This is a genomic window from Streptomyces caelestis (assembly GCF_001279005.1).
Taxonomy (GTDB): domain Bacteria; phylum Actinomycetota; class Actinomycetes; order Streptomycetales; family Streptomycetaceae; genus Streptomyces; species Streptomyces heliomycini.
Window position 1 is genome coordinate 170,054 of the sequence record NZ_LGCN01000085.1, and the last position, 55,322, is coordinate 225,375.

The following is a 55,322-nucleotide window of genomic DNA, read 5'->3' on the forward strand; positions in this document are numbered from 1 at the left end:
AAGCCGAGCACCAGCAGCGCGGGCAGCACCTCGGTGGCGTACGAGGCGTCCGGGCCGACGCGCAGCATCAGCAGCATCCCGGCGGCGCACAGCAGCGGTCCGACGGTGAGCGGGACGCGCGGGCCGATCCGGTCGCCCAGCTCACCCGACCGGGCGGAGAGCAGCAGCATCAGGGCGGTCGTGGGCAGCAGGGCCGTACCGGCGGCGAGCGCGGAGTACCCGACGACGACCTGGAGCTGGAGCGCGGCGAGGAAGAAGAACCCGCCGAACGCCGCGTACACGCACAGCGTGACCACGTTGACCGCCGAGAACTGGCGGGAGGCGAAGATGTCGAGCGGCATCATCGGGTGCGGGCGGCGCTTCTCGACGAGGACGAAGGCGACCGCGACGGCCGGTCCCGCGACGGCGCAGACCACGACGAGCGGGGACCCCGCGTCGGCCTCGATCAGCGCGTACGTCACCAGCGCGAGGGCGAGCGCGCCGAGCGCGGCGCCGAGGACGTCGAACCGGTCCCCGGCCCCGCCGCCCGCCGACTCCGGGACGTGGCGGACGGCGACGGGGGCGCAGAGGAGGGCGAGGGGCACGTTGAGCAGGAACACCCAGCGCCAGCCGGGGCCGTCCACCAGCCAGCCGCCGACGAACGGGCCGACGGCCGCGCCGATGCCGCCGAAGCCGGACCACAGGCCGACCGCGCGGCCCCGGTCGTCGGGGTGGAAGGACGCCTGGATGAGGGCGAGCGAGCCGGGGGTGAGCAGCGCCCCGCCGACGCCCTGGAGGGCGCGGGCGGCGACGAGGACGCCGGGGGTCGGGGCGAGGCCGCACAGCAGGGAGGCCCCGGCGAACCACAGCACGCCCACGACGAACACCTTGCGCCGCCCGAACCGGTCGCCCAGCGCCCCGCCGAGCAGGATCAGCCCGGCCAGCGTGACCATGTAGGCGTTGACGGTCCACTGCAGTGCGGCGAGGTCGGCGTCGAAGTCGCGGCCGATGCGCGGGAGGGCGACGTTGACCACGGTGGAGTCGAGCAGGACCATGCTGGAACCGAGGACCGTGGTGAGCAGGATCCACTTGCCCTGCGGGGAGGACAGCCGGACGTCGGGCATGCGGCGAGCATACGGAAGAGCCCGGCACCGCGGCCGGTGCCGGGCTCGACGCGTCGTGCTACTTCAGGCGGGTGCCGGTGGAGCGCAGGTTCCGGCAGGCCTCCACGACGCGGGCCGACATGGACGCCTCGGCCAGCTTGCCCCAGGTGCGCGGGTCGTAGGTCTTCTTGTCGCCGACCTCGCCGTCGACCTTCAGGACGCCGTCGTAGTTGCGGAGCATGTGGTCGGCGACCGGACGCGTGAACGCGTACTGGGTGTCGGTGTCGATGTTCATCTTCACGACGCCGTTCTCCAGCGCGGTGAGGATCTCCTCCGGGGTGGAGCCGGAGCCGCCGTGGAAGACGAAGTCGAACGGCTGGGAGCCGGCCGGCTTGCCGTACTTGGCGGCGACGCCCTCGTTGAGCTCCTTCAGCAGCTCGGGACGGAGGACGACGTTGCCCGGCTTGTACACGCCGTGCACGTTGCCGAAGGACGCGGCCAGCAGGTAGCGGCCCTTGTCGCCGAGGCCGAGGGCCTCCGCGGTGCGGATCGCGTCGTCGACCGTGGTGTAGAGGGAGTCGTTGATCTCGTGCGTGACGCCGTCCTCCTCACCGCCGGTCGGGGTGATCTCGACCTCCAGGATGATCTTCGCGGCGCGGGCGCGCTCGAGGAGCTCCTGGGCGATGGAGAGGTTGTCGGCGAGGGTCTCCGCGGAGCCGTCCCACATGTGGGACTGGAACAGCGGGTTGCGGCCGGCCTTGACGCGCTCCTCGGACACCGCGAGCAGCGGACGGACGTACCCGTCGAGCTTGTCCTTCGGGCAGTGGTCCGTGTGCAGGGCGATGTTGACGTCGTACTTCTCGGCGACGATGTGCGCGAACTCGGCGAGCGCGACCGCGCCGGTCACCATCTCCTTCTTGTGCTGGCCGCCCAGGAACTCGGCGCCGCCCGTGGAGATCTGGACGATGCCGTCGCTCTCCGCCTCGGCGAAGCCGCGCAGTGCCGCGTGCAGGGTCTGGGACGAGGTGACGTTGATGGCCGGGTAGGCGAACTTCTCCGCCTTCGCCCGGTCGAGCATCTCGTTGTAGACCTCGGGAGTTGCGATGGGCATCTGTCCGCTCCTTATGCGTGCGGTGTGGCGTACTGCGTACGGTCGGCCCTGACCTGGAACCTTGGATGCGACGTCATTGTCGGGGCCATCTTCCCAGACTTGCCCGTCCGGTCGACGGCGCAGGTCAAGTCGTTATGCGGGAGATGCGAGGGATGCGGGGGAGCCGGGAGGCCGGGGCGCCCGGGGCGCCCGGTGGCCTCAGTCGAGGCCGAGCTCGTCCTTGGAGTAGGCGAACAGGTACGGCACCCCGGCGCCCTCCCGGATCTTCTCGGCGGCGCCGGTCGCCCGGTCGACGATGGTCGCGACGGCCACGACCTGGGCGCCGGCCTCGCGCACGGCCTCGACGGCGGCGAGCGGGGAGCCGCCGGTGGTGGAGGTGTCCTCGACGACGAGCACGCGGCGGCCCTTGATCTCCGGGCCCTCGACGCGGCGCTGGAGCCCGTGCGCCTTGGCGGCCTTGCGCACGACGAAGGCGTCCAGCTTCCGGCCCCGCGCGGCGGCGGCGTGCAGCATGCTCGCCGCCACCGGGTCGGCGCCCATGGTCAGCCCGCCCACCGCGTCGAACTCCAGCTCCGCGGTCAGGTCCAGCAGCACCTGCCCGACCAGCGGGGCGGCCTCGCCGTCGAGGGTGATGCGGCGCAGGTCGACGTAGTAGTCGGCCTCCAGACCGGAGGAGAGGGTCACCTTGCCGTGCACCACGGCCTTGTCCTTGATCTGCTGCAGCAGCGCGCCGCGTGTCTCCGTCATGGCAGCCAGCTTAGAGGCGGGTCCAGGTCCAGGTCGTCGAGGCCTCCAGCGGCTCCAGCGGGGTGACCAGGCGCGGGTGGGTGTTCAGCCCGTTCGGCGGCCCGGTCTGCGGCTCGACGCACACGGCCTCGCGCTGCTCGTCGTAGACCACGACCCACTCCTCGCGGCTGGCCACCTTCAGCTCCAGCCGTCCCGGCCAGGTGAGGGTGACGTCGACGCCGCCGGGCATCCCGAAGCAGTCGTCCCACGGCCCGGGCTCCGGCTCGACGCGCCGCCCGGTCGGCAGGTGGTCCTCCCCGCGCTCCTCCTGCCAGGCGGGCGCGAAGCCGATCGCCACGTCCTCCCCGCCGAGGTTCCGGTTGAACCACGGGTGCCAGCCGATCTGCGCGGGGAAGGACGACTCGTACGTCTCCACGCTCATCGTCAGCGTCAGGGAGTCCCCGGTCAGCGCGATCTGCTGGGTGACCCGCCCGGAGTAGGGCCAGGGCGCGACGAGGTCGTACGTGAGCACGGCCTCGTCGGCGCTCTTGCGGGCGGTGCGCCAGGCGGCGTCGCGGGCGGTGCCGTGGATGGCGTTCGGCGGGGCGTTGAGCGGCATCTGCTGCACGGTCGCGCCGTCCCGGAACCGTCCGTCGCGGATCCGTCCGCACCAGGGCACCATCGGGAAGCACCCGAACCGCTCCCCCTGCCGCAGCAGCTCGACGCCCCCGACCCGCAGCCCTCCGACCCGTCCGCCGTTCCCCGGCAGCACGGTCGCCTCCGCGTCACCCGCGGTCAGCGTGATGTCTCCGTCACTCACGCGACGACCCTACTGGGACGATCAAGAACACGCCGCCCCACCGCAATCGCGGGCAGTCGTGCCTTCCCCAGTGCCTTGAAGGCCCGGGAGGTGCCCCCAGGGCGGCACGGGCGGGCACGACGGCACCCCGTAAGCGCCGGGCTGCGCACCCACCCCCCGCCCAGCGGCAACAGCTCAGCGGCGCTTACGGAGCGCCCTGATCGCGACGACCGCCGAGGCCACCGCCAGAGCCGCCGCCGGCGCGGCCCACCGCAGGGGCGTGCCGACGGCGACGGTCTGCGGAGCGGGAACGGGCGCGTAGCGGCCGCGCGGCGGCGCGTGGTCCACCTCCTCGGCACTGCGGCCGATCATCGTCCGCCGGGCGTGCGCCGCCTCGGCGACGGAGTCGTCCTCCTCCTCGAAGGAGGACGCCGGGACCTCCGCGTCGAAACCGGACGGGACGTCCACGTCCGGAGCCGGCGGTGGGCCCTCGTCCACGTCCGGGACCGGCGGCGGCGCGTCGTCCGGGACCGGCGGCGGCGCGTCGTCCGGGACCGGCGGCGGCGCGTCGTCCGCGTCCGGCGTGGTGTCGAAGTCGGTCGTGGCCCGGGGCTCGAAGTCCCCCGTGGACAGCAGCTCGGGCGACTCCGGACCAGAGGCCCGCTCCGCCGCCTCGGCGCCCAGGTTCTCCGCGAAGCGGTTCAGCAGGCGGGACACCGCCGAGGCCACCGCGTCCGCCGGAAACTCCGTGATCCGGCCGTCGGCCGTCACCGTGCCCTCGACCGTGAGGGTGGCGCCGCCCTCCGCGTCCCGCAGGCGCAGCCGCAGCGCGAGCTTCACCGAGCCGCTGCCGCGGGACTCCGCCGCGTCGCCCTCCACGGCGTAGGAGCCGTCGTCCCGCGCGGCCACCCGCACGGCGCCCCGATAGGTGACGGAGTGGCCGCCCACCCGGACCTTCAGCCGGCCGGCGACGGGAGCCGCCCCGGCGTCGTGCTGGAGCCCGGGCACCGCCCGGGCGACCCGCGCGGGGTCGTCCAGCACCTCCCTGAGCCGCTCCGCCGCGACCGGAACGAACACCTCGTGCTCCATGACTGCCGAGCCTACCCACGCGACACCGGGCTGCACCTCCGTCGGCGGGAAGTCGCGGCGCGTCGGCGCGGAACACGGTAGGAGAGCTCAGCCGGTGTACCGGGGGTGCACCAGGGTGGACGGCGGCAGACCGGTGACCCGGGTGCGCTCCGCCGCCCGGACGTCCGCCGCGAGGGAGGCGTCGGTGAGCGTGCGCGGACGCGGCCCGGCGGGGTCGAGGCGCGGCTCGGGGAGGTGGCGGGCGGCCAGGACGAACCCCCAGTCGCGGTGGGCGTGGGCGGTGGCCGTGCCGCCCCGGTCGGGTCCGGCGGCGAAACCGGCCCGCCGGCCGCTCACCCGGTACGCGGCGGTGCGCAGCCCCGCCGCGCGGAGCGTCGAGTCCACCGTCCAGAAGTCGCGGGGACGGGACGCCACCGCGCCCCCGTGCACCACGAGCCGCCCGCCGGGCGCCAGCACCCGCCGGGCCAGCCCGTAGAACTCCTGCGCGTACAGCTTGGTGCTCGCGGTGATCCCGGGGTGCGGCAGGTCCGAGACGACGACGTCGTACGCCGCCGGGGGCGCCCCGCGCAGCCAGTCGAAGGCGTCCGCGGTGGTCACCCGCACGCGCGGGTCGTCGAGGGCGTGCGCGTTCAGCGCGGACAGCGCCGGGTCGCGGCGGGCCAGCCGCACCACGCCCGCGTCGATCTCGACGACGTCGACCCGGTGCACGCCGGTGTGGCGCAGCACCTCGCGCACGGCCAGCCCGTCACCGCCGCCGAGGACCAGCACGCGGGTGTGCGGCCCGTGCATCGCGGGGTGCACCAGCGCCTCGTGGTACCGGAGTTCGTCCCGGCCGCCGACCCGCAGCCGTCCGTCGAGGAACAGGTTCAGGGGCCGCCCGTCCCGTCCGCCGGTGAGCAGCACCTCCTGGACGTCCGTCCGCAGGGCCACGCGGACGTCGGAGCCGTACAGGGCGTGCCGGGCGGCCCGCTCGAAGTCGTCGACGAGGACGGCGGCCGTGGCGAGGACGACGAGCACGCACGCGTTGACGGCGATCAGCAGCCGGCGGGCGCGCGGCGTGAGGTCCCGCCGGAACAGTCCGAGCACCAGCGCCCCGCCGACGACCGCGTTGACCGCGCCGGTGATCAGCGCGCCGGTCAGCTGGCCGAGCAGTGGCAGCAGGAGGAAGGGGAAGGCGAGCCCGCCGACCAGCGCGCCCACGTAGTCCGCGGCGGACAGGTCGGCCACCGCGCCCCCCGCGTCCTGTCGGCGGATCCGCTGGATCAGCTCCATCAGCAGCGGCACCTCGGCCCCGATCAGCAGCCCGGTGGCCAGGGAGAAGGCGACCAGCAGCGCGCGCGGGCCGCCCGCCCAGGCGAACACGGCGTACAGCGCCATCGCACTGCACCCGCCGACGAGGGCGAGGGCCGCCTCGACGGCGCCGAACCCGGCCGCCGCGTGGCGCCGCAGCCGTTTCGCGGCCAGGGACCCGATGCCCATCGCGAAGACCATCACGGACAGCACGACGGAGGTCTGGGCGACCGAGTCACCCATCAAGTACGCGGCCAGCGCGACCAGTTCCAGCTCGTACACGAGTCCGCAGGCCGCACAGACGAACACGCCCGCGAGGACCAGGAACCGTCCCGTGCCCTGCCGCACCGGCAGCCGCAGCGCGCTCCCCGCCTCGCCGGCGGGGCCGCCCGGACCGTCCCAGGACTGCGTGGAGCCGGGCGGTGCGGGGGCCTGCGGTTCGATCACTCCAGCGACGTTACGTTACTTCATCACCGCGCAACGTCACCCACACGCGTGGTTTTTGTTTACGCTTGCCCGATATCGGCACGAGCGAGGACTCCCTCGCCCCCGCCCCGGCCCCTGGCCGGCCTCACACCCCCGACCCCACCCGCACCCCCACCCTCGTCCGCGTCGCCACCAACTGCCCGTCCTGCGGATAGGCGTGCCAGGTCCGCCAGTGCACCTGACCCTCGTGGTACTGGGCGAGCATCGCCGTGAACGCGTGCGGGCTGCCGGGGAAGACCCCCGCGAGGCCCTGCGGATGGTCGGAGACCAGGGCCAGCAACTCCTGGGCGCGGCCCGCGAAGGCCCCCGGGGAGAGCGCCTCCACCCGGGCGGCGAACTCGTACTCCCAGTCGTCCACCCGCTTGGCCACGCCCAGCGGAAGCGGCGTGCTGCTGCCCGGAATGCACGCCACCGTCTCCGAGCAGAGACCCCGCCCCTCCTCGATCAGCACCTGGTGGGACGCGCCGAGCAGCCTCAACTGGATTTTCGTCCCGGCCAGTTCGAGATCGAGCGTGGCCAGCGCGGGAAGCGGCTCGCGTCCCAGGGCCCAGGCGAGGTCGGCCGCGCGCGTGTCGGAGTAGGCGGTGTTCAAGGTCGTGAGCATGGATCGACTCCGCAAGCACACAAGGAGAGGGAGATAAGGAGGTCCGCGCACCCCGGCCGCACCGGGGAACCCGGCCGGTCAGCCCGGTCACCCGACCGGAAGAAGGGGCCGCGGGGAGTCCGAGGGCTGCGTCGGTGATTTATAGGCAATCATGAAGTCTGGTGCCACCACAGTGTTTTTACCCAACTTCGTGGGCTTTCCATTCCCTGGGGGGCTCCCCAGCTCACCTGTTCAACTCCGGCGCACGCCCCGAGGTGACGGCGTACGCCGGTGTGCCTCGTACCGGAACGGCACAGCGGGGCCCGCCCCAGGTGCGGACCCCGCTGTCTCGGATGAGTCGTCCCCCGCGGGGGGAGACGGGCTGCCCCGTGTCAGCTGCCTCCCCCACCGCATCCGCCGCCGCCCCCGCAGGACGACCCGCCTCCGCAGGACGAGCCACCACCACAGGACGACCCCCCGCCGGAGTCCGACGACGAGCAGGACCCGCCGCCTCCGCCGCTGCCTCCGTCGCCCGCCCACCAGCTGTTACGGCTGTCACGGCCTCCGCCGCGACGGCCGGTGCCCACCCGCCGCGCGGGCCTGCGGGCCGCACGCGCGGCGCCCCCGACGAGCAGCACGAAGATCCCCACCAGGATGATGCCGACGATCATGGCGTCACCCTCCTCTCATTCCCCCGTGATCCCCCGAAGCGGCCCCCCGTGGGCGCCTCGCTCACGTGTGTGACCGGGAGATGCCCTCCGCCCGCGCGGCCCAAAGCAGAGTTGAGGAACTCCAGAGCTTCGGCGCAGGATGACCGCCATGACCTCCAGCGCGCGCCCCTTCCTGAACCGCCGGCTCGCCGAGTTCGGGACGACGATCTTCGCCGAGATGTCCGCCCTGGCCCTGCGGACCGGATCCATCAACCTGGGCCAGGGCTTCCCCGACACCGACGGCCCCGAGGAGGTCAGGGAGGCCGCCGTACGCGCCCTGCGGGACGGCCGCGGCAACCAGTATCCGCCGGGCCCCGGCGTCCCCGAGCTGCGCGCCGCCGTCGCCGCGCACCAGAAGCGCCGCTACGGCCTCACCGTCGACCCCGACACGGAGGTCCTGGTCACCGCCGGCGCCACCGAGGCGATCGCCGCCGCGCTGCTCGCCCTGGTGGAGCCCGGCGACGAGGTGATCGCCCTGGAGCCGTACTACGACTCCTACGCGGCCTGCATCGCCATGGCGGGCGGCGCCCGCGTCCCCGTCACGCTCCGCCCGCGCGAGGGCCGCTTCCACCTCGACCTCGACGAACTGCGCGACGCCGTCACCGACCGCACCCGCCTGCTCCTGCTCAACACCCCGCACAACCCGACCGGCACCGTCCTCACCCGCGGGGAACTGGCCGCGATCGCCGAGCTGGCGGTGGAACGCGACCTGCTCGTCGTGACCGACGAGGTCTACGAGCACCTGGTCTTCGACGACGCCGAACACATCCCCCTGGCCACCTTCCCGGGCATGCGGGACCGCACGGTGACCATCTCCAGCGCGGGCAAGACCTTCTCCTTCACCGGCTGGAAGGTCGGCTGGATCACGGCGAACGGCCCGCTCGTCTCCGCCGTCCGAACCGCGAAGCAGTACCTGACGTACGTCAGCGCGGGTCCGTTCCAGTACGCGATCGCCGAGGCGCTGCGACTGCCGGACTCGTACTTCGACGGCTTCCGCGCGGACCTCCACCGCAAGCGCGATCTGCTCGGTGACGGTCTGCGGGCGGCGGGATTCGAGGTCTACCAGCCCCAGGGCACGTACTTCATCACCACCGACATCACCCCCTTCGGAGAGAAGGACGCCCACGCCTTCTGCCGCGCCCTCCCCGAGCGCTGCGGCGTCGTCGCCGTCCCCAACTCCGTGTTCTACGACGATCCCGACGCCGGCCGCAGCCAGGTGCGCTTCACCTTCTGCAAGAGGGACGACGTCCTCCACGAGGCCGCCGACCGCCTGCACCGCATGGCGCCGTGAGCTCACGCCCTTCGCCCGAACGGGACCGAGGCACGGGAGGCGTCGGCCACGGCCCGTCGCGGTGAGCAGCTCGACCCGCCGCCGGACCGTGCCGAGCCGGCCTTCCACGACGCGGTCGCACACCGCGACCATGGCCGGGTTGACGGAGATCGTGGCAGCCCTGTGGGGGCCCGGAGGTTCTGGAGCAGCCCGCCTCCCGCTACCGCATCCGCGTCCACGTACGTCAGGTACTTCACGTACTTGACGTACGTGGGGGAGGGGTGCACGCTGGGGAGGCCGGACGATCGAGGAGGCAGGTCATGGCCGCTGTGCACTACGAGAGCTACACCCAGGCGCGCGCCCATCTGAAGGACCTCCTCGACGCGGCCGACGAGGGGCGGGTGGCGACCGTGCGCCGTGACTCCGGCCGCTCGGCAGTCGTGGACGTCGAGCGACTGCGCCGCTACCTGTCGCTCGTGTGCCCCTCGAAGGCCGAGGTGGTCGCGGAGGCGGGCGGCTGGTCCGTCTTCCTGCCCGGCCTGCCGCTGGCAGCCGACGGGGCCACGTTCGATGAAGCGATAGGGGAGATGGTCCAGGTCCTGCGCGAGTATGCCGAGGACTGGCAGGACAGGCTGCGGGTCGCCCCCAACCACGCGGAGAACTGGGGTCTGGTACAGCTGATCGCCCTCAGCGAGGACGGACAACTGCGCGACTGGCTGGTGGGTGCTCCACAGTGACCTGGCCCCAACCCGACCGTGAGAACCACGATCGTTTCTGCCGCGTCGAGAAGTGGGAACGCGTCCGGGATTCCCGCGGGCGCACCGGCACCCATCATGTGACCTACGAACTCACCTTGCACGACGGCAGGATCCTGCGAACGAGAATCTCGCACCCGGTGGACCGCACGGCGTACGGCCCCGCCATGTGGCGACACATCCTGCGGGACCAACTGGACGTCACCGAGGACGAGTTCTGGGCCTGCGCACAGCAGGGCGAACTGCCTGACCGGGGCGCTCCCGAGCCGCCACGCGAGGCACTCCCCGCCGACCTGGTGCATCTGCTCATTCACCGCGTGGGCGTCGGCGAGGACGCCGTGGCAAGGATGACCAAGGAGGAGGCGGTCGCGAGGCTCCAGGAGTACTGGACGGACGGGAGCTGAGCCCGCGCTTCGACGCGAAAGGCGGAACCGATGTCCGCCAAGGGAACTCGCCCGCCCTGCGAAGGTCTCCCAGCCCGTGCTCGACGAAGATGTCCACGCCGTCCGTCGCGCCCGCCTGCGGATCTCGCATCGTCGCACATCGAGTCTCCCGTCCGGGGACCGATCGCACACCCGCCCATCGGCTCAGCAGGCGGCACGGAGACGGCTCCCCGAGCGGCAGCTTCGGCACCGTCCGGGTTCCGGTGCGCGGAACGCCTTGTCGCAGCCGTCGCAGGTCTGGAAGGGGAGGACGGCGGGGCGTTCGTCGCGGGGTGTCGGTGAGAGGGGCGGTGCGGGCAGCGGTGTCTCGCGCAGGCGGTAGGCGAGGATGCCCGCCGGACGGGTCAGGAAGCGGTCGGGGAGGCCTTCGGTCAGCAGCTTGACGATCTGCACCGTTCCCAGGCCTGCCGCGAGCCACCGGGAGACGGCCGGCGCCAGCCGGGCGGCTTCCCGCACGGACAGGAGCAGCCGGGGATCGACCCGCTGCAGTGCGGTGAGCACGGCGACGGCCCGGGGGTCGGCGTCGGCGAGCGACGACGGCTCCGGTTCTGGCTCCGGGACGGTGGTGGCCGGTGCGGTGACCGGGCGCTTCCGGGGCCCTCGCGGGGTCGGTGGCTCGGGCGGTCCGTCCGGGTCCGGGTCCAGGTCCGGGTCCGGGTCGGGGTCCGTTCGCGGATCGCCGCCGCCCGGGACGTCGTAGAAGTACGTCCGGGTGCGGATCTGCCCGGTGGGCAGGCGCTCGCGGCGGCGTTCCAGGTAGCCGGCGGCCTCCAGCTCCCGCAGGGCCCGGGAGATCAGGATCTCGCCCTCGGTGAAGTGCGCGCACAGGGCGGCGATGGACACGGGGGTGCCGGTGGGCAGGGAGAGGATGTAGACCGCGACGCCGACGGTGACCGCGCTGCCGCGCCGCTGGGCGAGGGCGTTGGGGATCACGGTGAAGTCGGCGGTGAGGCGGGTGCGTACGTGGATCACGCCGGAAGTCGGGACTCCGGCGTCGGCGCGCAGGCGCGCGTTAGACTGCGGATCAGCCATCGGGAAGGTTCTGCTTCCTGATCGGTGAGGCCCTCGTTCCGGGACGGCGAATCCCGGGCGGGGGCCGCATGTGTCTGCGGTTGCTGCGGCGAACGTAACCGCCCGATTCCCGCACCTGCAAGCCAGTCACTCGCACGGGTGACGCGGGCCTTCCGGCGGGGAGGGTGGGCGGGCGGGTAGTTCTTTCCCCCGGTTCTTTGGGGAGGTCAGTGGCCCACCGGCCCCTCGCGGACGAGGCACCGGCGGACCCGTACAAGGGCCCGCGACCGGTGCCCCGTCGACTCAGACGCGGTGGCGGTCGGTCTTCAACTCGCCTATGAACGCGGCCCAGGAGACGGCTTCGAAGCACAGTGCCGGACCGTGCGGGGCCTTGCTGTCACGGACGGGGACGACGGCTCGAAACCCGTCGGCCACTTCCACGCAGTTGCCGCCTTCCTGATTGCTGTAGCTGCTCCTGCGCCACACGGCGACGCTCGGATCAGGACGGGACGTTCGCTCCACGGTTGCACCCCTCAGGGACGGCGATGCCCGGTCTTCAACTCGCCTATGAACGCGGCCCAGGAAGCGACTTCGAAGCGCAACGCCGGACCGTGCGGGGCCTTGCTGTCACGGACGGGGACGACGCCGGGGAATCCGTCCGCCACCTCCACGCAATTGCCGCCTTCCTGATTGCTGTAGCTGCTCCTGCGCCACACGGCGACGCTCAGATCGGGATGGGACTTTCGCTCCACGGTTGTAGCCCTCCATCACGGATCGGATCATGTCGAGGGACATGAGCGGGGGCAGAGCTGCCGCCCGCAGCCGATCGTAGGTCAGCGCGAAGCTCCTGACCTCGTGCGGATCCTCCACGAGTTGCCCGTAATGCGCGCCCTCCGTGTAGGCGACCTCCGAGCCGTCCGGCAGGGTGAGGAGTGTGAGAGAGCCACCCATGACCTCGTGCTCGCCCTGGTTGAAGGGCAGCACCTGCACGGTGATGTGAGGTTCCGATCCAATCCCGAGCAGCCGCGCCAACTGCTCATGCATCACCGGCTTACCGCCGACAGGACGCCTGAGCACCGACTCATCGAGAACCACCCACAGATCGGGGCGATCGGGCATGCCGAGACGCTCCTGCCGTCCCATACGGACACCGACCCGCTCCTCCAACTGCTCCTCGTTACCGAGCGTTCGACCGACTTTCAGTACAGCTCGCGCGTACGCTTCCGTCTGCAACAAGCCCGGGACCACATGCGCCGCATACTCGCGGACGACCACCGCCCGCTCCGAGTGCTCCATGAACTTCCGCGACCAGTCCGGGAACGCCTCCCGGTACACGTACGGCCAGAGCTCGACGAGCAGGTCGTCCGCCCCGAGGGCGGCATCCAGTGCACGCGCCAGCTCCAGCGTCGGCTTCGCCCCCGACGCCCGCTCGATCTGGGTGATCCGCGTGCCCACCACGTGCGTCCTGGTGCCGAGCTCGGCCTGGGTCAGTCCGGCCGCCGTACGGAGCCTGCGCACCCGCGCCCCGAACAGGGCCGCCATCGACGCGCTGGGGTCAATTGCGTTGGCCAAAGCGTCACTTCCGTTCCTTATGGCCTGAAAGGTAAGTCCGCGCCCTCTGTCGAGCGTAGGGCGATCGGACGATCCTTGAACACGGAATGTGATGACTCGTGTACACCACGAGACGTCTGTGCTCGACAGGCAAGGACGGAAAGCCGTGCTGACAGGAACGACCACTCACCAGGACGAGCCGGAACGGGGCGCCGCCCCCGTCGCCGCGGAGGCACGCGGACAGTTCGCCTCCTCGCCGCGGGGCGCGCGGCTCGCCCGGCGGCACGCCGTGCGGTGGATGGAGGAGTGGGGCCACCCGCCGGCGTCGGACGCGTCGTGCGCGGTCGCCCTCGTCGTCGGGGAACTCGCGGCGAACGCCGTACGACACGGCCGGGTCCCCGGACACGACTTCGGCCTGCGGATCGCCCTCGACGCGGTGACGGGCCTGGTGCGGGTCGAGGTCGCGGACGCCGCCGCCGCGAAGCGACCGCCCGAATGCGCGCCCTCGTCGTGTCCCGAAGGCGAGTCCGGCCGGGGTCTGCTCCTGGTGGAGGCCCTGGCCCTGCGCTGGGGAACGGAACCTCGCCGGCCCGTCGGCAAGACGGTGTGGGCGGAGGTGTCCACGGAGCCGGTGAGTACCTGTACGAGTACCCGTACTCATGTCTGAGCGAGCCCTTCGGGTCACTGTGGTGATCATCAACCCGTACCGGCTCGAAGGGCCTTCCATGTCGACCTCTCCTCGCCACCGTGCGCGGCAGTTCCTCGCGCTCGCCACGGGCGGCCTGCTCGCCCGGTGCTATCTGGCCGTCGTCGCCCTCGGCGTCCTGGTTCTGTTCGTCGCCCCGGACAGCCCGTACGCCATGGCGCCGGCGCTGCTCACGGCGCCGCTCTCCTTCCTGCCCGTGGCCCTCCCGTTCGGAGCCGGGACCGCGGGAGGCGGGGCGGCCGAGGTGGTGGCCGCCGGGCTGTGGGGCGGGTGGCTGCTGCTGTGCGCCCTGGTGAACGCCGCCGCGCTCGGCGCGCTCGCCCGCAGGCAGGACCGGGCGCCCTCCGTGCGCCCGCCCGGGCGGCGGACGCTGCTCGCGGCCGCCGTGGACAACTGGCCCGCGCGGGGCTACGTCGCCGTGGTCGCGGCGGCGCTGGGTTTCTTCCTGTACGCCGTGCTGCTGTCCCCGGATCCCGGTTTCGCGGCGATATGGCCCCTCCTCGCGGCGGCGCCGCTCAGCTTCCTCGCCGTAGCGGTCCCGGTACCCGCCGAGTACTCCTCGCTCCCCTGGCTGGGCTCGCTGGTCTTCTTCGTCGGCGTGGTCCTGGCGGGGCTGGTCAACGCCGTGCTGGTCGGCCTGCTCACCCGGAGGCTGAGGGTCCGGCCCGCAGGGCGGTGAGGCGGGCGGCTAGTCCCGCACCGGGTTGCCGTTCAGCTTGCGCCGCTCCCAGCGGTTGGGGTGGCGGACGACCACTCCCGCCATGCCGCCGGACCCGGTGAGCCGGATCAGCGGGGTGCCCGGGAGCCGGTCGGACGTGGTCCTGTCCTTCAGGCCGCCGATGCCGGGGTCCAGGGCGCCGGTGTCCGCGGCCCAGCCGTCGGGGATGACGATCGTGACACCGGCCGCCTCCCCGTACGCCTCCACCGTGACCTCCGGGAGGCGGCACTCGGCCCGGGTGAAGTCGAGCTTCACACCCCCCAGGCCTCCGTGGGCGATCACGTGTCCGGGGACCTCCCAGCGTCCGGGGCCCCGGGACGCTCCGTGGAGGCCGCCCTTGAGCACCAGGGGCGGCTGCCGGCTCCCGGGGGGCTCCCGCCGCGGCAGGTCGGCGGTCAGGACGGCCAGCTCGGCGTAGGTCTTGGAGGTCAGCGCCTGCTCCAGGCGCGCGTCCAGCTCGTCGAGGTCGATGCGCCCCTCGGCCGCCGCGTCGCGCAGCTGCTCCACCACCGCTTCCCGGTCGTCGTGGGAGGCGCGGAGCTCGCCCGGGGGAACGGGGTGCGGGAAGGGCTCCGGAGACTGGGCTGTCATGGGCACAAGAATAAGCAGCCGACGGGCCGAACGGACCGGGCACGGGAGAGCCCGCCCCCGGGACCGGCCGTGGTGCGGTCGGTGTCGGGGGGCGGGCTCTCCTCGCGTACGGCGCGTGTACCGAGACGGACTACTCGTCGTCCTCGGGCTTGTCCGCCTCGTTGATCTCCTGCTCCAGGCCGAGCTGCTCGACCAGCCACTTGTCGAACTCGATCGCGGCCCGCACCCAGCTCACCGTCGACGAGACGAAGTGCTCCAGGCTGACGCCCATGCCGATCAGCATCTGGGCCTCACCGATGAGGCGGACCGTGCCGTCGTCGTGGGTGTGGGTGTAGACCTTGGGCCACAGGGTGCGCCGGTTCCAGTCGTCGACGGACTCGAGCAGCTGCGGCTTCTCGTCGATCTGGTGCGGCCGGTCGTAGAACGTCCGGACGGAGAAGATCTGCTGGTCGCCCTCACCGCGGAACATGAAGTAGGTGCGGAACTGCTCCCACGGCGCCGCGAGGTCACCCTCGTCGTCGACGACGTACTTGAGCTCCATCTGGTCGAGGAGCTGCTTCACGAGGTCCTGGTCCGGGACGACGGGGCCCGCCGGTCCTTGCGGCTGCGGCTCGGGCTGGCCCCCGAAATTCGGGATCGAGGACGGATCGATGGTCATACTGGGACACTCCTACGTCGTCTGGCGTCCGGCCGTCGCTGAGACCAGACGTACATCCCACCCTCTCTCTCTTGCCCTGTGCCGGGCAACCTGCCCCGGCCGACAGCCGCCGTCGAATCGGCCGTCGGCGCGAATGGCGGGGTCCCGTCCCGGCCCCTCGGCCGGGACGGGACCCCCGGGTCACAGCGTCTTGCCCGTCGCCGGACCCACCTGCAGGCCGTCCCCGGAGCGGTCCACGCGGACCGTGTCGCCGTCCTTGATCTCGCCGGCCAGGATCTCCTTGGCGAGGCGGTCGCCGATGGCGGTCTGGACGAGGCGGCGCAGCGGGCGGGCGCCGTAGGCGGGGTCCAGGCCCTCCTCGGCGAGCCACTCCAGCGCCTCGGGGGTGACGTCCAGGGCGAGGCGGCGCTCGGCGAGGCGTCGGGAGAGGGACTCCAGCTGGAGCTTCGCGATGCGCGCCAGTTCGGGCTTGGTCAGCGCGGAGAAGACGACCAGGTCGTCGAGGCGGTTGAGGAACTCGGGCTTGAAGGAGGCGCGGACCACCTCCAGGACCTGCTCCCGCTTCTCCGTCTCGGTGGTGAGCGGGTCGACCAGGTACTGGCTGCCCAGGTTGGACGTCAGCACCAGGATGGTGTTGCGGAAGTCGACGGTGCGGCCCTGGCCGTCGGTGAGGCGGCCGTCGTCGAGCACCTGGAGCAGGATGTCGAAGACCTCGGGGTGCGCCTTCTCGACCTCGTCGAGGAGGACGACGCTGTAGGGGCGGCGGCGGACGGCCTCGGTGAGCTGGCCGCCCTCCTCGTAGCCGACGTAGCCGGGCGGGGCGCCGACGAGGCGGGCCACGCTGTGCTTCTCGCCGTACTCGGACATGTCGATGCGGACCATCGCCCGCTCGTCGTCGAAGAGGAAGTCGGCGAGGGCCTTCGCCAGCTCGGTCTTGCCGACGCCCGTCGGGCCGAGGAAGAGGAAGGAGCCGGTGGGGCGGTCGGGGTCGGCGATGCCGGCCCGGGAGCGCCGTACGGCGTCGGAGACGGCGCGCACGGCCTCGGTCTGGCCGATGAGGCGCCTGCCGATCTCGTCCTCCATGCGGAGCAGTTTCTGGGTCTCGCCCTCCATCAGGCGGCCGGCCGGGATGCCGGTCCAGGAGGCGACGACGTCGGCGATGTCGTCGGCGCCGACCTCCTCCTTGACCATGGTGTCCCTGGCGACCTCTTCCTCGGCCTCGGAGGCGGCCTCCAGGTCGCGTTCGAGCGTGGGGATCTCGCCGTAGAGCAGTTTGGAGGCGGTGTCGAAGTCGCCGTCCCGCTGGGCGCGTTCGGCTTGGCCGCGCAGTTCGTCGAGCTTCTCCTTCAGTGCGCCGACCCGGTTGAGGGACTGCTTCTCCTTCTCCCAGCGGGCGTTGAGGCCGCGCAGTTCCTCCTCCTTGTCGGCGAGGTCGCGGCGCAGGCGCTCCAGGCGTTCGAGGGAGGCGGCGTCGGTCTCCTTGCCGAGGGCGAGTTCCTCCATCTTCAACCGGTCGACGGCGCGCTGGAGTTCGTCGATCTCGACGGGCGAGGAGTCGATCTCCATGCGGAGGCGGCTGGCGGCCTCGTCGACGAGGTCGATGGCCTTGTCGGGGAGGAAGCGGGAGGTGATGTAGCGGTCGGAGAGGGTGGCGGCGGCGACGAGGGCGCTGTCGGCGATCTGGACCTTGTGGTGGGCCTCGTAGCGGCCCTTGAGGCCGCGGAGGATGGCGATGGAGTCCTCGACGGTCGGTTCGGCGACGAGGGTCTGCTGGAAGCGGCGTTCGAGGGCCGGGTCCTTCTCGATGCGTTCGCGGTACTCGTCGAGGGTGGTGGCGCCGACCATGCGGAGTTCGCCGCGGGCGAGCATGGGCTTGAGCATGTTGCCGGCGTCCATCGCGGAGTCGCCGCCGGCGCCGGCGCCGACGACGGTGTGGAGTTCGTCGATGAAGGTGATGATCTGGCCGTCGGAGTCCTTGATCTCGGCGAGGACGGTCTTGAGGCGTTCCTCGAACTCGCCGCGGTACTTGGCGCCGGCGACCATGGCGCCGAGGTCGAGGGCGACCAGCCGCTTGTTCTTCAGCGACTCGGGGACGTCGCCCTTGACGATGCGCTGGGCGAGGCCCTCCACGACGGCGGTCTTGCCGACGCCGGGCTCGCCGATCAGCACCGGGTTGTTCTTGGTGCGGCGGGAGAGGACCTGCACCACGCGCCGGATCTCCTGGTCGCGCCCGATGACGGGGTCGAGCCTGCCCTCGCGGGCGGCGGCGGTGAGGTCGGTGCCGAACTTCTCCAGGGCCTTGTACTGGCCCTCGGGGTCGGCGGTGGTCACCCGGCGGGCTCCGCGCGCCTTCTGGAAGGCGTCCTGCAGCTTCCCGGCGGTGGCGCCCTGCTGCGACAGCACCTCGCCGGCGGCTCCGCCCTTGGCGGCGATGCCGATGAGGAGGTGTTCGGTGGAGAGGTACTCGTCGCCGAGGTCGCGGGCGCGGGACTGGGCGTCCGCGATGACGGCGAGCAGTTCACGGTTGGGCTGGGGCGGCGCCACGGTGGACCCGGTGACGCTCGGCAGGCCGGCGAGGACGCGCTCGGCCCCGGAGCGTACGGCGGCCTGGTCGGCGTCGACCGCCGCGAGCAGGTCCGTGATGTTCTCGTTCTCCTGCCCGGCGAGCAGGGAGAGCAGCAGATGGGCGGGGGTGAGGTCGGGGTGTCCCTCGGTCACGGCCCGGTTGCCGGCGGTCTGGATCGCTTCCCGGCTCCGGTTGGTCAGCTCGGCGTCCACGTATCCGTTCTCCTCCTTGCGGTGACCCGTCAGCGGCCTTCACGGCTGACTCGGTCAACGTACACAAACTTGAGTCTATTCCACTCAAGGTGGCGGACGGGAGTGCGACAGGGGCTAAGTTCCGGTCCATGACCACCACGTACTCGGTAGATCCGGGCGATCCGGACGCCTCGTATCTCGGCTTCTGGCGCGAGAAGCACCTGTGCACGCTGACCACCCTCCGTCCGGACGGCACCCCGCACCTGGTACCCGTCGGGGTGACATACGACCCCGAGGCGCGGATCGCCCGGGTGATCACCAGCGGGACGAGCGCGAAGGCGCGCCATGTGCGGGCGGCGGGGGCGCGGGGCGCGGCCGTCGCGGTCTGCCAGGTGGACGGCCGGCGGTGGGCCACGCTGGAGGGGCGGGCCGTGGTCCGCGCGGACCGGGAGAGCGTCGCGGAGGCGGAGCGGCGGTACGCGGAGCGCTACGGGCGGACGCCGCGGCCGAACCCGTCCCGGGTGGTCATCGAGATCGCGCTCACGCGCGCGATGGGACGCGGGTGAGGCGGGCCGCGCGGTCCGGGCGCCGAACGGCGGCTTCCGGCCATCACGCGGCCGGTCCGATACCCGGACATGTCCGGGAAAACTGCAGCGGCGTCACCGTGTTCAGGTCACGGTGACGCCGCTGCGGGGGGAAGCACCTGCGCGATCTTTTACGACGGGGGAATCGCGTCAGGCACTGCGGGGGGTGGCCGAGATGGTCCGCGGGGCGGGGGAGTCGGACTCCACCTGCCGATGGTCCCGCTGGTCCAGGTTCACAAAGATCATTCCGTACCGGATGGCACACCGCACGGGCTGCGGCGCCCCCCTGGGCCGCCGCAGGCACCGGTACGCCCGTACGTCCCCGTCCTCGTCGCGGGTGACGACGACCGGTTCACCGAAGACGGTCACCATCAACGAGTCACCGCTGTGGGGGATGGCGGTGACCAGGTCGATGAAGTGCCATCCGGACCGGTAGGCGGTCGCCATCTCCCTGCGGAAGGAGCGGTCGTCGGGTGGAGTAGCCATGTCAAGCCCACACGCTGTCAGCCGTCTGCGCGGGGCCGGCGGCCCACACGCTGTCGGCAACCGGTGCGTCCTGCGCGACGATCGGCGGCCACACGCTGTCCGCCCGGACGTCTTCCTTCGCCTCGGAGAGGCCGCCCGCTATTCCGAAGGCCACACCGACGGAGAAGGCGGCGACAAGCACCGAGCGAAGCATTTTCTTACCCATAGTCGGCTTCGTCCTCACTTGAAGGTCCCCTCTGTCCCCCGTCGAGTACGACGATGGCTCATTCGGGCACATCATGGCCACACGATCGGTGCATCATGTTCCTGCATGTTCAGGACCCTGTGGGGTGGAGATTTGGGAAAAAAACCGACCAAGACGGCACATCCTCACGCCGTGACTGAGCTGTGCGAGGAGGGGGGGCGACTGTACGCGAATGCTCTGCGCGCGGGACGTATCGCCCGCGCCGACGTGGCACCCGCGCCCTGCTTGATGGACTTCGCCCTCCTTCACCCGGATCCCGACGATGCGCAGTGGTTGCGTCCCGTGCTCCCCTCGATCGCGCTGGCCCAGCGATTGAGCCCCATAGAGCGGGAAATCACCGAGCGCAGGCGCCTGTCGATAGAACTCGCCGACACTTTCGAGCCGTTCATGTCCCTGAGTACCCAGGAGATCGCCCCCACCCACGCGATCACGGTGCTCGAGGGCAACGACCGCATCAACAGCGCGCTGGACCTGGCCACCGCACAGTGCCGCACGGAGATGCTCACCGTCCAGCCCAGCGGGCACCGGCCCGAACGCAGTCTGCTCCAGGGGTTCGAGCGCGACCGGCTGCTCATCGAACGCGGCGTGCGCATCCGCACCCTCTACCAGCACACCGCGCGGTTCAACCCCGAGCGCCTCTCCTACGTCGAGCAGTTCGCCAAGGGCAGGGCGGAGTACCGCACCATCGACGAGCTGGTGGAACGCCTCATCATCTGCGACGAGACGGTCGCCTTCATCCCCGTGCGCGACGACCGCCAGGTCGCCCTGGAGCTGCGGCACACCGGCCTCGTCCGTTACCTGAGCAAGGTCTTCGAGTTCATGTGGAGCCGCGCGGTCCCGCTGACCGCCGGCACCCCCTACGAGACCGCGCCCGACGGCATACCGCAGATCCAGCACTCCATCGCCAAGCTCCTGGTGGAGGGCCACGTGGACGAGGCCATCGCCCGCCGCCTCGGCATGAACGTACGGACCTGCCGGGCCCACATCGCCAAGCTCGCCGCCACCCTCGGCAGCGGCAGCCGGGCCCAACTCGGCTATCTCATCGCGGAGTCCGGGATCCTCAACCAGAAGGGAACACCGGAGTGACCCCGCCGGCGCGGGCGGGCCGCCTCACCGGGCGGTCCGGGGCCCCCGGCCGGGCAGGGGGACGGCGGGACGCCGGAAGCCGTCCAGCCCGGCCTGGGCGATGCGGACGCCCAGCTGCGTGCGGCTGACCGCGCCCAGCGTCTCCGACAGACGGGCGATGTGCGCCCGGCAGGTCCGCACGCTGATGCCCAGCCGTTCCGCGATCACCGCGTCCTGGTGGCCCTCCGCGAGCAGGGACGCGATGGACTGCTCCCGGTGCGAGATGCCCTCGATGCCGGTCTCGGGCAGCGGGGCGGTCAGCGGGATGGCGAGCCGCCACAGCCGGTCGAAGACCGTGCCCAGGTACTCCACCAGCGCCGGGTGGCGCAGCTCCAGCGCCATGGTGCGCTCGGCGTTGGCGGGGATGAAGGCGACCGTGCGGTCGAAGAGGATCAGCCGGTCGATCACCTCGTCCAGCGTGCGCGCCTCCACCGCGTCGCCCATCAGCTCCAGATAGCTGAGCAGCCCGTGCCCGTGCCGGGCGACGTGCGTGTACAGGTCCCGCATGCGCACGCCCCGGCCGCGCAGCGCCGTAGCCCGGTGCAGGCCCTCCGACAGCTCCGCCTCGCGCCGGATGCCGCCCGGCTGGACGGTGAGCACCTCGGTGGTGCACGCCTGTGTCGCCTCGTCCATCGCGGCCTGGATGCGGGCCAGCCCGTCCAGCACCCGGATCGCCGGGCCCTCCGACGCGGACCGTGACGCGGGCACCTGGCGGCCCAGACCGGCGTACCACTCGAAGGCCTCGACGGCCGAGCCGACGCGGCGCTGGCTCGCGCTCACCTCGTCGTACATCCCGCGCAGCAGCCGGGTCATGACCTCTTGCGGGGAGGTGGGGACGAGCCAGTCCATGTCGTCGGGGTCGGGGTGCAGCAGGGCCAGTTCCAGCAGGCAGGGCACCGGCTCCGCGTCCCGGCGCGGCAGCCGTCCGCGCCGTACGGCCCGGGAATACACGCGATCCCCGGCCTCGCACAGTCGGTCAGCACCGTGTGGATGCCCGTCCGTCCCGTGCCCGGCCATCGCCCATCCCACCCCCGGTTCAGCCACTTTCCGAAGCGCAACTATGCGCGGCCGGAACCGGCTGTGCAACACGGGTGGGCCCGCCCGCCGGCCGGGGGACCGGCGGGTGGCCGGATATCGACGGGGCGGCTACTTCAGCTTGGCCGCCTCGCACGCCGCCGCGAACTCGGCGGTGCAGATGTCCGAGACCTCGTAGATCCCGTCGGCGATCACGGTGTCCTCGATGTTGTCCTTCGTCAGCGCGACCACGGGCACGAGCTGCGCCGGGATGTTCTTGTCGGTGGGGCTGTTCACCCGCTCGCGGGTCAGCGCGTCGAACTGGATGTCCTTGCCCTGGACCCTCGCCACGGCCATCTCGGCGGCGCTCTCGGCCTCGTCCGGGTAGGACTTGTACACGCTCATGTACTGCTCGCCGACGAGGATCCGCTGCACCGCCGCGAGTTCGGCGTCCTGGCCGGTGATCGGGGGCAGGTCGGTGACGCCGGCGGCCTTCAGCGCCTTGACGATGCCGCCCGCCATGCCGTCGTTGGCGGAGTAGACCGCCTTGATGTCGTCCGCGCCGATCGCGTTGATCGCCTCGGCCATGTTGGCCTGGGCGTTCTCCGGCTTCCAGTCCTTGGTGTCGTAGGACTTGGCGATCGTCACCTTGCTCTTGAGCTCGGAGAGCGCGCTCGCCTTGAACTGCTTGGCGTTGGGGTCGGTCGGCGAACCGTTCATCATCACGATCTTGTCGGTGACGGCGGGTTCCCCGAGCGACTCCAGCAGGGTACGGCCCTGCACCTCGCCGACCAGGCCGTTGTCGAAGGAGATGTACGCGTCGATCGGGCCCTCGGCGAGACGGTCGTAGGCGATGACGGGGATGCCCGCGTCCTTGGCCTTCTGCACGCTGTCCGCGATGGCGTGCGCGTCGACCGCGTCCAGCACGATGACGTCGACCTTGTCGTCGATCATCTGCTGCATCTGGCTCGCCTGCTTGTCGGCGTCCGCCTCGGCGTTGGCGTACTCGACGGTGCCCTTCTTGTTGGTGAGCGACTCCACCTTCGTCTTGAAGATGGGGTAGTCGAACTGCTCGTACCGGGTGTTGGCCTTCTCCGGGAGCAGCAGACCGACGGTGACGTCGTCGCCCTTGCCCGGGCTCGCGTCGTCGCCGCTCCCCGTCGCGTTGAGCACGCCGCATCCGGCGAGCATGACGGACATGGAGGTGGCGGCCACGGATATGGCGATACGACGCATGCGGAGGCTCACTTCAGGTGCGTTTCGGACGTGGGCACGGCTTTGCGGCCCATGTGACTGAAAAGCCAACCTTCAGCCCCCACCGGCGTCAAGGTCGGCCGCTTAACGAGATGGACACGGCACGGTGTGTGCCGAACTCGTGAGAGACCCGCGGACGTCCGGCGAGGATCATCTGGACACGCAGCTACACGATAGTCACACACATGTCCGCGCATAAGCCGGGAGGCCCGGAGGTCCACTCGACCTCCGGGCCTCCCGGCACCGCACACCCGCGCCTCAGTCCTGCTGCTGCCGCCTGGGCCGCCACACCACCAGCGCGCTGGTCTGCTGCACCTCCTGGTACGGCACCAGGTCACGGCGGTACGAGGCGTGCACCGCGGCCTCGCGCTGCCGCATCGCCGCGGCCGCCCCGTCGAGGGCGCCCTCCAGTTCGGCCACACGGGCCTGGAGGGCGGCGACCTGGTTCTCCAGTTCGATGATGCGCTTGATTCCGGCCAGGTTGATGCCCTCGTCCTGCGACAGCTGCTGCACCTGACGGAGCAGTTCGATGTCACGGGCCGAGTAACGGCGGCCCCGGCCGGCCGTGCGGTCCGGCGACACGAGACCCAGCCGGTCGTACTGACGCAGTGTCTGCGGGTGCAGACCGGAGAGCTGGGCCGCCACCGAAATGACGTAGACCGGGGTGTCCTGGGTCAGTTCATACGGATTGCGTCGACGGCCGTCCATGCAGATCAAGCTCCCTTCGCGGCCTGGAACAGCTCCGCCCGCGGATCGTCGTCCGCGGTCGCCTCGCGATACGCCTCGAGCGCGTCACGAGCCTTCCCCGACACGTCCTTGGGAACACTCACCTCCACGGTGACCAGCAGATCACCGCGGCTGCCGTCCTTGCGGACCGCGCCCTTGCCCCGGGCCCGCATGGTGCGTCCGTTGGGCGTGCCCGGCGGCAGCTTCAGCGTGACCGGCGGACCGCCCAGTGTCGGGACCCGGACCTCGCCGCCGAGGGCGGCCTCGGCGAACGTCACCGGAACCGTGACGGTGAGGTTGTCGTCCTTGCGGCCGAACACCGGGTGGGCGCCGACGTGCACGACGACGTACAGGTCGCCGGCGGGACCGCCGCGCTCGCCCGGCGCGCCCTTGCCGCGCAGCCGGATCCGCTGACCGTCGCTGACGCCCGCGGGGATGCGCACCTGCATGGTCCGCGAGGACTTGGCCCGGCCGCTGCCCTTGCAGATCTCGCAGGGCTCCTCCGCGATCAGGCCGCGGCCCTTGCAGTCGGGGCAGGGATCGGTGAGCGAGAAGCCGCCGCCGGAGCCCCGCGCCACCTGGCCGGTGCCGACGCAGGTCGGGCACACGCGCGGTGTGCCGTTCTTGTCGCCGGTGCCCGAACAGGCCTTGCAGGGCGCCTGCGACGACATCCGCAGCGGGACCGTCGCCCCCTCGATCGCCTCGGTGAAGCTGAGCGTCACCTCGGACTCGATGTCCTGGCCGCGCCGCGGCTGGGTACGCGTGGTCCCCGCGCCGCCGCGGTTGAACAGGCCCCCGAAGACGTCACCCAGGCCGCCGCCGAAGCCGCCCGCCTGCTGGCCGCCGGCCTGACCCCCGAAGAGGTCGCCCAGGTCGAAGTTGAAGGAGCCGCCGCCCGCGCCCGGCCCCGGGCGGAAGCCGCCGTTGCCGAAGAGCGCGCGCGCCTCGTCGTACTCCTTGCGCTTCTTGGGGTCGCCGAGGACGTCGTTCGCCTCGGAGATCTCCTTGAACCGCTCCTCCGCCTTGGCGTTGCCCTTGTTGGCGTCCGGGTGGAACTCGCGGGCGAGCTTCCGGTACGCCTTCTTGATCTCGGCCTCGGTGGCGTCCTTGGGGACGCCGAGGACCTTGTAGAAGTCCTTCTCGATGAAGTCCTTGGTGCTCATCCCCGACGTCCCTCCTTCCCTGCGTCCGTTCCCGCGTCAGCCCTCGTCCGGGCCACCGCTCTCCTTGTTCTCCGAGTCGTCCTGCGCCTCGGTGCCCTCCTCGGCCGGCTTGACCGTCTGCGCGCCGGGCTGCGGCTCGGCGACGGCCACCCGCGCGGGGCGGATGGTGCGCTCGCCGATGCGGTACCCCGGCTGCAGGATCGCCACGCACGTCGTCTCGGTGACGTCCGGCGCGTAGCTGTGCATCAGCGCCTCGTGGATCGTCGGGTCGAAGGGCTCGCCCTCCTTGCCGAACTGCTGGAGGCCCAGCTTGGCCACGGTGGTCTCCAGCGACTCGCCGACGGACTTGAAGCCGCCGACCAGCTCGCCGTGTTCCCGCGCGCGGCCGATGTCGTCGAGCACGGGGAGCAGCTCGCTCAGGAGGTTCGCCACGGCGACCTCCTTCACCGCGATCCGGTCGCGCTCGACCCGGCGCCGGTAGTTCTGGAACTCGGCCTGGAGGCGCTGGAGGTCCGCCGTGCGCTCGTTGAGCGCCGTGCGCGCCTGGTCCAGCTGGGCCACCAGGGCCGCTTCCTGGCCCGTGTCCCCGGCCGGGGCCGCCGCCTCCTCCTCGGAGGGCTGGGCGGCGGCCTTCGGCTCGGCTTCCTCGGAGGGGACGTCGGGCTGCTGCGACTGCTCGTCGAAGCCCGGGGTCTCCTCGGTCACGCCGCACCGTCCTTGCGGTCCTCGTCGACGATCTCCGCGTCGACGACGTCGTCGTCGGCCTTGGCCTCACCGGCGCCGGCGGACGCGCCGCCGGCCGCCTGGGCGCCCTGGGCGTCGGCGTACATGGCCTGGCCCAGCTTCTGGGAGACGGCCGCGACCTTCTCCGTGGCGGTGCGGATCTCGGCGGAGTCGTCGCCCTTGAGCTTCTCCTTCAGCTCGGCGACGGCGGTCTCGACCTCGGTCTTGACGTCACCGGGGACCTTGTCCGCGTTGTCGCTGAGGAACTTCTCCGTCTGGTAGACGAGCTGCTCGCCCTGGTTGCGGGACTCGGCGGCCTCGCGGCGGGCGTGGTCCTCCTCCGCGTACTTCTCGGCCTCCTGGCGCATCCGGTCGACCTCGTCCTTCGGCAGCGAGGAGCCGCCGGTGACGGTCATCTTCTGCTCCTTGCCCGTGCCCAGGTCCTTCGCGGTCACGTGCATGATGCCGTTGGCGTCGATGTCGAAGGAGACCTCGATCTGCGGGACGCCGCGCGGCGCCGGGGGCAGACCGGTCAGCTCGAACATGCCGAGCTTCTTGTTGTACGCCGCGATCTCGCGCTCGCCCTGGTAGACCTGGATCTGCACGGACGGCTGGTTGTCCTCGGCCGTGGTGAAGATCTCGGAGCGCTTCGTCGGGATCGTGGTGTTGCGCTCGATCAGCTTGGTCATGATGCCGCCCTTGGTCTCGATGCCGAGGGACAGCGGGGTGACGTCGAGCAGCAGGACGTCCTTGACCTCGCCCTTGAGGACACCGGCCTGGAGCGCGGCGCCGATCGAGACGACCTCGTCCGGGTTCACGCCCTTGTTGGCCTCCTTGCCGCCGGTCAGCTCCTTGACGAGCTCGGCGACGGCGGGCATGCGGGTGGAACCGCCGACGAGGACCACGTGGTCGATCTCGGACAGCTGGATGCCGGCGTCCTTGACGACGTTGTGGAACGGCGTCTTGCAGCGCTCGAGCAGGTCCGCGGTCAGCTGCTGGAACTGGGCGCGGGTCAGCTTCTCGTCGAGGTGCAGGGGGCCCTCGGCGGAGGCGGTGATGTAGGGGAGGTTGATCGTGGTCTCGGTGGACGAGGACAGCTCGATCTTCGCCTTCTCGGCGGCCTCGCGCAGACGCTGCAGCGCCATCTTGTCCTTGGCCAGGTCCACGCCGTGCCCGGACTGGAACTGCTTGACCAGGTAGTCGACGACGCGCTGGTCCCAGTCGTCACCACCGAGGTTGTTGTCACCGTTGGTGGCCTTCACCTCGACGACGCCGTCGCCGATCTCCAGCAGCGAGACGTCGAACGTGCCGCCACCGAGGTCGAAGACCAGGATGACCTGCTCGTCCTTGTCGAGGCCGTACGCCAGGGCGGCGGCCGTCGGCTCGTTGACGATGCGCAGCACGTTCAGGCCGGCGATCTCGCCGGCCTCCTTGGTGGCCTGGCGCTCGGCGTCGTTGAAGTACGCCGGGACGGTGATGACCGCGTCCGTGACCTTCTCGCCCAGGTACGCCTCGGCGTCGCGCTTCAGCTTCTGCAGCACGAAGGCGCTGATCTGCTGCGGGTTGAAGTCCTTGCCGTCCAGGTTGATCTTCCAGTCGGTGCCCATGTGGCGCTTGACCGACCGGATGGTCCTGTCGACGTTGGTGACCGCCTGACGCTTGGCCACCTCGCCGACCAGCACCTCACCGTTCTTGGCGAAGGCGACGACGGACGGCGTGGTCCTGGCGCCCTCGGCGTTGGTGATGACGGTGGGCTCGCCGCCCTCCAGAACGCTGACGACGGAGTTAGTCGTGCCCAGGTCGATGCCGACCGCACGTGCCATTTCGATTCCTCCAGCTGACTTGAGTGGAACAGACTCAAGCATGCATGACACCCGGCGTGGGGTCAACAGAGCTGAGTCGAGCAGACTCAACTCTTATCCGTTCCTTACGCGCAACCGCTCTGTGACCTGCGGCGATGCCTCGGCGGATCGTTGGCGAGGGCGGAAAACAGGAGTGACGGGAAGACGGACGAGCGCGAGGACGACCACCGCGGCCACCGCCGCCACCCACACCACCGCACCCCCGGACATCCGCCCGGTGTGGACGGCCACCCCCACGAGCACCCCGCCCAGCGCTCCGCCGCCGAGCAGCACGGCCACCGCGCGGGGGGCGAGTCCGAGCCGCCGCAGCCGGTGCCCGAGGTGGTCCGGCCGGCCGCGGGTCAGCGGCCATCGGGAGAGCCGTCGCGCGAGGACCACCAGCACGGCGTCGGCGCACGCCACGGCCGTCAGGGCGAACAACACCCCGGCGCCGGCGCCCATTCCCTGTCCGGCCCGCACGAACACCGCCGCCGAGGCCACCACGAACCCCGCGAACAGCGAGCCGCCCGACCCGAGGCCGGCCCGTGCGGGATGCCAGTTGTGCAGCAGGAACCCGGCGAGCGCGGCGGCCAGCACGCCCGCCAGCACCGCGATCCCGTCCATCAGCTCGGCCGCCGCGCAGGCCGCCACCCCGAACGCGGTCACCGTCCCGACGGTGCCGGCCAGCCCGTCCGCGTGGTCGAGCCCCCGGAAAGCGGTGGTGACCGCCACGATCCACCCCACGGCGAGCACCCCCCGCACCACCCCGGTCTCCGCGTACGGCACGACGAGCGCCGCCGCCACGGCCGTACCGGTGAGCGGGATCCACCACCGCAGCCGCCACACGTCGGCGGCCAGCCCGAGGACGGCGAGCCAGACCCCGGCGGCCAGCAGCCGCCCGATCCCGGTGCCGAGCGGGGCGAGCCCCGTCCGGTCGCCGAGCCCCGCCACCATCCCGGTCGCGAGCACGACGGCCGTTCCCCCGGACAGCGGCACCGCCAGACGGCGTCTGCGGTCCAGGATTCCCAGGCGCAGGGCGGGGACCCGCAGCACCTCCGTGAGCAGGACGGAGAGCAGCAGGGCGGTGGCGGTGGCGGCGATCCCGTAGAGCACGGATATAAGTTAGGGGTGTATGGACCGATTTAGCGCGAATAACACGATCCGATCCCGGACGCCATCCGGGAGCCCCCGAGGGCGCCTCCGTAGGCGACCCTGAGCGATTCAGATCACCCCGCGCCCGGCTACAGTGCGACCGGAGATGGGGGTAATCTCGAACGGACTGCATAAGTTACCGCTTAGTAATTTCGGGGAAGCCGTAGTGGAGCCCCCGTCCCAGTCCCGAAGATCCCTCGTCAAACCCCTCGCAGGCCCGAGGAGCCCCCATGCAACTCGCCGCGATCATCGTGTCGCTGGTCCTGACCGTGGTCGGCGTCGCGCTGCTCGCACGCGCGATCGGCCAGTTCGTCCGGTACTTCAAGCTGGGCCAGCCGGTCCCGGCCGGCGCCCGGACCGACAATCCCTACCAGCGCAGTGTGACCCTGGTGCGGGAGTTCCTCGGCCACACCCGCATGAACCGGTGGGGCGTCGTCGGCATCGCCCACTGGTTCGTCGCCGTCGGCTTCCTGACGCTGCCGCCGACCATCGTCACCGCCTACGGCCAGCTCTTCGAGGCCGACTGGGTGCTGCCGGTGCTGGGCGGCTTCCTGCCCTACGAGCTGTACATCGAGTTCATCAGCGCGATGACGACCCTCGGCATCCTCGTGCTGATCGTCATCCGGCTGCTGAGCCTGCCCTCGCGGCCGGGCCGCAAGTCGCGGTTCACGGGCTCGAAGATGGGCCAGGCGTACTTCGTCGAGTACGTCATCCTCACCATCGGCCTGGCGATCTACGTGCTGCGCGGCCTGGAGGGCGCACTGCACCACGTGGACCACTACGAGGCCGCCTACTTCGCCTCGTACCCGCTGGTCCTGGCCTTCAAGGGCCTGTCCGTCGCGACGCTGCAGAACCTGGTCTACCTGTTCGCGATGATCAAGCTGGGCACGACCATGATCTGGATGATCACGGTCAGCCTGAACACCAACATGGGTGTGGCCTGGCACCGCTTCCTCGCCTTCCCCAACATCTGGTTCAAGCGCGAGGCCACCGGCGGGACCGCCCTGGGCGCGCTCCAGCCGATGACGTCCGGCGGCAAGGCGATCGACTTCACCGACCCCGGTGACGACGACGTCTTCGGCGTCTCCCAGGTCGAGCAGTTCTCCTGGAAGGGCCTGCTGGACTTCTCCACCTGCACCGAGTGCGGCCGCTGCCAGTCGCAGTGCCCCGCCTGGAACACCGGCAAGCCGCTCTCCCCCAAGCTGCTGATCATGTCCCTGCGCGACCACGCGCACGCCAAGGCCCCCTACCTGCTGGCCGGCGGCGGCAGGACGGCGGAGGGCGAGGAGAAGGCGTCCGAGGAGCAGCTGGCGGGCGTGCCCGCGGCGGCCCTCGCGGAGGCCGAGCGCCCGCTGATCGGCACCGCGGAAGAGAACGGCGTCATCGACCCGGACGTCCTGTGGTCCTGCACCACCTGCGGCGCCTGCGTCGAGCAGTGCCCCGTCGACATCGAGCACGTCGACCACATCGTCGACATGCGCCGCTACCAGGTGATGATCGAGTCCGCGTTCCCGTCCGAGGCGGGCACGATGCTCAAGAACCTGGAGAAGAAGGGCAACCCCTGGGGCCTGGCCAAGAAGCAGCGCCTGGAGTGGACCAAGGAGGTCGACTTCGAGGTCCCGGTCGTCGGCAAGGACATCGAGGACCTCTCCGAGGTCGAGTACCTGTACTGGGTCGGCTGCGCCGGCGCCCTGGAGGACCGCGCGAAGAAGACCACCAAGGCCTTCGCCGAGCTGCTGCACATCGCGGGCGTCAAGTTCGCGATCATGGGCGGCGACGAGAAGTGCACCGGTGACTCCGCCCGCCGCCTGGGCAACGAGCCGCTGTTCCAGGAGCTCGGCATGGAGAACGTCATGTCGTTGAACGCGGCGTTCGGCGAGGAGATGGACGACGACGGCAAGGTGACCGACGAGTCCCGCAAGCCCAAGTCGGCGAAGAAGATCGTCGCCACCTGCCCGCACTGCCTCAACACCCTCGGCAACGAGTACCCGCAGCTCGGCGGCGACTACGAGGTCATCCACCACACCCAGCTGCTCCAGCACCTGGTGGACGAGGGCAAGCTGATCCCGGTCACCCCGGTCGAGGGCCTCATCACCTACCACGACCCGTGCTACCTGGGCCGCCACAACAAGATCTACACGCCCCCGCGCGAGATCATCGGCAAGGTCCCGGGCCTGCGCAACGAGGAGATGCACCGCCACAAGGAGCGCGGCTTCTGCTGCGGCGCCGGCGGCGCCCGGATGTGGATGGAGGAGCGGATCGGCAAGCGCATCAACAACGAGCGCGTCGACGAGGCCCTCTCCCTCAACCCGGACATCGTGTCCACGGCCTGCCCGTTCTGCCTGGTCATGCTGACCGACTCGGTCAACGGCAAGAAGAACGACGGGGCGGCCAAGGAGTCCATCCAGGTCGTCGACGTCGCCCAGCTGCTGCTGGAGTCCGTCAAGACCCCGGCCGACCCGGCGGGCGAGGAGGAGAGCGAGAGCACTCCCGAGCCGGAGCCGGTGAAGTAACGCGACACCCCGTCGAAGGGGCCGCCCGGAAGGGCGGCCCCTTCGACGTGTCCACGCGCACCCCCACCGCTTCGGTCCGGCCCGCGCGGGCAGGAGGAGAGGGCAGGGCCGTGGGGAGTCCGGTACGGCGGCTGACGCCGGGCTTGCGGTGGGCCGCCGTCGGAGGGGTCCCCATCGTGCGCCGGGCGAGATGCGGCGAGACGGCCGTCTCCGTGTTCGTCCACCCCCCGGCCGCGAGGCCGGCGATGCGGCGTTCACCGCCGGTGAGCGCGGCGGAACCGGTGCGCGGGGCGCCGGCCCACCGGGCGCCGTCCCCGCCCAGCGGCTCCTCGGCGACGGCGCGCCCACCACCTCGCGCGGCGGCTCCCGGGCACGGGAGCGCCCCCGGCCGGTGGGTCTCCGTCCTCCGTAGGACCGAACCGCCACGACGCCCTCCGCGGGACGGACGCCCCGGCTGACGACCCCTTAGGGGATGTCACAGCTCGGCCGCAAAGCCGGGCCCGAACGCCGGGGCCCGGTACGCCACCGCCCGGGACCAGGTACGTTCGATGACGTGGCTGGATTCAGGATCGGACGCGGCCGGAACAACAACGGCGCTCCTCACGCGCGACCGCAACACCCCCCGCACGGGCAGCAGACGCCGCAGGGGCCGTCGTACGGCTCCCCGCAGGCGCCGCGGCCCTACCCGCAGCAGCCGTCGTACGGCGGTGGCGGCGCCGGCCCCTGGCCGCACGCGAACCGCGGCCCGGGCGGGCCCGGAGGCCACGGCGGCCCCGGGGGCCCCGGGGGCCACGGCGAGCCGGAGTACTTCGGCGACGGCGCGCACCCGCACGGCGCCCAGGGCGCCCCGCACGACCCGTACGCCGCCAACAACCCGGGCCACACCCAGGCCTTCTCGATCAACGAGGACCCCTACCAGCAGGGCGACGCCTACCGCGCCGGCGCGGCCCCGCCGGCCGGTCCGGTCGGCCCCCGCCTGGGCTGGAAGGACCTGCTCAAGGGCATCGTCCTGTCCCCCGCCCCGACGTTCCTGCGGATGCGCGACTACACGATGTGGGGCCCCGCCCTCATCGTCTCCTTCCTCTACGGCCTGCTCGCCGTCTTCGGCTTCGACACCGCGCGCGAGGACGCGATCAACGCCACGCTGTCGAACGCCGTCCCGATCGTCCTGACGACGGCCGTCGCGATGGTGCTCAGCGCCTTCATCCTCGGCGTGGTCACCCACACCCTGGCCCGCCAGCTCGGCGGCGACGGCGCCTGGCAGCCCACGGTCGGCCTCTCCATGCTGATCATGTCCCTCACGGACGCGCCCCGCCTGGTCTTCGCCATGTTCGCCGGCGGCGACGCGGCCTTCGTCCAGCTCCTCGGCTGGGCCACCTGGGTGGCGGCCGGCGCCCTCCTCACGATCATGGTCAGCCGCTCCCACGACCTCCCCTGGCCGAAGGCCCTGGGCGCCTCGGCGATCCAGCTGGCCGCCCTGCTGTCGATCGTGAAGCTGGGCACGTTCTGACCCCGCCCGCGACACGGAAGGGGGCTCCCGACCGGGAGCCCCCTTCTGCTTGCCCTTCTCGCTTCTCTCCGGCCTCTCAGGCCTCTCAGGCGTCGAGAACCTGCCCGGACCGCCTGACGACCGGCGGCTGAACGCTCCACGGGAAGTTGATCCACTCGTCGGTGCGCTTCCAGACGTACTCGCACTTCACCAGCGACTGCGTCTTCTCGTAGACCACGGCGCTGCGCACCTCGGCGACGGCGTCCAGGCAGAAGTCGCGCACGAGCTTGAGCGTCTTGCCGGTGTCGGCGACGTCGTCCGCGATCAGCACCTTCTTGTCGGTGAAGTCGATGGCGTTGGGCACCGGCGCGAGCATGACGGGCATCTCGAGCGTGGTCCCGACCCCGGTGTAGAACTCGACGTTCACCAGGTGGATGTTCTTGCAGTCGAGGGCGTAGGCGAGCCCGCCGGCGACGAAGACGCCGCCGCGCGCGATGCTCAGCACGACGTCGGGCTGGTACCCGTCGTCGGCGATCGTCTGGGCGAGCTCGCGGACGGCGACGCCGAACTGCTCGTAGCTGAGGTTCTCGCGCATGCCGCTCACACCTGCGTCCGGTGGAAGTTGAGGTAGGACCGCGAGGCCGTCGGCCCCCGCTGCCCCTGGTACCGCGACCCGTACCGCTCGCTCCCGTACGGGTGCTCGGCCGGCGAGCTGAGCCGGAACATGCACAGCTGCCCGATCTTCATACCGGGCCACAGCTTGATCGGGAGCGTCGCGAGGTTGCTGAGTTCGAGGGTCACGTGCCCGGAGAACCCTGGGTCGATGAACCCGGCGGTGGAGTGGGTGACCAGCCCGAGCCGCCCGAGCGAGCTCTTCCCCTCCAGCCGCGAGGCGAGGTCGTCGGGAAGCGTGATGACCTCGTACGTACTGGCCAGCACGAACTCGCCGGGGTGCAGGATGAACGGTTCGTCCCCCTCCGGCTCCACGAGCCGGGTCAGATCCGCCTGCTCGACGGAGGGGTCGATGTGGGGGTACCGGTGGTTCTCGAACACCCGGAAGTAGCGGTCGAGGCGTACGTCGATGCTGGACGGCTGCACCATGGCGTCGTCGTAGGGATCGATACGCACCCGTCCGGCGTCGATCTCGGCCCGGATGTCCTTGTCTGAGAGAAGCACGCCCCGAGAATACGCAAGGCGCGCGGACCGGCCGCAATCGGCCACCCCACGCGCCCTCGCTGTTACCGCTCGCTACTGCTTCTGAAGGCTCACCGGCACGACGCTGCGGAGCCGCGCACAGCGCGGACACCGCAGGAGCCGGCCGGGACCGAGCCGCTCGGCCTTCTGCATCGGAAACGAGGCGGCGGTGAACACGTGCCCATCGGCACAGCGGACGACGGTGCGCTCCATCAAGTCCAAGAGTCCCTTCCCCAAGAGGCCGCGTCTGGCGAACTGCCCGACAACAAAAGCCACATTACGGGATCAAAGGAACAGCCCTCCAGGCGGCACCCCGCACCTTCACCGTACGCCCCAACGTCTGCCCCCCGCAGCCGCATCCATCCCCTGAAACACGGTCAGGCCCCCGGGCTCGAACACCGGGGGCCTGACATGAGGTAGAGTGACGGGGCATCCGGACACCGCTCAACGCGGGGCCTCCGGATTACGCGGGTGTAGTTTAATGGTAGAACATCAGCTTCCCAAGCTGAGAGCGCGAGTTCGATTCTCGTCACCCGCTCCATGCGAAACCCCCAGGTCATCGACCCGGGGGTTCTTTGTTGTCCGGACCGGTGCGCGGGCGTCGCACCACAACCGCACCATTAGCCCGCCGACAGTTCCTCCCCGTAGCGCGCACGGTCGTCGGTGTGGTGCTTCGCACGCTCGGCGCGCACGAGGTCGTCCAGCCCGGCGGCGACCTCCCGCTGCCGCTCCTCGTCTGAGTGCTGGTAGATCAGCGCCGCCTTCTCGGAGGACTGGCCGGCGCGCACCATCGTGTCCCGGAGGGTGGCGCCCGAGCGGGTGGACAGGGTGTGCCCGGTGTGGCGGAGGTCGTAGAAGCGGAAGCCGTCCGGGAGACCGGCTACCGCACGGGCCCGCCGCCACTTCCGCCCGAACGTCGTGCGCCGGAAGGCCGCGCCCTTCTCCCCCACGAAGACCAACCCGTCCAGGCCCTTCTCCGCGAACCAGTCGAGGTGCCGCTTCACCTCCTTCCGGAGGAAGGGCGGGAGGACGACCACGCGAGCACCCGCGTCGGACTTGGTCGGCCCGGGAGCCCGCTTACCGTTGGTGCGCTCCGGCTCGGCGACCCGCACGCGAACCACGAGGTTGTCGACGTCGACGTCCCGACGACGGAGGCCGGCCAGCTCCTCCGGCCGCATCGGACCGTAAGCGCCGAGGTAGACCATGAGCCGCCAGCGGATACCGATCGCGTCGGCGAGCGCGTCGACCTGGGCGACGGTGGCGATGCGGCGTTCCGCCGCCGACTCCTTGCCCGCCCCTTTGATCCGGCAGGGGTTGCGCGTGATCAGGTCGTCGTCGACTGCCGTCTCAAGGATGCCTTTGAGGAGGCGGTACGCCTTGGCGACGGTGGTCTTGGCCTGGGTGGTGCGGAGCCGTTCGGCGCGCCACTCACGTACGCGCGGGGCCGTGATCTCGTCCAGGTCGAGCCCGCCGAACGCCGGGAGGATGTACAGGCGGAGCAGGTGCCGGTACAGGTCCTCGGTCCGAACGGCCAGCTCCCGTTCCTCGACCCACTTCTCGGCGTAGACGCCGAAGTTGACGGCCCCAGCGTCGGGAGCGCGCCAGTCCCCGCGGCTGAGGTCCGCCTCGACCTGGGACAGCCAGATCTCGGCGTCCTTCTTGGTCGCGAAGGTCCCGTCCGCACGGATGCGCTCACCGTCGGGCCCGAGGTACGAAGCCGTCCATCGGCCCGACCGGTACTGCCGCACCGCACCGAAGCGCCGACGCCTGCCCTTCTTGTTGGCCATCAGGCAGCCCTCCGCAGTCCGGCGCGGCGGAGCCTCACCGGTTCCACGGTGTGGGCGGCGAGGTAGTCGCGAACGGCGCTCTCGGGGATGCGGACGTGCCGGCCGACCTTCACGTACCGGATGCGCCGCTCCTCGATGAGCCTCCGCGCGAAGCGGACGCCCGTCCCGAGGCGTTCGGCGACCTGGGCCACGGTGAGGAGTCGCTCCATGGTCACCACTCCCCCTCTGCCCCGGCTTGGTCGCGTAGTGCTTCGCGGGCGGTCTCGCGATTGAGCCGGATGTCCCGGGCGATGGTGGCGGCGAGGGCGGATTCACCGGGGGTGTGGCCGTGTCCGGCGTACTGCCAGTCCGCCAGGACGAGGACGGTCTCCGGCTCGCGGGCGTCCAGTCCGAGGGCCCCGGCGTCCTGTGCGGCGCGGTAGTCGGCGCGTGCCTGGCGGAGGGCGCCGAGGGTGGTGGAGTAGTGGCGGGACTTCGAGGAGAAGTGGCCGCGGAAGCCGAGCATGTGCGCCCAGGCCCAGAGGCGACGGTCCGGGTACAGGTTGTCCAGGTCGCGGCAGGCTGTGATGAGCTGGCGGGTGTGGTCCGGGACCCGGTGACGGTCGAGTTCGGAGAGTTCGCCGATACGGCGGTCGAGGGTGCCGGTGTTCTCTGCTGCCTTGGTGGAGTATTTGGCGACGTACGAGGCGACGGCCTGTTCGGTGATGTCGGAGCCGTCCCCGAATGCCTTGACCGGCCGGACGTCGAGCTGTGTGCCCCAGCGGAAGGACCGGGCGGGTTGGTCCCCGGCGGCCGGGACGGAGACCGAGGTGTAGGAGTGCGCGGCAGCCGCGGCGATCGCGTCGGCGAGGACACCGGCCGTGGCCCACGCGGGCGGCGGTGTTCCAGGCCCCTCCGGCCCATCCAGCCGGATCACCGCATGGAAGTGCAGGGCGCCCCGCTTCTGGAACTCGGCGACCTTGCCGTACGAGAGACGTACGTGGTCGGCGAGTTCCCGGCGGGGAAGGCCGGCGCGGGCGGCGAGTTCGCGGCGGAGCCGAGTGGTGAAGCGCTGCCAGAGCTGCCCAGCATGGTTGTTGAACAGCACCGCGCCCGCGTAGTCGTACGTCGCCGGGTCGAGGGCGGTGCCCAGTTCCGGGGCGTCGGGAGCGTGGCGGGTGCCGCAGCGGCAGACGCCGTGGTCGGGGCGGTTGTGGACCGGGCCGAACGAGGGCGCGGTGAGGGTGACGAAGACGCGCGGGTGGTCGCGGACGGTGGCAGGGATGTCGCGGCGGTCGTCACCGGCGAGGCCGGCGCGGATGAGGTGGTAGGTGTCGCCCGCGTAGGTCCAGGCGCAGGCCGGGCAGCGCGAGGCACGGCGGTTGCCGCAGGCGAGGCGGAGGCGTCCGCCGGGCTCGTCGGCGGTGGTGTAGTGGTGGAGGGTTTCGCCGGTGGTCTTGTCCTTGTGGAGGGTCCAGCCGGTGAGGTGGATGGGGTCGGAGCAGCCGCCGGTACGGCGGATCTGGTCTTCCCAGCGGGTGTAGTCGGAGGCCGAGGCCACCCGCAGCAGGTCGCCGAGGGTGATCGGGTCAAGCAGAAGCTCAGGTGCGGACAGGGCGCGATGCGCCATGCTGGGTGCTTCCTTCCGGTTGTGAGATCGGAGAGGGGACGGCTCCCGGGCGGCGGATGCTTGGCGGTATCGAGGCCGCCCGGGGGCCGGTCAGCGACGCTTGGCGTCGGCGTTGACGAGCGAGCGGATCACCAGTGCGCAGACGGCGACCGAGGCGCCCGTGATGGCGACGGCCAGGAGCAGGGAGACCAGGACGGCGCCGACGACCAGGACGACGGCGGTGCCGCCGCCGACGAGGGCGAGCGCGGTGCCGGGGGTCAGCTGGACCGTGGGCCGGGTCGGGACCGGGACGGTGGCCGGCGGGATGGAGGTGCCGGGGGTGATCGTGGTCGGCTCGACGACAACGGGCGGGGTGACCGTGCCGGTGGGCTGGGGCATGGTCGGGAGCTTGGGCCGGAACATCAGCGGATCTCCTTACTTGACGGCGGAGTCGATGAGCGGGGCAAGCACGCTGTCGGCGAGGAGGAAGCCGCCGAGGAGCAGCACGGCGATCAGCCACCAGGGCGGGCGGACGAGCTTGACGCCGAGCCAGCCGACGACGATCAGGGCGAACCAGAGCGGGACGTCCATGACGGTGGCCTCCTAGCGGACGCGGCAGCGGTGGGTACGGGCGGCGAGCTGAGCGGCGGCGCGGGTGGTGTAGTCGGCGGACCAGCCACAGCCGTCGTTGCTGCACACGGCGGCGTGCTTAGTGGTGCCGTTGCGGTCGCGGTGGGTGCCGATCTGCACGGGGCCGATCCGCATCACGGAGTGGAAGAAGTCGCGGGCGGGCATGTCAGTCGGTCTCCGTTCGGGTCGGGGCCGGGTCGGGGAAGGTCGCGCGGATCGCGGCGGCGGTGGCCGGGTCGGAGGTGAGACGGGCGGCCTCCTCGGCGAGCAGGTGGGCGAGGTAGGGCCGGTTCGCGGCGGTCATCTCGCGGGCGGCGTCGAGGTGATCGGCGGCGGTCAGGTCGTTCGGGTCACCGAGCACGGCGTATCTCCTTTCGGATCAGATGAGTTGGGCGGCGATCGCGTCGGCCAGGTGCGGCGGGACGCCGAGGCGGGCGCGGAGGGTGTCGGCGTCGATGCGTGCACCGGTCCGTTCTTCGTGGTCGGCGGCGACCTTGCGGGCGTGGTCGACCAACGCGGCCGGAACGGCAACGGCCGGCGGGGCCGGAGCGGGGTGGACCGGCAGGAAGGTCGGGGCAACGTCGACGGAGTCGACCGGGGCCGGTTCCGGCTCCACCTCGACCACGGGGTCCGGGGCCGGCGAAGCCGAGGTGCGCCCCGCGGACGAGTGGGCGAGGAGAGTGCCGCCCATGAAGGCCAGGGCAGGCCAGGCGGCGACGAGGATGCGCAGCCAGGCCGGTACGTCGTCCAAGTCGAGGAGTCCGGCGGTGGCGACGTTCGCGCCGAGCGAGGCGACGAGGGCGATCAGGAACCAGCACCACGCCAGCCGAGACGGCCCGTCCGTACGCAGTCGACGCCAGGCGGCGACGAGGAGCAGGTCCACGGAGACCGGGTAGGCCCAGGCTTTCCAGCCGTCCTGTCCAGCGGCGGCGGCGAGGTCGTGAAGGTGGGCGAAGGACAGTGCCCCGGCGATGACGGCCTGAACAAGCACGGCGTCCACGCGAAGGGCGGAGCGGGTCATGACGGCTCCTCCTGTGATCAGGCATGGCGGGGGTAGGGACCTGGCGCGAAGGGCGGTCGCGCCGACCGTGGGGTGTGGAGAGGTCAGGCGGTGGCGGGGGCTGTCTTGGACAGCGGCGCACGGGCCGAGGGCAACGCGGCGACCGGGGGCCGGAACGCGGCCAGGGCGGGGAGGTCCGGGGTGCGGTCGGCGTACTTGTTGCAGGTGTTCACGGCGTGCCGTAGCGAGGTGTGCGGGGCGCGGATGCGGTGCCAACCGCCGGTGGAGTCCCCGGCGATGGCGAGCCCGCGGGTCTCGGCGGGGATCTGGATCGCAGCGAGGACGGCGTCCGGGGCGATGTCTCCGAAGGCCATGTTCGCCGAGGTCTCGTCGTTGACGCGGTGGGCGGTACGGCCGGTGAGCTGGGCGCGCAGCATCGTGATGCCCTTGCCGAGTTCCGAGCCGAAGCGCTGCCCGCAGATCTCCAGGTAGATGCCGGCCGCGCGGCCGAGCTGGGCGAGGCGGACCAGGGCGGTGATGATCCGGTCCCGCCGCTTCTCCTCCTCCTTGCTCGCGAAGAGGGCGAGTTCGGCGACCTCGTCGACCAGAACCACGACCGGCACCGGCCGCAGGTCTTCGGGCAGGTCCCAGATGTCGGCGGCGATCTCCGCATCCGGCACGGCGACGCTGACGCGCTGCTCAGCCCGGATGAGCTGATACACGTCCCCCATGTGGGAGACCAACGCCTCCAGCAGCTCCAACGCGGTATCGGGATTGTCGGCGAGCGCGGAGAACCGGCGTGCCAGCGGGAAGAGTTCGACTCCTTGCTTGCAGTCGATGCCGACCAGAGCGACGTGCTGCGGGGCGAGCCCGGCGACTAGGTTGCGCTGATAGACCGACTTACCGGACTCCGTCGCGCCGAGGGTCAGCCCGTGCGGGACGGCACGGTAGTCGCGGTAGTGGACCGAACCGTCCTCCCGCAGCGCCACGGGAACCCGCATCGGGCGAGCGTCAGTCTTGGCAGGCATCTGCACCCGCTTGAGTACGTCGTAGCCGGTCATCCGGATCTCGACGACGCCCGAGCGCAGCTCCCGGGAGGTGACGCCGTACATCCCGAAGGAGTGGCGCAACCGGTCCGAAGCGGCGGCGACGTCGAACGCGTCCTGTCCGGGCCGGAGTTTGAGCCGCAGGACCAGTCCGGTACGGGTCGGTCGCAGCCGCAGGATGCGCGGTGCGCGGGACTCCGGCGCCGGGCGGTTGGTCATCCGGGCCAGCGTCAGACGCCAGCGCGAGGGCGGGACCGTCAGGCCGCAGGCGTCCATGACCGATCCGTACCGGACCAGTACCCGCAGGACCGCGAGGGTGACCCCGAAGGTCAGCCAGTACCAGGCGGGACGCCGCCACCGCAGGAGACCCGCAGCGGCGACGACCACCAACAGTAAGACCGTCGGCCACGTCACGGCTCAGGCCGCCTTCGAGGCCGGGTCGACGTCGACCAGCGAGGTGACGGCGACCGCGCGGAAGGCGATCCCGTGCCGCTTCTGGCCGTTGAACTCGTTCTCCCACGGCCGCGCGACCAGGCCGGTGAGCGCGACCGGGGTACCCATGGCCAGCTCACCGGAGAAACCGGTCTCCGGAACGGTGATGGAAAGGATCTCCACCTCGTCGTTCGCCGCGAACATCACGTCGACCGTCATCAGCTTGACGCCGGTCTCCATGTCGGTGGCGATCTCACCGGTACGGCGGTCACGGACCTTGGGCTGCGGGGCCTTGGCGACCATCACAGTGGCACCGGACGTCTCCACGGGAATCTGACGCACAGCAGGTCACTCCTCTATAGATGTTGAACTCCGCCACTCATGTACATGAGTGATGGGAAGAAGAGTGCCTGACTCCTGTACATGAGTCAACCCGCCGCGGCTACGAAGTCACGACGGGTTGCGAGGAGTTGAGCGGGCGTCAGTCGGCTGCAGGGATCCGGTACTCGAAAACGAACTGGTCAGCGGCCATGAGCGTGTCGCAGACCTCGACCACGAGACCGGCCGTCGTACGAGCCTCACGGATCAGGTGAACCACCGGCGCACCGGGGCTGAGCGCCAGCTCGGACGCTTCCACCTTCGAGGCCGGCCGCGCTTGCAGCGTCTCGACGAACTCGGCGAACTCATGCCCGTGGTCCTCGAGTCGGGCATAGATGCCACCACCGCCCGGGTTCTCGGCGAACAGTTCCGGGATCTCCTTGACGACATCCCACGGGAGGTACGAGGAGGCGGTCTCGACCGGGGTGCCGTTGCGGAAGTAGAGACGCCGGCGCGCGAGCACCTGAGTGCCGACGGGAACGCCGAGCCGCCGGGCTACGTCCTCGGGAGCCTCCATGGGCCCGATATAGAGGACGCTCACCTTGGCGGTGGCACCGGACTGCGCCGACTCCGCGAGATACGCAGCCTTACCGCCCTGCCGAAGCGACCGCCGGAACCGATCCGACGACCGATGCCGCACCGGCGGACGATCCTTCACGATCGAACCCTTGCCGTGCCGAGTCTCGACAAGCCCACTCGCCCGCACCTCGACCATGGCCTTACGGATCGTGCCACCGGACACGCCATAGCGCTCCACCAGCTCCGACTCACTCGGCACCATGTCACCGGGCTTGAGCACACCCGCCCGGATCTGCCGCACGATCTCATCGGCGATCTGCACATACCGAGGCCCCGACCTGCCCCCCTCTACCGCAGTTCCCATAGCCGTTCTCCGCCTCCTATGCTCCTGTACATGAGTCAATCACAGGAAGCAACGCCCTCACCCCTGCACTCCGTATCCGTCGCCGGAGTCGTGGTGCGCGAGGACGGGCGCCTCCTGGCGATCCGCCGAGCCGACAACGGCACATGGGAGCTCCCCGGCGGAGTGCTCGAACTCGACGAGACCCCGGAGGCCGGCGTAGCCCGCGAGGTCCTGGAGGAGACCGGCATCCACGTCGAGGTGGACGAACTCACCGGCGTCTACAAAAACACGACCCGAGGCATCGTCGCCCTGGTCTTCCGCTGCAAGCCCTCCGGCGGCACCGAGCGCACATCAAGCGAGTCGACGGCCGTCTCCTGGCTCACACCCGACGAGGTCAGCGAGCGCATGGCCGAGGTCTACGCAATCAGACTCTTGGATGCCTTGGACGGCAACGGCCCCCATGTACGAAGCCACGATGGCAAGCAGCTCATCTCAGCGGGATAAGACTTTCCCTACATTCATCAAGCCCGCGCACGGCGCGGGTGCGCGCCGCCTCTGCGGCGCGGCCCGCCTCCTGTCTTCGCCCCGGCTGGCCGCGCCCGGCGGCGCGCTCGGCGGCTGCGGGCATGAAGTGGAGACACCCTCTGTGGCTGGGGCGGTCGGCTCCGCGGCTTTACGCAGCCACTTTGGGGCGAGCCTCGAAGATCATGGCCCCAACGTCGTGCTTTACCGGGCAGGTCCACAGACTGCCCGACGCGCCGGAAGCTTACGGGGCCATGATCACTCGCCCCAAAGCAGCTCCAGCCCAAAGCCGCTCCACCGACCTGCGATTGACCCCAAAAGCTGCGCCAGAGACCCCGATGATGTACTTAGAGAGCAAGATCACAGCAGCGATCTCGACACCTCGTCACGAATAGGGGTTATGCGAAATATGCCTGAATCGAAACAAAGAGGAAAAATCTTCCCGATCGTAGAGATTTACGGGCATCCTCACGATTCGAACGCTGCTCACGCCCAGAAAGCTCGTGAAGACTCACTCTGCCCTTTCGCCGGCGGCCCTTGCGAGAAAAAGCAGCAGTATGACATGGGTTACTGCTCTGTTACCTACCAGGCGAATTGGGACGATCGACAACATCCTTATGCCGTATGTGATCACAGGCTAGATGGCATGCCTACAGAGTGGGCAGTGCGAGATTACTTCGGTGATCAGCCGGCTCGCCTAGTCGCGGAAGTTACAGTGACACAAAAACCGCGACTCAATCTTGATTACGTAGCATATACGCACGATGTCAACCATCGCGGCGAAATCAAAGCAATCGCTATCGAGACTCAGTCGATCGATCTACGCGGTGGGAGCGTGCGCCCTGCTTGGGATGCTTGGGAATCTGGTGAGCCGGAAAAATGGCGAGAGTACTACACCAGAGAGGCAAAGAAGAATAACAGGCCTGACACGGTCAACTATGGGGTGAATACTGGCAACGTCTACAAGAGGCTAGGTACCCAAGTTGCCGAAAAGGGGGTTTACCTGGAACAGATCTCCGTTCCACTATACGTAGTGATGCAGCAAAAGATCCTGCAGCAACTTAGATCGCGCATCGACTTTACACCCCTGAGTAATTCAGACCCATGGGACATCACTTTCATGGGGTTCGACTATGACGGAACCCAATTGGACGACGGTCGACTTGCAATGCCACACGTGGAAACCGTCCGAACAAGTGTCGAAAACTACACGCGAGCAATGTTCTCGAATGGGAAATTGAACATTACGCGCGCAGACTTTGAGGCTAAAGTGAAACGTAAGGCTGCCGCACAGTTGCGGCAGCGCACCGCCGAGCATCGTCTATTCTAGAAAAGCGCGTCGCGCCGCTCAAACACTTCACCTGTTTCTTCCTGCTCTTCCTCGTGAGCTGAAACTTTGCCTGCGATGTTTTTTCGCGCAGACTTAGAAAAGTGAGGCGTGATTTCAAATCCCAGAGCACGTCTGCCATTTTTCACAGCCACAGAAAGTGCGCGACCTGTCCCACAGAAAGGATCTAGAACAAGCCCGTTCGGCGGGCAAGAGCTAAGGATTCTCGGCTCAATCAGCTTGGTAGGAAAAGTGGCCGAATGACCGTCAGATCCTGGAGCAGCGTTCACGGTCACAACATCCCGTGCGCCGTCTTCCACTGCTGTCATGTCGTAGTAGTACTTAGCTCGCCCCTCCTTGGGGCGCTTCACGAAGTGGAAGAAGTGTTCATGAGCTAGCCGCAGACGGTCCTTCTCCGGCCTAGGCGGCACGTTACGCTTCTCCCAGATGACGTCATTTCGCAGAATCCAGCGATTTTCCTGCATGGCGATTGCGAATCGTGCAGGAATCAAGAGAAGTTGCTTCTCCTGCCGGAAGCCACCCATTGGCGTCTTTCGGCGCATACGGGGATTATCTCCCAGCCCTTGCCTCCCATCCAGCCGAATGCTGGACCAGCGGGCAAAATAAGTATCCCCGATATTTACCCACACACTCCCACCAGGCTTGAGTGCTGCCGCACCTCGCTGGAAGAATTCAGCAAGGTTCGCCACATACCATTCAGGCAGCGGCTCCATTCCCAGACAACCTCCGTGCATTCGATACCAATCATAAGGAGGCACTTGCTCCTTACTCCCTCCTTCTGCCAGCCACTCATTGAGAATTTCCTCATTGTGACTCAAACCGTACGTGCGAAGACCCCAGTACGGAGGCGAAGTGATGATCAGGTCGACCGATTCAGGTGGAAGCTTCCCCAAGAGGTCATATGCGTCCCCTTCGCAGACTTCAGCCACTTGCTTTTGGCGAGGAATTGAGATTTCCTCGGAATTTTCCATACTTACGAGACTCCTTACGTTCGACCACTTCAACTTCGATGCCGACCAATTCTAGCATCACTCGCCATATAGCTAAGTCAGCAAGGTGCGGAAATCTTACCTGACCTCCGCACGCTCAGCTCTCAAATAGACATCAGGGCGCACCCCCAAAACGACGAATAAATTTATTTTCTCCCCCCGAGAAAATCATGAGAAGTGCCGGACCAGAAGGAATTCCTCCTGATCCGGCCACGTCTTCAGGAGTAGCGGGTTTCAGATGTTGCCAGGCGGTGACCGCGACTGGTCGCCACACGGAGCGTGTCCCTCAGCGCTCCGGTCAGGCCCTTTACCAGAAGCCGCATGTCGTCCGGGGACGTGTCGGCTGCGGTGAGCATGTCGATCGCCTGATCCAGTAGTTCGGTTGCCATGCCGAGTTGTACTGACTCGATGTTGTCGGCCAGGCGGGACATGTGGCCGTCGTTGTCATCGGTGCTGAGGAAGCACGGTTTGCCGTCGGGCCCCGTCCAAGGGAGGAGCCGCAGTTCGTTCGACATCGTCATCCTTCCGCCAGCCTCTCGTCGATCACGTGGTGAGTGGTGAACACCGCGTCGGCGCGGTCCCCCGGCAGGACCAAGAGGGCGGCCTCGACCACGCGTCCAGCGGTGTCGGTCGTCTGCCGTGTTACGGCGAGGACTGCCAGGGCGGAGCTGATCCGAAGGGTGGATGCTTCATCCGGTGTGGGGCAGCGAACGCCGATCTCCTCCCGGACTTCCGCCAGCGGCGGGCGGAGCTCCATCAGCCGCGTCAACACTCCCTCGTACGGGAGCGACTCGCGGAGTACGGCGGCCGGCGCGAGGTCACAAGGGATGTAGATCCGAGCCAGGCTGTGAGGCCTGTCGCCTTCGTGACCGAGACAGAGGATCTCGGTCAGTGGGCTGCCGGTCGGCGTCCTCAACAAGGCCGTAAGGTGCCCGCGGGCCCGGACCCTGGTGGTGTGGACGGTGACACTCAGGGGTGCGAGATCCACGGCCTGTGTGCCCGGGGTCCGTCCGCCTCCCCTGTACGTGATCCTGCGGAGGGGACGGCGGACGAAGTTGCCCTTGCCGTGAACCTTTTCGACCAGGCTTTCCGCCTGGAGCACGGCGAGGGCGTTTCGTAGCGTCGGCGTGCTCACCATGTACTGCGCGGCCAAATGCGCCTCAGAAGGGAGGCGGTCACCGGGCTTGAGCCGGCCGGTGGCGATCCGTTCCCGGAGGTCATCGGCGATAGCGTCGCGTCGCGAGGGCACGGGTGGTTTCACCGCCTCTCGCTCGCACGAGCCGCAGGGCAATGAGCCGGGTCCCCGTGTGGATGGACAGCAACTCGCCCGAGTCGAACACGAGTCGTTTCGCTCCGCCGGGCAGTTGGAAGAGGTCGGTCACCCGGCACTGCTGGCCTCCGATCTCGATGACGTCACCGCGCTGCACGCTGGTCGAAGTGATCTCGACAGGGGAGAGCACCGCGCCGCCGAGTTCCGTTCCCCTCATCGTGCCGCCTCCGTTGGTGCCGGGCACTTGGCGATGGTGTGGCACGAGCAGGCACAGGCCTCATAGATCACCGGCACATCGACCGGAGCGGTGACCGGGGACGACTCCGCACAGGCGTGGTGCGTGCCGATGCGGCAGAAGGTCGACCGGTAGGAGTCTGGCCCGGGTTGGGTGGTGGAGGGCTGTTGGCGGGAGGACATCAGCGGCCCCCTACGAGCGCCGACCATGCCTCAGCCGACAGACGCGGCACCACGATGACCGAGCGGTGCCGTGCGCGTCGTTCCCAGGCCAGTACGTACGGGCGGACGAGCGCGACGTCTTCACCCACGAGCAGACCCGCACGGTTCGGGTACCGCTCCCGGTCGGCCGCGGAACGGCCTGTGGGTTCAGGACGCGCGAAGACGGTCACCGGACGGGGATGCGTCGAAGGGCGGCGGTGCCTGCCCTTGGGGAAGTGCCGCTCTCTGGCGAGCAGGACGGCACGACGGATACCGTTGAACATGCTGATCAGCTCCTCAGGGCTGATGGCCGTGCCCCCGGGCGGCGGGTACCGCTGCGGGGGTTTTGTCGTTGACTCCGGCCCAGACACTGAGACCGTCCTCGCTGCTGTCGACGAGTCCGAACGCGTCGGCCATCGCGAGTGCTGCGAGGAGCTCTTGCCACTGCTCAGGAGATAGGGCGTGAGGTACGTGCGCCTCCACACGACCGCAACCCTTGCCACGCGTCACGGTGGACACGATGCCCAGGGCTGCGAGACGTGCGGTCATCCTGTCGACGCGACCATCAGGGGGTAACACCAGACGCTCTTTCGGCTGCACCATCCCCCCTCAAGATCTAGTTAGCTAAGAGCGAGCTAGTTATCTAGATTAGAGGTAGTGGTCTAGATTTTCCATATGTCTGAGCAGCCGCCGTACCTTCACATCGTTGACGTGCTACGACAGCGCATCGCCGATCAGGAGTGGGTAGCGGGAGACCGGTTGCCGTCCCGCGCGCAACTGGCACAAGAGTGCGGAGTGGGCGAAGCCGTCGTTCGTCGCGCGCAGGAGATGCTGATCTCTCAGGGTGTCCTGGAGGGCCGCGCAGGCTCGGGAACCTACGTCGCGGAGCCGCAAGAGCGGGTGCGCATGGTCCGCTCGCGGCAGCACGAGCACACCGACGGCTCGCTGTTCCGCGCCGAAATGGCCGCGCTCGGCAAGAAGGGCACGTGGGAGAGCCGCAGCGAAGCGATGGTGTCGGCGCCGGCGGACATCGCGGCGCGTCTCGACATCCCCGAGGCGGACTACTGCGTGCGCACGTCGTACGAGTACCTGGCAGACGGCAAACCCGTTCTGCTGTCGACGAGTTGGGAGCCGTACAGCATCACGTCCGGGACACTCGCGGTTCTGCCGGAGGGCGGACCGTTCGCGGGGATGGGCGTGGTGCGACGCATGGCCGAGATCGGCATCACGGTCAGCCGGGCGACGGAACAGCCCGAGCCCCGGCAGGCGACCGCCGAGGAGGCGTCACTCCTGGGCGTCCAGAAGGGCGCTTTCGTCACGCACATCCGGCGGACGTACTACAGCGACGACGGCCGCCCCGTGGAAACGGCGGACATCGTGGTTCCTGCCGCCCGCTGCGAGATCGTCTACGAGATTCCGATCTCTCGATAGCCGTCCGCGCGTTCCCCGCACCACAAGCGCACCAGACCGAGCGGGAAACAGCGGGGAACCACGGTTAAAGCCACCGAGGCCGACGAGGCGGCCCCCAGGCCGTTCATGCAGTTCAGCAGCCAAATCAGCCGCAAATGATCGCAGCTTCCCAAGCTGAGAGCGCGAGTTCGATTCTCGTCACCCGCTCCAGAAAGAAGCCCCAGGTCGGCAACCTGGGGCTTGTTGCTTGTCTAGACCATTTCCGAGCCCCGTGCCCTCCGCGCGCCCAAAGCAGCCACATCGCCCCTGAGGCAGACGACAGCCGGCACCCACTCAGCCCTCGTCGCTCCCGATGCACCTGCGGCAATGACGCATCGTCCGACCCCGCCAGGCCGGACCAGCGCAGCGGCGGTTTCCGAGATGAGAAGAGAGAGTGGGCGACACACAAGCACCTTTGCCACGGCCGTCGGACCAACGAGGGCGATACCGGGGCGCACGGTAGGTCAGGTCGCCCGATGGACGCTGTATTACTTGCTGTCGTACAGTGGAGCCATGGCTACCCAGCGTGCGGGAAACACAGAGAACGTCTCCGTCTCCCTGCCTGTCGAGCTACTCGCCGTACTGCGGGAGCGGACCGGGAAGCGCGGACTGTCGTCCTACATCACCGAGGCTGTCCGGCATCAGCTCGAGATGGACGGCCTGGCGGAGATCGTCGCCGCTCAGGAGTCCGAGCACGGCCCTCTGACCGAGGCGGAGATCGAAGCCGCGTCCCGGGAGCTCTTCGGCGACGCCGGACACGCAGGAAGGCACGCCGCGTGAGGGAGGACGCCGCCCGCTCGGTCGTCCTCGATTCACAGGCTCTGTCGCTGCTCCTGCGGAGCGACCGTGCGATGACGGCGCGGATCGAGGCGACCCGGAGAGCCGGTCTGCCCGTCCGCGTCTCGGCACTGACCGTCGTCGAGGCCGCGCACGGCAGGACCGACATGCCTCGCCTGCACTGGTACCTGTCCCGCCTCCGGCTCGAAGCCGTGACACCGGAGGACTCACTCGAAGCCGTCAGGCTGCTGAAGGAGGCTGGGGGACTACACGGGCACAAGTACGCAATCGACGCCCTGGTGGCCGCAATGGCGCTCCGCTCCCCAGCTCCCGCCCTCGTTCTCACCTCGGACAGAGATGACTGGACCAGACTCTGCGGTGACCGTGTCATCATCCGGGACGTCTGACGCCCCGGACAGACCGTGCGCAGCCGCAACCGGCCACCTACGCGCACCCACCGCCGGCCTGGAACAGGTCACCTCGGAGCATCCTGGCCACTCCTCGGCAGGCCGCTGGGCCGCGTGCCCTCCGCGTGCCCTCCGCGTGCCCGTACGAACGGACAGCAACGGTCTGCAGTGGTGTCTCCCGTCACCCGCGTCATGGGTCGCGGCCCATGGAACCGCAGGTCAGACGGTCAAAATCACCCAAGCGCCGTCGCTTCCCAAGCTGAGAGCGCGAGTTCGATTCTCGTCACCCGCTCTTCTCCAAGCCCCGGGTCAGCGACCCGGGGCTTGTTTCATAGGGGTCTCGTTGCTGCGGTTTGCGAGTGCTCCCGCACTCCGAGATGGGGCACGCAGAGGGCACGCACGCCTTGCGAGGGCGTCGCCATCACGTCGCAGCATGGCGCTGACCTTTACTTTCACACAGACGAGCCGGAGGCGAGCCCTCAGCCCGCTGTTCCCGGGCGATGGCGGACGCCCGTCCTGCACCTGCTTCGTCGTGGGCGGCACACAAACCCCTTGCGAGAACGGGTACTTGACCGCCGAGGGCCCTGCGTCAGAGGGGAAGGTCGTCGGGGAGCACCCAGAACGCCTTATAGCCCTGCGACCTGTCATTCCTCGGCATCTCCATGCCGCCCTTCTCGCGCACGCATGCTTTCCCACACGGTGTGCCCCTGGACGAGGGTGATCCACCCTCGTCCAGGGGCACGGTCCGGCAACGGAGACTCAGTGCGCGGCGCGGCGGGCCAGCGCCCCGCGCGAGCGGGTCACCAGCGCGGCCAGCAGGGCGGCGCCGAGGGGCACGGCGACCAGGAGGGCGGCGAGTGTCTCCCAGGGGACGACGATCGGCACGTACGGCGGGGCGTCACCGACGCCGACCCACCCCTGGTCGAGAGCCTCCTGGTAGGAGCGCATCTGCTCGCGCTCCTCGGTGAGCCGCAGCCCGACCGCGGGCAGGACACCGGCCGCCGAGCCGAGGACCACACCCATCGCGGCGACCACACCGCACTGGAAGCCGCTGAGCATGCGGCGCACCCGGGGCGGGGCGCCGACCGCGGCGAGCGTCTTGAGATCGGCCTCCGCGTCGGCCTGGGCGAGACCGGTGGCTATGCCGGCCGCACCGATGGTGACCAGGCCGGCGAAGACGGTCAGCGCGAGCAGGACGAGCCCGTTCTCGTCGACCCAGCCCTGCTCCAGGGTCAGCTCGACGTTGCTGCCGAGCTTGGCGATCTCGGCGTCGAGCCTCTGCCGCTGCTCGGAGCTGGGCACCCGGTCGGTGCTGAAGAAGGCGCCGAGGGGGACGGTGGTCAGTCCGGCGGCCTTGGCGGCGGCGGGGCTGAGCACGCTCTCCACTCCGTAGGAGTCGGGCGAGCCGGGCACCTGGTAGGCGGGGAAGGACTTCAGCTCGCCCGGGACCGGCTTGTTCTGCTCGACGGCGCGGTCGGCGGCCTTCGGGTCGGTGATCAGCTTGATGCCGACGGTGCCGTTCCTGTCGACCTGGGGCCTGTGGAAGCTGAGGAGCTTTCCGTCGGCGAGGGCCTTGGCCGCACCCGGGTCGTCGATGCCGAGGACCTTCAGGAGCGGGGCGTCGGCGACGAGGAGACCCTCCTCGACGTAGATGCCGTTGCCGTCGTGCGAGAGGCAGCGCCAGTCCTTGGCAAGGGCGCGCCGCTGCTCCTTGGTGTACTTCTCCACCAGGTCGGAGCCGTCGGGGGCGATGGCCCACAGCGGGCACTCGTTGGCCGGCGGGATGACGACGTCGAAGCGGCCACAGCCCTCGCCCTCGCCGTACGGGGCGCAGCCGGGCTTGCCGACGACGATCCGGAACACGTCGGCGCGGACGTCGACGGGCAGCGTCCGCTGCACGGCGTCGCGGACCGCGGGGACGTCCCGGCCTCCCTCCTCGGTGACGAGCGCGGCGCCGGCCCCGTAGGGCAGGCTGGCCCGGTACTCGGCCAGACTCTGGGCGTCGCGGCTCGCGGCGTACGTCGAGACGGCGACGGTGCCCGCGACGGCGGCCAGGACGGCGGCGACAGCGGGTGCCGTACGGCCCCGGTTGCGGACGGCGTCCCGCAGGGCGAGGCGCGGCGAGAGCGGCAGCCAGCGGCTGGCCCGGCCGAACAGGCCGACCAGGGCGGGCGTCATGGCGACCACACCCAGCTCGGCGATGGCCGAGCCACCCGCGACCAGGACGAACTGGTCGGAGACGACCGAGCCGTACAGGGCGATGGCCGCGCCGAGCAGGACAGCGCCGAAGCCGATCAGCGGCAGCACGCGGTTGCTGCGGCGCACGCCGCGACGGCCGGTGAGGGAGGCCAGGACGGTCTGCCGGGAGGCGGTGACGGCCGGGATGACCGCGGAGAGCAGGCCGGTGAGGACGGCGAGCGCGGCGATGGCGAGCAGTTCCAGCGGCCTGACGGTGAAGCCGCCGAACCGCTGCCCCATGTAGTCCTCGAGGAGCGGCCGGAGGGCGAAGGTCAGGACCAGGGCGAGGACAATGCCGACCAGGGCCGCCGCGACGCCGATGACCAGGCCGCCGCTCAGCACGATGGCCCGGATATGGCTGCGGGCACCGCCGTTGGCGCCGACCAGGCCGAGCTGGCGGCGGGAACGACGGGCGCCGACGGCGAAGGCGGGACCGGCGAGCAGGCAGATCTCCAGCATCGCCAAGCCGACGACCGTGCCCACGGCGGCGAGCGCGGCGGCGTCGGCACCCCCGCTGTTCTTGGCCCACTCTTTTCTCTGGTAGAGCGGCACCTCGGAGTCGGCGGGCGGGTCGAGGACCACGACGCGCGAGGTGACCAGGACACCCTTGGCGTTGATCGCCTGGACCGTGTTCCACGTGAAACCACCGGCCTTCTTCACCAGGTAGGTGGTGGAGACGTCGGGCTTCGGCAGTCCGGCCTTCTCGACCGCCTTGGCGTACGGCGCCAGGAAGGCCCCCGGCAGGGCGTTGACCTGCTGTGCCGTGAGGTCGCTGGGCAACTCGTACGAGCCGCTGATCACATAGGTGCGGTCGAAGCCGCGGGCGGTGAGGGTGGAGCCGACGGACAGCCCGCTGCTCTCCAGGAACTGGGTGGTCGCGGCGATCTCGTCGTTCTTCTCGGGGAAGCGGCCCTCCTGCAGCCGCATGATGCCCCGGGCGACGGGATCGTCGGCGGCCAGCTCACGGACCTCGGTCTGGAGCAGACCGTGAGTGGTGGTCAGCTTGGCGGTGCCGCTGCTGTCGGTCAGCACCGTCGAACCGGCCGGGATGGTCTTGGTGACATCGGTCGGGCCGTCGGGCCAGGACGTGCCCGGCGAGTAGTAGTCCCCGGCCGGGGTGTTCTGCTCGCCCTCGGGGTCCTGCAGGATGGCCGCGCCGCCCGTCCGGGCGTCGGAGAAGCGAGCGTCGGCGGCACCCAGGGTGCGCTCCACCCGCTGCGCGGGGGTGAGTTGGGCGCTGCGCAGGGTCAGGTCCAGGGCGCTCACGCCCAGGATCGGCAGCGCGATCATGGCGAGGACGAGGAAGCTGCGGCCCTTGGAGCGCCAGGCGTCACGGCGGGCGATGCGGACCGCGGCCCGCCAGGAGTGGAACCAGGTCGTCACCGCTGGGCCGCCCGGCCGGTCAGGAGCGAGTCGGCGTCGCTGCGTAGGGTCTGGTCGACGACGGCGCCGTCCCGCAGGAAGACGACGCGGTCGGCCCAGGCGGCGAACCGCGGCTCGTGGGTGACCATGATGCCGGCGGCTCCGGCGTCGCAGCGGGAGCGCAGCAAGGCCAGCACGGACTCGCCGGTCTCGGAGTCGAGGGCGCCGGTGGGCTCGTCGGCGAGGACGAGCCGGCGGTCGCCGACGAGGGCGCGGGCGATGGCCACGCGCTGCTGCTGGCCGCCGGACATCTCGTCGGGGAACCGGTCGGCGAGTTGGCCGAGGTCCATCTCGGCGAGGGCGGCGAGGGCCTCGGTGCGGGCCTTGCGAGCCGATATGCCGTCCAGTTCGCGGGGCAGGGCCACATTCTCGGCGGCGGTGAGGGCCGGGATGAGGTTGTAGTCCTGAAAGACGTAGCCGATGCTGCGGCGGCGCAGGGCGGCGAGCCCGTTGACGCCGAGGGCGGTGATGTCGGTGCCCTCGACGAAGACCTGCCCGGAGGTGGGGTTGTCGAGGCCGCCGGCGATGGTGAGCAGGGTGGACTTGCCGGAGCCCGACGGGCCCATGACGGCGACGAGTTCACCGGGGTGGACGTCGAGGTCGATGCCGCGCAGGGCGTGCACCTCGGTGGCGCCGGAGCCGTGGACGCGGGTCAGGTTCCGCAGACTCAGCACGGGCTGCTGCTGTTGTGTGGACATGGTTTCCCCTCGGGCGTACGCCGGCGAGCGGCCGGACGCCGGTGCGACGGACGGACGGTCGTTGGCAGCGCCGTGCGTACGGTATGGGTCTGGTCGGGTGGTTCGGAGTCTTCAGGTGCTACGAGTGGGTCGGGTGGAGCCGGTGGACTCGGTCGGCCCTGTGGGTCCGGTCGTTCGGGCGCTCAGGGCCGGTCGTGAAGGTCGGACGTCACGGGCGGTGGCGTGCGGCCTCCTCTGCCCCGGCCGCCGCCCGCGCCCCCGTCCCCGCCGCTCCCGCTACCGCCCCCGGCGAGGCCGGCTCCGGCCCCGCCGCCTGGGCGGTCGACGAGAGACGGATCAGCCGGGACTCGCAGTGGTCGAGCCAGCGCGCCTCGGCCTCGGTCTGGAAGATCAGCTGCTCCAGGACGAGGAGCCAGGCGATGTCGTCCCGCTCCCGGTCCCCGTTCTTCTCCACGGCGGTGAGGGCCTGCGCCTTCAGCCGGGTGTAGTCCTGCATGGCCTTCACGGTGTGCCGGCGCTGGGACTGGATGACGTCACGGATGTCGACCCCTGGCGCCCCGACGGCCATGGCCAGCTTGATGGCCAGCTCGTCACGGGCCGGGCTGGTGCGGTCGACGGGGTGCTCGAACCAGCTGCGAAGTTCGACGCGACCGCTGTCGGTGATCGCGTAGAGCGGGTGGCCGGCCTCGTCCTCACCGTCCTGCACGACCATGCCGTCGCGTTCGAGCCTGCTGAGCGTCGTGTAGACCTGACCCACGTTGAGCGGCCAGGTGGAGCCGGTGCGGAACTCGAACTCCGTACGGAGCTGTGAGCCGTAGCGCGGGCCGTGTTCGAGGAGGGCGAGAAGCCCGTGGCGAATGGACATACCGAGTATGTATACCGAGTAAGTTCGCGTGGACAAGCGTCCTGAGGCGGACGCCGGAGGTCCGACTCAAGGGGGACCCGGGCCGTCGCGAGCCGCTCAGCGGCGGCGCATCCGCACCCCGGGGAAGCCGATGCCGAGGCCCGCCAGAGCCGGCCCCACGCCCAGTGTGAACACGGGAATCCGCCGGTCGGAGGGGCCGAGGGGGGCCTCGGTGCCGGTCCCGTGAGCGGCCGCCGAGCGGCCGCCGACTGCTCGGCGGGCAAGCTCTCGGCGGCCGGGGCGTCCGTCTTGGGTACCGCATCGACCCCCTCGTCCGGCTCCTCGGCGGGCTCCTCCTCTGTTGCCGTTGTCGTACGAGCGGGCTTCACCGGGCTCGTGGAGGACGGCGAGTCGGAGGGGTCGGCCGGGCCGCTCCCGACCCTCCCCCGCCGGCCCTCAGGCAGGACGAGCGGTGCGACAGGACACGGATCTCTTCCGCGGCGGACGGGTCAGGGCGCCTTCCAGAGGGTCAGCTCGGCGATGTAGTCGCGCGCCTTGAAGCCCTCCTCGTCCTTCTGGACGACGACGTCCTTGATGGAGAGCATCGCGAGGTTGTCCTCGTCGGTGACCGTGCACAGCAGCGTGCCCGGAGTCAGTTGTTCGCCCTGTGCGTCGTCGCCGAGCTCGGAGGGCACCACGTCGGCCGCCGCGCCCTCGGCACACTCCTCGGGGGTGATGCCCGCGCTCTTTCCCATGGTCGTCAGGAAGCGCAGGGTGTAGGTGCCGCCGAACTCCTCGTACTGCAGTTCGTTTCCCTTCCCCTCGCTGAGGGCTTTCGCGTCGATCCTCGGTGCGTCCAGGTCGACGTTGGTGTAGGAGATGCGGTTGGAGGTGAACTGGGCGCGCAAGGTGAGCGGCTTGTCCTTGAAGATCTCCGTGTAGCCGTTCGGCGTCGCGTTCGCGTGGGACGACGCGCCGCCGGCGCCCGGCGCGGTACCGGCGGGAGTCCGGGATGCGGCGGCCGGCGGCGAGGTCGGTTGTCCGCCGCTGCCCTGGGCGTTGTCCGTGTCGTCGCCGTGCGTGAAGACCCAGGCGGCCGTCGCGACCACCGCCAGGGCCAGCACGGCCGCGCCGACCGTCAGCGGGGTGCGGCTGCGGGCCGCCGACGGGGCTGCCGACGGGCCGGGGAGGTGGGGTGCTCCCTGCGGGAACGGGGCAGGGGATCCGGTCGGCGGCGTCGGCTGTGCCCGGCCGTGGCGCGGCTGCTCACCGGGCCGGGAGGCATGGGTGGGTGTGTATCCGCCGGACGCCCCGGCAACCGACGGCGCGGTGTCCGCACCCGCCACGGAGGGTGGG

59 protein-coding genes and 1 tRNA gene (2 of these 60 running past the window's edge) are annotated in these 55,322 nt (G+C 70.3%); 15 read left to right on the forward strand and 45 right to left on the reverse strand.

All coding sequences use genetic code 11. The features are described from left to right. The 7 genes from ADK41_RS09000 to ADK41_RS09030 form a co-directional block, all read right to left on the reverse strand. A protein-coding gene (locus tag ADK41_RS09000) for an MFS transporter (RefSeq protein WP_030827745.1) crosses the window boundary here: on the reverse strand, positions 1–1,103 show its 5' portion. Its footprint begins 385 nt before the window's first position; 1,103 of the gene's 1,488 nt are visible here — the first part of the coding sequence; it begins with the start codon at positions 1,101–1,103; its stop codon lies off the left edge, out of view. 58 nt (positions 1,104–1,161) lie between these two features. Further along, positions 1,162–2,193: a class II fructose-bisphosphate aldolase gene (fbaA, locus tag ADK41_RS09005; protein WP_030827742.1), complete on the reverse strand. Its 1,032-nt coding sequence runs from the start codon at positions 2,191–2,193 to the stop codon at positions 1,162–1,164. A gap of 198 nt (positions 2,194–2,391) precedes the next feature. After that, a complete protein-coding gene (gene pyrE / locus ADK41_RS09010; RefSeq protein WP_030827739.1) occupies positions 2,392–2,940 on the reverse strand; it encodes an orotate phosphoribosyltransferase in 549 nt (182 codons plus the stop codon). Positions 2,941–2,950: 10 nt separating this feature from the next. After that, positions 2,951–3,739 carry an aldose epimerase gene (locus tag ADK41_RS09015; RefSeq protein ID WP_030827737.1) on the reverse strand — a complete coding sequence of 263 codons (789 nt, stop codon included), beginning with the start codon at positions 3,737–3,739 and terminating at the stop codon, positions 2,951–2,953. A 174-nt stretch (positions 3,740–3,913) separates the two neighbouring features. Next, complete coding sequence (locus tag ADK41_RS09020; protein WP_051843195.1) at positions 3,914–4,807, reverse strand: SRPBCC domain-containing protein; 894 nt, start codon at positions 4,805–4,807, stop codon at positions 3,914–3,916. A gap of 87 nt (positions 4,808–4,894) precedes the next feature. After that, positions 4,895–6,544, reverse strand: a complete 1,650-nt coding sequence (locus ADK41_RS09025; protein ID WP_030827730.1) for a polyamine aminopropyltransferase — start codon at positions 6,542–6,544, stop codon at positions 4,895–4,897. A gap of 124 nt (positions 6,545–6,668) precedes the next feature. Beyond that, the gene (locus ADK41_RS09030) at positions 6,669–7,187 is read right to left on the reverse strand and encodes a DUF2617 family protein (protein ID WP_030827726.1); all 519 of its coding nucleotides are present in this window, start codon (positions 7,185–7,187) and stop codon (positions 6,669–6,671) included. 789 nt (positions 7,188–7,976) lie between these two features. On the opposite strand from ADK41_RS09030, the gene ADK41_RS09035 reads away from it, so the two are divergent. The 3 genes from ADK41_RS09035 to ADK41_RS42975 all read left to right on the forward strand — a co-directional run bounded on the left by ADK41_RS09035 (position 7,977) and on the right by ADK41_RS42975 (position 10,305). Beyond that, positions 7,977–9,167 (forward strand): pyridoxal phosphate-dependent aminotransferase, encoded by a 1,191-nt coding sequence (locus tag ADK41_RS09035; protein WP_030827723.1) that lies wholly within the window; start codon positions 7,977–7,979, stop codon positions 9,165–9,167. Between the two features lie 299 nt (positions 9,168–9,466). Further along, on the forward strand, positions 9,467–9,883 hold the full coding sequence (locus ADK41_RS09040) for a prevent-host-death protein (protein WP_030827720.1): 417 nt from the start codon (positions 9,467–9,469) through the stop codon (positions 9,881–9,883). Positions 9,884–10,068: 185 nt separating this feature from the next. After that, the gene (locus tag ADK41_RS42975; RefSeq protein WP_234318824.1) at positions 10,069–10,305 is read left to right on the forward strand and encodes a hypothetical protein; all 237 of its coding nucleotides are present in this window, start codon (positions 10,069–10,071) and stop codon (positions 10,303–10,305) included. Between the two features lie 183 nt (positions 10,306–10,488). Here ADK41_RS42975 and ADK41_RS09050 read toward each other — a convergent pair whose 3' ends face one another. From ADK41_RS09050 to ADK41_RS09055, 4 genes are all read right to left on the reverse strand, one after another. Next, entirely contained in the window at positions 10,489–11,376 is an 888-nt protein-coding gene (locus tag ADK41_RS09050; protein ID WP_030827713.1) for a hypothetical protein, read from the reverse strand. 282 nt (positions 11,377–11,658) lie between these two features. Then, positions 11,659–11,877, reverse strand: coding sequence for a DUF397 domain-containing protein (locus ADK41_RS38975; protein ID WP_078661976.1), 219 nt, complete (start codon positions 11,875–11,877; stop codon positions 11,659–11,661). 11 nt (positions 11,878–11,888) lie between these two features. Then, positions 11,889–12,071, reverse strand: a complete 183-nt coding sequence (locus ADK41_RS42980; protein ID WP_078661975.1) for a DUF397 domain-containing protein — start codon at positions 12,069–12,071, stop codon at positions 11,889–11,891. Beyond that, complete coding sequence (locus ADK41_RS09055; RefSeq protein ID WP_030827710.1) at positions 11,983–12,897, reverse strand: helix-turn-helix domain-containing protein; 915 nt, start codon at positions 12,895–12,897, stop codon at positions 11,983–11,985. Before ADK41_RS09055 ends, ADK41_RS42980 begins: the two co-directional genes overlap by 89 nt. 175 nt (positions 12,898–13,072) lie before the next feature. On the opposite strand from ADK41_RS09055, the gene ADK41_RS09060 reads away from it, so the two are divergent. Both ADK41_RS09060 and ADK41_RS09065 read left to right on the forward strand, forming a co-directional pair. After that, entirely contained in the window at positions 13,073–13,573 is a 501-nt protein-coding gene (locus tag ADK41_RS09060; RefSeq protein ID WP_030827707.1) for an ATP-binding protein, read from the forward strand. Between the two features lie 58 nt (positions 13,574–13,631). Next, a complete protein-coding gene (locus ADK41_RS09065; protein ID WP_030827704.1) occupies positions 13,632–14,291 on the forward strand; it encodes an SCO4225 family membrane protein in 660 nt (219 codons plus the stop codon). Positions 14,292–14,300: 9 nt separating this feature from the next. On the opposite strand, the gene ADK41_RS09070 is transcribed toward ADK41_RS09065, so the two are convergent. The 3 genes from ADK41_RS09070 to clpB all read right to left on the reverse strand — a co-directional run bounded on the left by ADK41_RS09070 (position 14,301) and on the right by clpB (position 18,357). Then, on the reverse strand, positions 14,301–14,921 hold the full coding sequence (locus ADK41_RS09070; protein ID WP_030827700.1) for a DUF1707 SHOCT-like domain-containing protein: 621 nt from the start codon (positions 14,919–14,921) through the stop codon (positions 14,301–14,303). Positions 14,922–15,051: 130 nt separating this feature from the next. Beyond that, positions 15,052–15,579: a YbjN domain-containing protein gene (locus ADK41_RS09075; RefSeq protein WP_030827697.1), complete on the reverse strand. Its 528-nt coding sequence runs from the start codon at positions 15,577–15,579 to the stop codon at positions 15,052–15,054. 180 nt (positions 15,580–15,759) lie between these two features. After that, positions 15,760–18,357 (reverse strand): ATP-dependent chaperone ClpB, encoded by a 2,598-nt coding sequence (gene clpB, locus ADK41_RS09080; RefSeq protein ID WP_030827694.1) that lies wholly within the window; start codon positions 18,355–18,357, stop codon positions 15,760–15,762. A gap of 128 nt (positions 18,358–18,485) precedes the next feature. On the opposite strand from clpB, the gene ADK41_RS09085 reads away from it, so the two are divergent. After that, the gene (locus tag ADK41_RS09085) at positions 18,486–18,902 is read left to right on the forward strand and encodes a pyridoxamine 5'-phosphate oxidase family protein (protein ID WP_030827691.1); all 417 of its coding nucleotides are present in this window, start codon (positions 18,486–18,488) and stop codon (positions 18,900–18,902) included. Between the two features lie 168 nt (positions 18,903–19,070). Here the strand turns inward: ADK41_RS09085 and ADK41_RS09090 are convergent, their stop codons facing one another. Together ADK41_RS09090 and ADK41_RS09095 are read right to left on the reverse strand one after the other, a co-directional pair. After that, on the reverse strand, positions 19,071–19,406 hold the full coding sequence (locus ADK41_RS09090; protein ID WP_030827688.1) for a hypothetical protein: 336 nt from the start codon (positions 19,404–19,406) through the stop codon (positions 19,071–19,073). A 1-nt stretch (position 19,407) separates the two neighbouring features. After that, positions 19,408–19,587: a hypothetical protein gene (locus tag ADK41_RS09095; RefSeq protein WP_234318823.1), complete on the reverse strand. Its 180-nt coding sequence runs from the start codon at positions 19,585–19,587 to the stop codon at positions 19,408–19,410. Positions 19,588–19,716: 129 nt separating this feature from the next. Between ADK41_RS09095 and ADK41_RS09100 the strand changes: the two genes are divergently transcribed. Then, positions 19,717–20,736: a helix-turn-helix transcriptional regulator gene (locus ADK41_RS09100; RefSeq protein WP_078661974.1), complete on the forward strand. Its 1,020-nt coding sequence runs from the start codon at positions 19,717–19,719 to the stop codon at positions 20,734–20,736. Between the two features lie 24 nt (positions 20,737–20,760). Here the strand turns inward: ADK41_RS09100 and ADK41_RS09105 are convergent, their stop codons facing one another. The 7 genes from ADK41_RS09105 to ADK41_RS09135 all read right to left on the reverse strand — a co-directional run bounded on the left by ADK41_RS09105 (position 20,761) and on the right by ADK41_RS09135 (position 28,609). Beyond that, complete coding sequence (locus ADK41_RS09105; RefSeq protein ID WP_030827682.1) at positions 20,761–21,792, reverse strand: helix-turn-helix transcriptional regulator; 1,032 nt, start codon at positions 21,790–21,792, stop codon at positions 20,761–20,763. Between the two features lie 129 nt (positions 21,793–21,921). After that, a complete protein-coding gene (locus ADK41_RS09110; RefSeq protein WP_037804388.1) occupies positions 21,922–23,025 on the reverse strand; it encodes a sugar ABC transporter substrate-binding protein in 1,104 nt (367 codons plus the stop codon). Between the two features lie 276 nt (positions 23,026–23,301). Beyond that, entirely contained in the window at positions 23,302–23,751 is a 450-nt protein-coding gene (locus ADK41_RS09115) for a heat shock protein transcriptional repressor HspR (RefSeq protein ID WP_030827675.1), read from the reverse strand. A gap of 5 nt (positions 23,752–23,756) precedes the next feature. After that, positions 23,757–24,932, reverse strand: coding sequence for a molecular chaperone DnaJ (gene dnaJ / locus ADK41_RS09120; RefSeq protein WP_030827672.1), 1,176 nt, complete (start codon positions 24,930–24,932; stop codon positions 23,757–23,759). 36 nt (positions 24,933–24,968) lie between these two features. Further along, the gene (grpE, locus tag ADK41_RS09125; protein ID WP_030827669.1) at positions 24,969–25,637 is read right to left on the reverse strand and encodes a nucleotide exchange factor GrpE; all 669 of its coding nucleotides are present in this window, start codon (positions 25,635–25,637) and stop codon (positions 24,969–24,971) included. Continuing rightward, the gene (dnaK, locus tag ADK41_RS09130; RefSeq protein ID WP_030827666.1) at positions 25,634–27,478 is read right to left on the reverse strand and encodes a molecular chaperone DnaK; all 1,845 of its coding nucleotides are present in this window, start codon (positions 27,476–27,478) and stop codon (positions 25,634–25,636) included. The genes grpE and dnaK overlap by 4 nt, the downstream gene beginning before the upstream one ends. Positions 27,479–27,571: 93 nt before the next feature. Then, a complete protein-coding gene (locus ADK41_RS09135) occupies positions 27,572–28,609 on the reverse strand; it encodes an MraY family glycosyltransferase (RefSeq protein ID WP_030827663.1) in 1,038 nt (345 codons plus the stop codon). A 269-nt stretch (positions 28,610–28,878) separates the two neighbouring features. Between ADK41_RS09135 and ADK41_RS09140 the strand changes: the two genes are divergently transcribed. Both ADK41_RS09140 and ADK41_RS09145 read left to right on the forward strand, forming a co-directional pair. Then, a complete protein-coding gene (locus ADK41_RS09140; RefSeq protein WP_030827659.1) occupies positions 28,879–31,161 on the forward strand; it encodes a (Fe-S)-binding protein in 2,283 nt (760 codons plus the stop codon). Positions 31,162–31,633: 472 nt separating this feature from the next. Further along, entirely contained in the window at positions 31,634–32,671 is a 1,038-nt protein-coding gene (locus tag ADK41_RS09145; RefSeq protein WP_037804386.1) for a Yip1 family protein, read from the forward strand. Between the two features lie 85 nt (positions 32,672–32,756). Here ADK41_RS09145 and ADK41_RS09150 read toward each other — a convergent pair whose 3' ends face one another. Both ADK41_RS09150 and dcd read right to left on the reverse strand, forming a co-directional pair. Beyond that, on the reverse strand, positions 32,757–33,254 hold the full coding sequence (locus ADK41_RS09150; protein WP_030827654.1) for a phosphoribosyltransferase: 498 nt from the start codon (positions 33,252–33,254) through the stop codon (positions 32,757–32,759). After that, complete coding sequence (gene dcd / locus ADK41_RS09155; protein ID WP_030827650.1) at positions 33,251–33,826, reverse strand: dCTP deaminase; 576 nt, start codon at positions 33,824–33,826, stop codon at positions 33,251–33,253. The genes ADK41_RS09150 and dcd overlap by 4 nt, the downstream gene beginning before the upstream one ends. Positions 33,827–34,311: 485 nt before the next feature. Between dcd and ADK41_RS09165 the strand changes: the two genes are divergently transcribed. Next, a tRNA-Gly gene (locus tag ADK41_RS09165) sits at positions 34,312–34,385 on the forward strand. Between the two features lie 79 nt (positions 34,386–34,464). Here ADK41_RS09165 and ADK41_RS09170 read toward each other — a convergent pair. The 11 genes from ADK41_RS09170 to ADK41_RS09215 form a co-directional block, all read right to left on the reverse strand. Continuing rightward, complete coding sequence (locus ADK41_RS09170; protein ID WP_030827647.1) at positions 34,465–35,631, reverse strand: tyrosine-type recombinase/integrase; 1,167 nt, start codon at positions 35,629–35,631, stop codon at positions 34,465–34,467. Continuing rightward, a complete protein-coding gene (locus ADK41_RS09175) occupies positions 35,631–35,840 on the reverse strand; it encodes a helix-turn-helix domain-containing protein (protein WP_030827643.1) in 210 nt (69 codons plus the stop codon). The genes ADK41_RS09170 and ADK41_RS09175 overlap by 1 nt, the downstream gene beginning before the upstream one ends. Before the next feature lie 2 nt (positions 35,841–35,842). Beyond that, positions 35,843–37,240 (reverse strand): replication initiator protein RepSA, encoded by a 1,398-nt coding sequence (gene repSA, locus ADK41_RS09180; protein ID WP_030827640.1) that lies wholly within the window; start codon positions 37,238–37,240, stop codon positions 35,843–35,845. Between the two features lie 90 nt (positions 37,241–37,330). Continuing rightward, entirely contained in the window at positions 37,331–37,642 is a 312-nt protein-coding gene (locus ADK41_RS09185; protein WP_030827635.1) for a hypothetical protein, read from the reverse strand. A 12-nt stretch (positions 37,643–37,654) separates the two neighbouring features. Next, a complete protein-coding gene (locus tag ADK41_RS40670) occupies positions 37,655–37,810 on the reverse strand; it encodes a hypothetical protein (RefSeq protein ID WP_106979475.1) in 156 nt (51 codons plus the stop codon). A gap of 12 nt (positions 37,811–37,822) precedes the next feature. Continuing rightward, positions 37,823–38,014, reverse strand: a complete 192-nt coding sequence (locus ADK41_RS09190) for a mobile element transfer protein (protein WP_030827632.1) — start codon at positions 38,012–38,014, stop codon at positions 37,823–37,825. 1 nt (position 38,015) lies between these two features. Continuing rightward, positions 38,016–38,210 (reverse strand): hypothetical protein, encoded by a 195-nt coding sequence (locus ADK41_RS09195; RefSeq protein ID WP_030827629.1) that lies wholly within the window; start codon positions 38,208–38,210, stop codon positions 38,016–38,018. Positions 38,211–38,228: 18 nt separating this feature from the next. After that, a complete protein-coding gene (locus ADK41_RS09200) occupies positions 38,229–38,870 on the reverse strand; it encodes a DUF2637 domain-containing protein (RefSeq protein ID WP_030827626.1) in 642 nt (213 codons plus the stop codon). 83 nt (positions 38,871–38,953) lie between these two features. Next, positions 38,954–40,309, reverse strand: a complete 1,356-nt coding sequence (locus tag ADK41_RS09205; RefSeq protein WP_030827623.1) for an FtsK/SpoIIIE domain-containing protein — start codon at positions 40,307–40,309, stop codon at positions 38,954–38,956. Positions 40,310–40,312: 3 nt separating this feature from the next. Then, positions 40,313–40,669, reverse strand: coding sequence for a hypothetical protein (locus ADK41_RS09210; protein WP_030827620.1), 357 nt, complete (start codon positions 40,667–40,669; stop codon positions 40,313–40,315). 139 nt (positions 40,670–40,808) lie between these two features. Continuing rightward, positions 40,809–41,588 (reverse strand): GntR family transcriptional regulator, encoded by a 780-nt coding sequence (locus tag ADK41_RS09215; RefSeq protein WP_030827618.1) that lies wholly within the window; start codon positions 41,586–41,588, stop codon positions 40,809–40,811. An 18-nt stretch (positions 41,589–41,606) separates the two neighbouring features. On the opposite strand from ADK41_RS09215, the gene ADK41_RS09220 reads away from it, so the two are divergent. Then, on the forward strand, positions 41,607–42,071 hold the full coding sequence (locus ADK41_RS09220) for an NUDIX hydrolase (RefSeq protein ID WP_030827616.1): 465 nt from the start codon (positions 41,607–41,609) through the stop codon (positions 42,069–42,071). Between the two features lie 427 nt (positions 42,072–42,498). After that, on the forward strand, positions 42,499–43,419 hold the full coding sequence (locus ADK41_RS38985) for a NotI family restriction endonuclease (RefSeq protein ID WP_158717677.1): 921 nt from the start codon (positions 42,499–42,501) through the stop codon (positions 43,417–43,419). Here the strand turns inward: ADK41_RS38985 and ADK41_RS38990 are convergent. From ADK41_RS38990 to ADK41_RS09240, 5 genes are all read right to left on the reverse strand, one after another. Continuing rightward, positions 43,416–44,408 (reverse strand): DNA-methyltransferase, encoded by a 993-nt coding sequence (locus ADK41_RS38990; RefSeq protein ID WP_078661972.1) that lies wholly within the window; start codon positions 44,406–44,408, stop codon positions 43,416–43,418. The genes ADK41_RS38985 and ADK41_RS38990 overlap by 4 nt on opposite strands. Positions 44,409–44,644: 236 nt before the next feature. Further along, positions 44,645–44,947, reverse strand: coding sequence for a hypothetical protein (locus ADK41_RS09225; RefSeq protein WP_030827610.1), 303 nt, complete (start codon positions 44,945–44,947; stop codon positions 44,645–44,647). Continuing rightward, the gene (locus ADK41_RS09230) at positions 44,944–45,675 is read right to left on the reverse strand and encodes a GntR family transcriptional regulator (protein ID WP_030827607.1); all 732 of its coding nucleotides are present in this window, start codon (positions 45,673–45,675) and stop codon (positions 44,944–44,946) included. The genes ADK41_RS09225 and ADK41_RS09230 overlap by 4 nt, the downstream gene beginning before the upstream one ends. Continuing rightward, on the reverse strand, positions 45,644–45,940 hold the full coding sequence (locus ADK41_RS09235; protein WP_420706765.1) for a hypothetical protein: 297 nt from the start codon (positions 45,938–45,940) through the stop codon (positions 45,644–45,646). The genes ADK41_RS09230 and ADK41_RS09235 overlap by 32 nt, the downstream gene beginning before the upstream one ends. 172 nt (positions 45,941–46,112) lie before the next feature. Continuing rightward, entirely contained in the window at positions 46,113–46,415 is a 303-nt protein-coding gene (locus ADK41_RS09240) for a hypothetical protein (RefSeq protein ID WP_030827601.1), read from the reverse strand. 391 nt (positions 46,416–46,806) lie between these two features. Here ADK41_RS09240 and ADK41_RS09245 point away from each other — a divergent pair, with 391 nt between their 5' ends. From ADK41_RS09245 to ADK41_RS09255, 3 genes are all read left to right on the forward strand, one after another. Further along, the gene (locus ADK41_RS09245) at positions 46,807–47,562 is read left to right on the forward strand and encodes a GntR family transcriptional regulator (protein WP_053670223.1); all 756 of its coding nucleotides are present in this window, start codon (positions 46,807–46,809) and stop codon (positions 47,560–47,562) included. Between the two features lie 531 nt (positions 47,563–48,093). Next, entirely contained in the window at positions 48,094–48,360 is a 267-nt protein-coding gene (locus ADK41_RS09250) for a hypothetical protein (protein WP_030827597.1), read from the forward strand. Next, on the forward strand, positions 48,357–48,764 hold the full coding sequence (locus tag ADK41_RS09255; RefSeq protein WP_030827594.1) for a type II toxin-antitoxin system VapC family toxin: 408 nt from the start codon (positions 48,357–48,359) through the stop codon (positions 48,762–48,764). Before ADK41_RS09250 ends, ADK41_RS09255 begins: the two co-directional genes overlap by 4 nt. A 759-nt stretch (positions 48,765–49,523) precedes the next feature. Here ADK41_RS09255 and ADK41_RS09260 read toward each other — a convergent pair. The 4 genes from ADK41_RS09260 to ADK41_RS09275 all read right to left on the reverse strand — a co-directional run. Beyond that, positions 49,524–52,385: an FtsX-like permease family protein gene (locus tag ADK41_RS09260; protein WP_030827592.1), complete on the reverse strand. Its 2,862-nt coding sequence runs from the start codon at positions 52,383–52,385 to the stop codon at positions 49,524–49,526. Further along, complete coding sequence (locus tag ADK41_RS09265; RefSeq protein ID WP_030827590.1) at positions 52,382–53,122, reverse strand: ABC transporter ATP-binding protein; 741 nt, start codon at positions 53,120–53,122, stop codon at positions 52,382–52,384. Before ADK41_RS09265 ends, ADK41_RS09260 begins: the two co-directional genes overlap by 4 nt. A gap of 208 nt (positions 53,123–53,330) precedes the next feature. Next, positions 53,331–53,987, reverse strand: coding sequence for a PadR family transcriptional regulator (locus ADK41_RS09270; RefSeq protein ID WP_030827588.1), 657 nt, complete (start codon positions 53,985–53,987; stop codon positions 53,331–53,333). A gap of 488 nt (positions 53,988–54,475) precedes the next feature. Then, positions 54,476–55,322, reverse strand: partial view of a serine/threonine protein kinase gene (locus ADK41_RS09275; RefSeq protein WP_030827584.1) — the final stretch only. 1,013 nt of this gene lie beyond the right edge of the window; only the last 847 of its 1,860 coding nucleotides appear in the window; the start codon falls outside the window, past its right edge; the stop codon is at positions 54,476–54,478.

Bases quoted from the DNA above. Each gene is read 5' to 3' on its own strand.
- fbaA (WP_030827742.1), bottom strand. From the start codon at position 2,193: ATGCCCATCGCAACTCCCGAGGTCTACAACGAGATGCTCGACCGGGCG.
- pyrE (WP_030827739.1), bottom strand. From the start codon at position 2,940: ATGACGGAGACACGCGGCGCGCTGCTGCAGCAGATCAAGGACAAGGCC.
- ADK41_RS09020 (WP_051843195.1), bottom strand. From the start codon at position 4,807: ATGGAGCACGAGGTGTTCGTTCCGGTCGCGGCGGAGCGGCTCAGGGAG.
- ADK41_RS09030 (WP_030827726.1), bottom strand. From the start codon at position 7,187: ATGCTCACGACCTTGAACACCGCCTACTCCGACACGCGCGCGGCCGAC.
- ADK41_RS09035 (WP_030827723.1), top strand. From the start codon at position 7,977: ATGACCGCCATGACCTCCAGCGCGCGCCCCTTCCTGAACCGCCGGCTC.
- ADK41_RS09040 (WP_030827720.1), top strand. From the start codon at position 9,467: ATGGCCGCTGTGCACTACGAGAGCTACACCCAGGCGCGCGCCCATCTG.
- ADK41_RS42975 (WP_234318824.1), top strand. From the start codon at position 10,069: ATGTGGCGACACATCCTGCGGGACCAACTGGACGTCACCGAGGACGAG.
- ADK41_RS09050 (WP_030827713.1), bottom strand. From the start codon at position 11,376: ATGGCTGATCCGCAGTCTAACGCGCGCCTGCGCGCCGACGCCGGAGTC.
- ADK41_RS09055 (WP_030827710.1), bottom strand. From the start codon at position 12,897: ATGGCGGCCCTGTTCGGGGCGCGGGTGCGCAGGCTCCGTACGGCGGCC.
- ADK41_RS09065 (WP_030827704.1), top strand. From the start codon at position 13,632: ATGTCGACCTCTCCTCGCCACCGTGCGCGGCAGTTCCTCGCGCTCGCC.
- ADK41_RS09070 (WP_030827700.1), bottom strand. From the start codon at position 14,921: ATGACAGCCCAGTCTCCGGAGCCCTTCCCGCACCCCGTTCCCCCGGGC.
- ADK41_RS09075 (WP_030827697.1), bottom strand. From the start codon at position 15,579: ATGACCATCGATCCGTCCTCGATCCCGAATTTCGGGGGCCAGCCCGAG.
- ADK41_RS09085 (WP_030827691.1), top strand. From the start codon at position 18,486: ATGACCACCACGTACTCGGTAGATCCGGGCGATCCGGACGCCTCGTAT.
- ADK41_RS09090 (WP_030827688.1), bottom strand. From the start codon at position 19,406: ATGGCTACTCCACCCGACGACCGCTCCTTCCGCAGGGAGATGGCGACC.
- ADK41_RS09100 (WP_078661974.1), top strand. From the start codon at position 19,717: ATGTTCAGGACCCTGTGGGGTGGAGATTTGGGAAAAAAACCGACCAAG.
- ADK41_RS09105 (WP_030827682.1), bottom strand. From the start codon at position 21,792: ATGGCCGGGCACGGGACGGACGGGCATCCACACGGTGCTGACCGACTG.
- ADK41_RS09110 (WP_037804388.1), bottom strand. From the start codon at position 23,025: ATGCGTCGTATCGCCATATCCGTGGCCGCCACCTCCATGTCCGTCATG.
- ADK41_RS09115 (WP_030827675.1), bottom strand. From the start codon at position 23,751: ATGGACGGCCGTCGACGCAATCCGTATGAACTGACCCAGGACACCCCG.
- dnaJ (WP_030827672.1), bottom strand. From the start codon at position 24,932: ATGAGCACCAAGGACTTCATCGAGAAGGACTTCTACAAGGTCCTCGGC.
- dnaK (WP_030827666.1), bottom strand. From the start codon at position 27,478: ATGGCACGTGCGGTCGGCATCGACCTGGGCACGACTAACTCCGTCGTC.
- ADK41_RS09140 (WP_030827659.1), top strand. From the start codon at position 28,879: ATGCAACTCGCCGCGATCATCGTGTCGCTGGTCCTGACCGTGGTCGGC.
- ADK41_RS09145 (WP_037804386.1), top strand. From the start codon at position 31,634: ATGTCACAGCTCGGCCGCAAAGCCGGGCCCGAACGCCGGGGCCCGGTA.
- ADK41_RS09170 (WP_030827647.1), bottom strand. From the start codon at position 35,631: ATGGCCAACAAGAAGGGCAGGCGTCGGCGCTTCGGTGCGGTGCGGCAG.
- ADK41_RS09175 (WP_030827643.1), bottom strand. From the start codon at position 35,840: ATGGAGCGACTCCTCACCGTGGCCCAGGTCGCCGAACGCCTCGGGACG.
- repSA (WP_030827640.1), bottom strand. From the start codon at position 37,240: ATGGCGCATCGCGCCCTGTCCGCACCTGAGCTTCTGCTTGACCCGATC.
- ADK41_RS09185 (WP_030827635.1), bottom strand. From the start codon at position 37,642: ATGTTCCGGCCCAAGCTCCCGACCATGCCCCAGCCCACCGGCACGGTC.
- ADK41_RS40670 (WP_106979475.1), bottom strand. From the start codon at position 37,810: ATGGACGTCCCGCTCTGGTTCGCCCTGATCGTCGTCGGCTGGCTCGGC.
- ADK41_RS09190 (WP_030827632.1), bottom strand. From the start codon at position 38,014: ATGCCCGCCCGCGACTTCTTCCACTCCGTGATGCGGATCGGCCCCGTG.
- ADK41_RS09200 (WP_030827626.1), bottom strand. From the start codon at position 38,870: ATGACCCGCTCCGCCCTTCGCGTGGACGCCGTGCTTGTTCAGGCCGTC.
- ADK41_RS09215 (WP_030827618.1), bottom strand. From the start codon at position 41,588: ATGGGAACTGCGGTAGAGGGGGGCAGGTCGGGGCCTCGGTATGTGCAG.
- ADK41_RS09220 (WP_030827616.1), top strand. From the start codon at position 41,607: ATGCTCCTGTACATGAGTCAATCACAGGAAGCAACGCCCTCACCCCTG.
- ADK41_RS38985 (WP_158717677.1), top strand. From the start codon at position 42,499: ATGCCTGAATCGAAACAAAGAGGAAAAATCTTCCCGATCGTAGAGATT.
- ADK41_RS38990 (WP_078661972.1), bottom strand. From the start codon at position 44,408: ATGGAAAATTCCGAGGAAATCTCAATTCCTCGCCAAAAGCAAGTGGCT.
- ADK41_RS09225 (WP_030827610.1), bottom strand. From the start codon at position 44,947: ATGACGATGTCGAACGAACTGCGGCTCCTCCCTTGGACGGGGCCCGAC.
- ADK41_RS09240 (WP_030827601.1), bottom strand. From the start codon at position 46,415: ATGTTCAACGGTATCCGTCGTGCCGTCCTGCTCGCCAGAGAGCGGCAC.
- ADK41_RS09245 (WP_053670223.1), top strand. From the start codon at position 46,807: ATGTCTGAGCAGCCGCCGTACCTTCACATCGTTGACGTGCTACGACAG.
- ADK41_RS09250 (WP_030827597.1), top strand. From the start codon at position 48,094: ATGGCTACCCAGCGTGCGGGAAACACAGAGAACGTCTCCGTCTCCCTG.
- ADK41_RS09265 (WP_030827590.1), bottom strand. From the start codon at position 53,122: ATGTCCACACAACAGCAGCAGCCCGTGCTGAGTCTGCGGAACCTGACC.
- ADK41_RS09270 (WP_030827588.1), bottom strand. From the start codon at position 53,987: ATGTCCATTCGCCACGGGCTTCTCGCCCTCCTCGAACACGGCCCGCGC.